Source organism: Microcoleus sp. S13C4, from assembly GCF_036700865.1.
Classification (GTDB): Bacteria; Cyanobacteriota; Cyanobacteriia; order Cyanobacteriales; family Microcoleaceae; genus Microcoleus.
Genome location: NZ_JAUBPS010000013.1, coordinates 17,813 through 75,483, shown reverse-complemented (window position 1 = coordinate 75,483; position 57,671 = coordinate 17,813). Strand labels below are relative to the sequence as shown.

52 protein-coding genes, 1 tRNA gene and 1 pseudogene (1 of these 54 cut by a window edge) are annotated in these 57,671 nt (G+C 45.6%); 30 read left to right on the top strand and 24 right to left on the bottom strand.

Features of this window, described 5'->3' with window-relative positions:
* On the bottom strand, positions 1-526 hold the 5' portion of the coding sequence (locus QT996_RS08195) for a Uma2 family endonuclease (protein ID WP_333045739.1). It extends 98 nt beyond the left edge of the window; 526 of the gene's 624 nt are visible here — the first part of the coding sequence; the start codon lies at positions 524-526; its stop codon lies beyond the left edge, outside the window.
* Between the two features lie 145 nt (positions 527-671).
* On the opposite strand from QT996_RS08195, the gene QT996_RS08190 reads away from it, so the two are divergent.
* The 3 genes from QT996_RS08190 to QT996_RS08180 all read left to right on the top strand — a co-directional run bounded on the left by QT996_RS08190 (position 672) and on the right by QT996_RS08180 (position 3,178).
* Positions 672-1,241 (top strand): HD domain-containing protein, encoded by a 570-nt coding sequence (locus QT996_RS08190; RefSeq protein ID WP_333045738.1) that lies wholly within the window; start codon positions 672-674, stop codon positions 1,239-1,241.
* Positions 1,242-1,291: 50 nt separating this feature from the next.
* Entirely contained in the window at positions 1,292-2,425 is a 1,134-nt protein-coding gene (locus QT996_RS08185; protein WP_333045736.1) for an ABC transporter ATP-binding protein, read from the top strand.
* Positions 2,426-2,773: 348 nt separating this feature from the next.
* Positions 2,774-3,178: a hypothetical protein gene (locus QT996_RS08180; RefSeq protein ID WP_333045734.1), complete on the top strand. Its 405-nt coding sequence runs from the start codon at positions 2,774-2,776 to the stop codon at positions 3,176-3,178.
* 74 nt (positions 3,179-3,252) lie between these two features.
* Here the strand turns inward: QT996_RS08180 and QT996_RS08175 are convergent, their stop codons facing one another.
* From QT996_RS08175 to rbfA, 3 genes are all read right to left on the bottom strand, one after another.
* Positions 3,253-3,483 carry a DUF4327 family protein gene (locus QT996_RS08175; RefSeq protein ID WP_242719673.1) on the bottom strand — a complete coding sequence of 77 codons (231 nt, stop codon included), beginning with the start codon at positions 3,481-3,483 and terminating at the stop codon, positions 3,253-3,255.
* A gap of 362 nt (positions 3,484-3,845) precedes the next feature.
* Entirely contained in the window at positions 3,846-5,489 is a 1,644-nt protein-coding gene (locus tag QT996_RS08170; RefSeq protein ID WP_333045733.1) for a glycoside hydrolase family 3 N-terminal domain-containing protein, read from the bottom strand.
* Positions 5,490-5,571: 82 nt separating this feature from the next.
* On the bottom strand, positions 5,572-6,003 hold the full coding sequence (gene rbfA, locus QT996_RS08165; RefSeq protein ID WP_333045731.1) for a 30S ribosome-binding factor RbfA: 432 nt from the start codon (positions 6,001-6,003) through the stop codon (positions 5,572-5,574).
* A 542-nt stretch (positions 6,004-6,545) separates the two neighbouring features.
* On the opposite strand from rbfA, the gene sipA reads away from it, so the two are divergent.
* On the top strand, positions 6,546-6,767 hold the full coding sequence (gene sipA / locus QT996_RS08160) for a regulatory protein SipA (RefSeq protein WP_333045729.1): 222 nt from the start codon (positions 6,546-6,548) through the stop codon (positions 6,765-6,767).
* Positions 6,768-6,894: 127 nt separating this feature from the next.
* Here sipA and QT996_RS08155 read toward each other — a convergent pair whose 3' ends face one another.
* Positions 6,895-10,260 carry an EAL domain-containing protein gene (locus tag QT996_RS08155; RefSeq protein WP_333045727.1) on the bottom strand — a complete coding sequence of 1,122 codons (3,366 nt, stop codon included), beginning with the start codon at positions 10,258-10,260 and terminating at the stop codon, positions 6,895-6,897.
* 530 nt (positions 10,261-10,790) lie between these two features.
* Between QT996_RS08155 and QT996_RS08150 the strand changes: the two genes are divergently transcribed.
* Positions 10,791-11,231 (top strand): pentapeptide repeat-containing protein, encoded by a 441-nt coding sequence (locus QT996_RS08150; RefSeq protein ID WP_333045725.1) that lies wholly within the window; start codon positions 10,791-10,793, stop codon positions 11,229-11,231.
* Between the two features lie 151 nt (positions 11,232-11,382).
* Here the strand turns inward: QT996_RS08150 and crtH are convergent, their stop codons facing one another.
* Positions 11,383-12,927: a carotenoid isomerase gene (crtH, locus tag QT996_RS08145; RefSeq protein ID WP_333045723.1), complete on the bottom strand. Its 1,545-nt coding sequence runs from the start codon at positions 12,925-12,927 to the stop codon at positions 11,383-11,385.
* Between crtH and QT996_RS08140 the strand changes: the two genes are divergently transcribed.
* The 4 genes from QT996_RS08140 to QT996_RS08125 all read left to right on the top strand — a co-directional run bounded on the left by QT996_RS08140 (position 12,851) and on the right by QT996_RS08125 (position 15,147).
* Positions 12,851-13,276: a hypothetical protein gene (locus QT996_RS08140; protein ID WP_333045780.1), complete on the top strand. Its 426-nt coding sequence runs from the start codon at positions 12,851-12,853 to the stop codon at positions 13,274-13,276. The two genes, crtH and QT996_RS08140, sit on opposite strands and share 77 nt — an antisense overlap.
* A 170-nt stretch (positions 13,277-13,446) precedes the next feature.
* Entirely contained in the window at positions 13,447-14,097 is a 651-nt protein-coding gene (gene upp, locus QT996_RS08135; RefSeq protein WP_006635025.1) for a uracil phosphoribosyltransferase, read from the top strand.
* Between the two features lie 228 nt (positions 14,098-14,325).
* Positions 14,326-14,793 carry a TMEM165/GDT1 family protein gene (locus QT996_RS08130; protein WP_333045722.1) on the top strand — a complete coding sequence of 156 codons (468 nt, stop codon included), beginning with the start codon at positions 14,326-14,328 and terminating at the stop codon, positions 14,791-14,793.
* A gap of 60 nt (positions 14,794-14,853) precedes the next feature.
* On the top strand, positions 14,854-15,147 hold the full coding sequence (locus QT996_RS08125; RefSeq protein WP_006635027.1) for a TMEM165/GDT1 family protein: 294 nt from the start codon (positions 14,854-14,856) through the stop codon (positions 15,145-15,147).
* Between the two features lie 443 nt (positions 15,148-15,590).
* Here the strand turns inward: QT996_RS08125 and QT996_RS08120 are convergent, their stop codons facing one another.
* The gene (locus QT996_RS08120; RefSeq protein WP_333045719.1) at positions 15,591-16,097 is read right to left on the bottom strand and encodes a hypothetical protein; all 507 of its coding nucleotides are present in this window, start codon (positions 16,095-16,097) and stop codon (positions 15,591-15,593) included.
* A gap of 322 nt (positions 16,098-16,419) precedes the next feature.
* Between QT996_RS08120 and QT996_RS08115 the strand changes: the two genes are divergently transcribed.
* Positions 16,420-17,670 (top strand): MFS transporter, encoded by a 1,251-nt coding sequence (locus QT996_RS08115; protein WP_333045718.1) that lies wholly within the window; start codon positions 16,420-16,422, stop codon positions 17,668-17,670.
* 228 nt (positions 17,671-17,898) lie between these two features.
* Positions 17,899-20,019, top strand: coding sequence for an iron uptake porin (locus QT996_RS08110; RefSeq protein ID WP_333045717.1), 2,121 nt, complete (start codon positions 17,899-17,901; stop codon positions 20,017-20,019).
* Between the two features lie 221 nt (positions 20,020-20,240).
* Here QT996_RS08110 and hisIE read toward each other — a convergent pair whose 3' ends face one another.
* Positions 20,241-20,891, bottom strand: a complete 651-nt coding sequence (gene hisIE, locus QT996_RS08105) for a bifunctional phosphoribosyl-AMP cyclohydrolase/phosphoribosyl-ATP diphosphatase HisIE (RefSeq protein ID WP_333045715.1) — start codon at positions 20,889-20,891, stop codon at positions 20,241-20,243.
* Between the two features lie 351 nt (positions 20,892-21,242).
* Between hisIE and hemL the strand changes: the two genes are divergently transcribed.
* The gene (gene hemL, locus QT996_RS08100) at positions 21,243-22,541 is read left to right on the top strand and encodes a glutamate-1-semialdehyde 2,1-aminomutase (protein ID WP_333045714.1); all 1,299 of its coding nucleotides are present in this window, start codon (positions 21,243-21,245) and stop codon (positions 22,539-22,541) included.
* Between the two features lie 258 nt (positions 22,542-22,799).
* On the opposite strand, the pseudogene QT996_RS08095 reads toward hemL, so the two are convergent.
* Positions 22,800-23,514: pseudogene (locus QT996_RS08095) on the bottom strand (IS1 family transposase).
* Positions 23,515-23,567: 53 nt separating this feature from the next.
* On the bottom strand, positions 23,568-23,966 hold the full coding sequence (locus tag QT996_RS08090) for a hypothetical protein (protein WP_333045713.1): 399 nt from the start codon (positions 23,964-23,966) through the stop codon (positions 23,568-23,570).
* A gap of 115 nt (positions 23,967-24,081) precedes the next feature.
* Between QT996_RS08090 and QT996_RS08085 the strand changes: the two genes are divergently transcribed.
* Positions 24,082-24,154: transfer RNA gene (locus tag QT996_RS08085), tRNA-Glu, on the top strand.
* Between the two features lie 259 nt (positions 24,155-24,413).
* Positions 24,414-25,445 carry a hypothetical protein gene (locus tag QT996_RS08080; RefSeq protein ID WP_333045711.1) on the top strand — a complete coding sequence of 344 codons (1,032 nt, stop codon included), beginning with the start codon at positions 24,414-24,416 and terminating at the stop codon, positions 25,443-25,445.
* A gap of 153 nt (positions 25,446-25,598) precedes the next feature.
* Here the strand turns inward: QT996_RS08080 and QT996_RS08075 are convergent, their stop codons facing one another.
* From QT996_RS08075 to QT996_RS08050, 6 genes are all read right to left on the bottom strand, one after another.
* Entirely contained in the window at positions 25,599-26,717 is a 1,119-nt protein-coding gene (locus QT996_RS08075) for a beta-glucosidase (RefSeq protein WP_333045709.1), read from the bottom strand.
* A 203-nt stretch (positions 26,718-26,920) separates the two neighbouring features.
* Positions 26,921-28,804, bottom strand: coding sequence for a glycoside hydrolase family 2 TIM barrel-domain containing protein (locus QT996_RS08070; RefSeq protein ID WP_333045708.1), 1,884 nt, complete (start codon positions 28,802-28,804; stop codon positions 26,921-26,923).
* 222 nt (positions 28,805-29,026) lie between these two features.
* Positions 29,027-29,383 (bottom strand): STAS domain-containing protein, encoded by a 357-nt coding sequence (locus QT996_RS08065; RefSeq protein WP_333045706.1) that lies wholly within the window; start codon positions 29,381-29,383, stop codon positions 29,027-29,029.
* A 104-nt stretch (positions 29,384-29,487) separates the two neighbouring features.
* Entirely contained in the window at positions 29,488-30,735 is a 1,248-nt protein-coding gene (glf, locus tag QT996_RS08060) for a UDP-galactopyranose mutase (protein ID WP_333045705.1), read from the bottom strand.
* A 123-nt stretch (positions 30,736-30,858) separates the two neighbouring features.
* Entirely contained in the window at positions 30,859-32,160 is a 1,302-nt protein-coding gene (locus QT996_RS08055) for a glycosyltransferase family 1 protein (protein WP_333045703.1), read from the bottom strand.
* Positions 32,161-32,995: 835 nt separating this feature from the next.
* A complete protein-coding gene (locus QT996_RS08050) occupies positions 32,996-34,033 on the bottom strand; it encodes an aldo/keto reductase (protein ID WP_333045701.1) in 1,038 nt (345 codons plus the stop codon).
* Positions 34,034-34,456: 423 nt separating this feature from the next.
* On the opposite strand from QT996_RS08050, the gene QT996_RS08045 reads away from it, so the two are divergent.
* Positions 34,457-34,858 (top strand): fasciclin domain-containing protein, encoded by a 402-nt coding sequence (locus QT996_RS08045; RefSeq protein WP_333045778.1) that lies wholly within the window; start codon positions 34,457-34,459, stop codon positions 34,856-34,858.
* Between the two features lie 118 nt (positions 34,859-34,976).
* Here QT996_RS08045 and QT996_RS08040 read toward each other — a convergent pair whose 3' ends face one another.
* Positions 34,977-35,123: a hypothetical protein gene (locus tag QT996_RS08040; RefSeq protein ID WP_333045698.1), complete on the bottom strand. Its 147-nt coding sequence runs from the start codon at positions 35,121-35,123 to the stop codon at positions 34,977-34,979.
* Between the two features lie 77 nt (positions 35,124-35,200).
* Here QT996_RS08040 and QT996_RS08035 point away from each other — a divergent pair, with 77 nt between their 5' ends.
* The 9 genes from QT996_RS08035 (at position 35,201) to QT996_RS07995 (ending at position 44,075) form a co-directional block, all read left to right on the top strand.
* Positions 35,201-35,329 carry a hypothetical protein gene (locus QT996_RS08035; protein WP_333045696.1) on the top strand — a complete coding sequence of 43 codons (129 nt, stop codon included), beginning with the start codon at positions 35,201-35,203 and terminating at the stop codon, positions 35,327-35,329.
* Complete coding sequence (locus tag QT996_RS08030; protein WP_333045694.1) at positions 35,322-35,453, top strand: hypothetical protein; 132 nt, start codon at positions 35,322-35,324, stop codon at positions 35,451-35,453. Before QT996_RS08035 ends, QT996_RS08030 begins: the two co-directional genes overlap by 8 nt.
* 22 nt (positions 35,454-35,475) lie before the next feature.
* Entirely contained in the window at positions 35,476-35,718 is a 243-nt protein-coding gene (locus tag QT996_RS08025) for a hypothetical protein (RefSeq protein ID WP_333045692.1), read from the top strand.
* 118 nt (positions 35,719-35,836) lie between these two features.
* Complete coding sequence (locus QT996_RS08020; protein WP_333045690.1) at positions 35,837-37,000, top strand: glycosyltransferase; 1,164 nt, start codon at positions 35,837-35,839, stop codon at positions 36,998-37,000.
* 125 nt (positions 37,001-37,125) lie between these two features.
* Positions 37,126-38,268, top strand: coding sequence for a GTP-binding protein (locus tag QT996_RS08015; protein ID WP_333045688.1), 1,143 nt, complete (start codon positions 37,126-37,128; stop codon positions 38,266-38,268).
* Positions 38,269-38,445: 177 nt separating this feature from the next.
* Positions 38,446-38,901: a D-aminoacyl-tRNA deacylase gene (dtd, locus tag QT996_RS08010; protein WP_333045687.1), complete on the top strand. Its 456-nt coding sequence runs from the start codon at positions 38,446-38,448 to the stop codon at positions 38,899-38,901.
* Positions 38,902-39,063: 162 nt separating this feature from the next.
* Complete coding sequence (locus tag QT996_RS08005) at positions 39,064-39,534, top strand: hypothetical protein (RefSeq protein WP_333045686.1); 471 nt, start codon at positions 39,064-39,066, stop codon at positions 39,532-39,534.
* A 225-nt stretch (positions 39,535-39,759) separates the two neighbouring features.
* Positions 39,760-40,662, top strand: a complete 903-nt coding sequence (locus QT996_RS08000) for a hypothetical protein (protein ID WP_333045685.1) — start codon at positions 39,760-39,762, stop codon at positions 40,660-40,662.
* Positions 40,663-40,691: 29 nt separating this feature from the next.
* Positions 40,692-44,075 carry a TPR end-of-group domain-containing protein gene (locus tag QT996_RS07995; protein WP_333045682.1) on the top strand — a complete coding sequence of 1,128 codons (3,384 nt, stop codon included), beginning with the start codon at positions 40,692-40,694 and terminating at the stop codon, positions 44,073-44,075.
* A gap of 84 nt (positions 44,076-44,159) precedes the next feature.
* On the opposite strand, the gene QT996_RS07990 is transcribed toward QT996_RS07995, so the two are convergent.
* The 4 genes from QT996_RS07990 to QT996_RS07975 all read right to left on the bottom strand — a co-directional run bounded on the left by QT996_RS07990 (position 44,160) and on the right by QT996_RS07975 (position 45,269).
* Positions 44,160-44,363: a DOPA 4,5-dioxygenase family protein gene (locus tag QT996_RS07990; protein ID WP_333045681.1), complete on the bottom strand. Its 204-nt coding sequence runs from the start codon at positions 44,361-44,363 to the stop codon at positions 44,160-44,162.
* Positions 44,364-44,391: 28 nt separating this feature from the next.
* Positions 44,392-44,523, bottom strand: a complete 132-nt coding sequence (locus QT996_RS07985) for a hypothetical protein (protein ID WP_333045679.1) — start codon at positions 44,521-44,523, stop codon at positions 44,392-44,394.
* A 50-nt stretch (positions 44,524-44,573) separates the two neighbouring features.
* Entirely contained in the window at positions 44,574-44,759 is a 186-nt protein-coding gene (locus QT996_RS07980; RefSeq protein ID WP_333045678.1) for a hypothetical protein, read from the bottom strand.
* 279 nt (positions 44,760-45,038) lie between these two features.
* Complete coding sequence (locus QT996_RS07975; RefSeq protein ID WP_333045676.1) at positions 45,039-45,269, bottom strand: hypothetical protein; 231 nt, start codon at positions 45,267-45,269, stop codon at positions 45,039-45,041.
* A gap of 39 nt (positions 45,270-45,308) precedes the next feature.
* On the opposite strand from QT996_RS07975, the gene QT996_RS07970 reads away from it, so the two are divergent.
* Positions 45,309-46,535, top strand: a complete 1,227-nt coding sequence (locus QT996_RS07970; RefSeq protein ID WP_333045675.1) for a HetZ-related protein — start codon at positions 45,309-45,311, stop codon at positions 46,533-46,535.
* A 1,085-nt stretch (positions 46,536-47,620) separates the two neighbouring features.
* Here the strand turns inward: QT996_RS07970 and QT996_RS07965 are convergent.
* Complete coding sequence (locus QT996_RS07965) at positions 47,621-48,472, bottom strand: DUF1206 domain-containing protein (protein ID WP_333045674.1); 852 nt, start codon at positions 48,470-48,472, stop codon at positions 47,621-47,623.
* Positions 48,473-50,115: 1,643 nt separating this feature from the next.
* Here QT996_RS07965 and QT996_RS07960 point away from each other — a divergent pair.
* The 5 genes from QT996_RS07960 (at position 50,116) to QT996_RS07940 (ending at position 56,501) form a co-directional block, all read left to right on the top strand.
* On the top strand, positions 50,116-50,691 hold the full coding sequence (locus QT996_RS07960; RefSeq protein ID WP_333045672.1) for a DUF3611 family protein: 576 nt from the start codon (positions 50,116-50,118) through the stop codon (positions 50,689-50,691).
* A gap of 625 nt (positions 50,692-51,316) precedes the next feature.
* Entirely contained in the window at positions 51,317-51,919 is a 603-nt protein-coding gene (locus QT996_RS07955) for an alpha-amylase family glycosyl hydrolase (protein ID WP_333045670.1), read from the top strand.
* Positions 51,920-52,161: 242 nt separating this feature from the next.
* A complete protein-coding gene (locus QT996_RS07950) occupies positions 52,162-52,923 on the top strand; it encodes a ZIP family zinc transporter (RefSeq protein ID WP_333045669.1) in 762 nt (253 codons plus the stop codon).
* Positions 52,924-53,093: 170 nt separating this feature from the next.
* Complete coding sequence (locus tag QT996_RS07945; RefSeq protein WP_333045667.1) at positions 53,094-55,511, top strand: bifunctional serine/threonine-protein kinase/ABC transporter substrate-binding protein; 2,418 nt, start codon at positions 53,094-53,096, stop codon at positions 55,509-55,511.
* Between the two features lie 270 nt (positions 55,512-55,781).
* Positions 55,782-56,501: a PHP domain-containing protein gene (locus QT996_RS07940; protein WP_333045666.1), complete on the top strand. Its 720-nt coding sequence runs from the start codon at positions 55,782-55,784 to the stop codon at positions 56,499-56,501.
* Positions 56,502-56,630: 129 nt separating this feature from the next.
* Here QT996_RS07940 and QT996_RS07935 read toward each other — a convergent pair whose 3' ends face one another.
* Together QT996_RS07935 and QT996_RS07930 are read right to left on the bottom strand one after the other, a co-directional pair.
* The gene (locus tag QT996_RS07935) at positions 56,631-56,756 is read right to left on the bottom strand and encodes a hypothetical protein (RefSeq protein WP_333045665.1); all 126 of its coding nucleotides are present in this window, start codon (positions 56,754-56,756) and stop codon (positions 56,631-56,633) included.
* Between the two features lie 34 nt (positions 56,757-56,790).
* Positions 56,791-57,671, bottom strand: an 881-nt coding sequence (locus QT996_RS07930) for a calcium-binding protein (protein ID WP_445304552.1), incomplete at its 5' end; no start/stop codon positions are given.

The window sequence follows — 57,671 nt, the reverse complement described above, 5'->3', positions numbered from 1 at the left end:
CATTGACAAATATTAATCTAGCTTCAGGAAACAGCAACCAAACTTCTAAACATCCCGATTCCAAATATTCCTGAGCTTTGGCAAATAACTCTTCGCCGCTATCTTCGGGGGAAGCAACTTCCGCTATCAAAGGAAAACTTTGGGAAAATGCTGTAAAATTGCCTGATTGTGGCAGCAGTTCAGGAGTAATGTAAGCAACATCGGGACGGCGACCCTGCTTGCTAGTGCGACAAAGGACTTCTGTAAGAACTTCTCCTCCCTGTCCGCTGGAATTTTTGTAATTTCTCCAGGATGTAGATAATTTAGATTGAGCGAGACCGTGCTTGAATGTCATTCCTGTTTTCTCCACTAAGTTGCCGTCAACCCATTCCATTCTCTCAGCAGGTCTGACTAAAAAATCTTCAAGAGATATGACTTTTTTATGATCCGATTCTGGCGGAATTTTTGCTATATTTTCTGATTTTTGCGGTAATTCTTGCTCTGACTTTTGGTCGGCATTATTTGGTATAATTATAGTAGCTGTCATGCTCGCAACCTCTGTTTAACGATTATAAGTTTACAAGCGATCGCTCTCGATCGCATCTTTATGATGTTATTAAAGTTAGTAGATTTTGTCTTGTCAACTTAGCCAGACAATTTATATATCATAGGAATTAAGAAAGGTGACTTTCATGATTCTCTCAAACCGTTTTTCTGAAGCCCTCACCTATGCCGCCGAATTGCACGCTACCCAACTTCGCAAAGGTTCGGGCGTTCCCTACATTGCCCATTTGTTGGGTACTGCTAGTATAGCTTTAGAATATGGGGCTTCGGAAGATGAGGCGATCGCAGCTTTGCTTCACGATGCGATCGAAGATCAAGGCGGCGCCACCACCCGCGAAGCCATCCGCCGCCGCTTTGGCGATACCGTCACAGCGATTGTAGACGGCTGTACCGACAGTGACGAGACGCCGAAACCCCCTTGGCGTCAGCGAAAACAAGCTTATATCGATCGCATTTCTACAGCTTCTGGCTCAGTGAGATTAGTCTCGGCTGCTGATAAACTTTATAATGTTCGATCGATCCTGAAAGATTCCCGTCAATTGGGCGACATTGTTTGGGAACGCTTCAAAGGTGGCAAAGACGGTACTCTCTGGTATTATCGTTCTTTAGTAGAAGCATTCCGCAAAGCTGATTTAACGCCTATAGTTGAAGAATTAGACCGCACAGTTTTAGAACTGGAACAGTTTTCTGAACGCTGAAGGTTGAAGGTAAAAAGCACTAATTATCAATTACCCATTACAATTAAAAAATGGCAAATGTTCGCTTAGAAAATATTACCCGACGCTACCAAAACGTCACCGCGATCGAAAACATCAGCTTCAAAGTCCCGGACGGGGAATTTTGGGTATTAGTCGGGCCCTCCGGCTGCGGAAAATCTACAATTATGCGGACAATTGCAGGTTTAGAAACTGCAACTTCTGGAAATCTTTACATCGGAGATAATTTAGTTAACAACATTCCGGCGAGACAGCGGGACGTTGCAATGGTGTTTCAAAATTACGCGCTTTATCCGCACATGACTGTCGCAGAAAACTTGGCTTTTGGATTGCGGATGCGGAATGTTGACCCGACTAAAATTCAAGAACGAGTCGAAACAGTAGCCCGATCGCTCTCTATCGACCACCTCCTCAAGCGCAAGCCCAAACAGCTATCAGGCGGACAGCAGCAGCGGGTAGCACTGGGAAGGGCGATCGCCCGCGAACCCAAAGTATTCCTTTTAGATGAACCGCTTTCTAACCTTGATGCTCAACTGCGAGACGACACTAGAGCAGAACTCAAACAACTGCATCAACGGTTGGGCATTACCACAATTTACGTCACCCACGACCAAGTGGAAGCGATGACTTTAGCTGATAAGATTGTAGTCTTAAATGGGGGAAAAATTCAACAAATTGGAGACCCGCAAAGCATTTATGCGAAACCAGCTAACCGCATGGTTGCCACATTTTTAGGCAATCCCGCCATGAACATTTTACCTGCAATTTATACTAACGAATCCTTTCAAGTAGGAAATCAATCTTTAGTCTGTCCGCCGTCGATTCAGAAAAAATTGCAGCCTAGAGAAGGACAAGGATTTGATTTGGGCATCCGTCCAGAAAATATAGAAATGTTTACGCCACAAAACGCAGAAGAAGATGATTTGAAAACCGATGTTTGGGCATTAGAAAAAGTACCTCTTGATGTAGAGGTAAAAGTAGTGGAGCCTCTGGGGCGAGAAACTTTAATCCGAGCGAGTTTGCCTTCGTTGAACGCTGAAACTACTTTACAGGTGCAAGTACCTGCGAGTGTTCGATTGCGATCAGGCGATCGACTGACGGTACAGCTTGACTTCGATCGACTATTTATCTTTGACCCCTCCACCGGTGAGGCGCTATATCCTTAACTGGATCGAACAGGACTTACGCACGGTTGGGCAGCAACCAGGTTTTTTTTAGTCGGAGTGCGTAAGTCCTGTTTAATCTCAAATATCAAATATACTGAGCCTTCCAGTGGGAATGTCTCGATTCGTAGTTACAAAAATTTACACTTGACATTTATTAATTTACGAAGTAATGATACGATTAGTATGAACACAACGGAAAAACGTCCCCCCAAAAGCTGATCTTTCCTGACTCGGGGCGATAACGACCCACAACGCAAGCATCTTCCCGTTAAGAAGCGGCTTTACGCCCCGACTTGGGAGCAACTAGCGAACCCAAAACTGAGAAAAACGTTTTAGCGGCATTTTTAGATGAATCCCGACAACCTGCCTCAAATGCTGCAAACAGGATTTCACCTGACTTTAGGTGCAACTTCCTTTTTAATTGAGACATTGCAAGATCCTCTGAAGCGAGAAGAAAATCTTGACAAACTGAAGTCAGATTTGGGTCAGCTAGCCGATGAGCTGGTGGAAAAAGGAGAAATGACCGATCGAGAAGCCCGGAATTTTGTAGATACTATTTTTTCTCAACCGGGCGATCGGGAGAATGCCGAGAGCGAATCTGTCTCGCCCAAGCAGTCAGATGCAACGACTGATTCTCCTCCCGAGTCGGTTGTACAGCCTAACGTAAAGCTAGAGATTCAAGAATTAACTGCAGACATGGCAGCGCTGAGGACCGAGTTGGAAAATTTGCGTGTCAAAAATTCCCAGCATTAAAGAATCAAGAGTCTTTAATATAGCCGGAGTTTACTTGCAAAGTGATTTGCAAACTTATTTAAAAGAACCAAACTTTAGTCATTGTCCCAGTTTTCAGAACCGATCAGGTCGGCGATGCGATCGCGCAGCAAGAAGTCGCATTTTTCTAATTCGCACTCTACACAGGCCCATTCACGGGGCGGAATAAATTGGCAGAGCGTATATATGGGCTGCTGGCGGCTGAGTACGCCCTCGTGCACGAGGTGACGGGCTTCATCCTGGATGACATCTAAAGAGTATTGGATTTTGATAGTGGACTGAATCATAATGCGCCCTCAAGGTTTTAGTAAAAAAAAAATTATGGCCCTGGTAATAATATAGTCCAAAATTCCGGATATGTAAGTTAAATTTTGTCAGTATACAGGTATACAATTTCTGGCGGTCAATTGAAAATTCTTATAGGAATGATTAGTAAGTGATTGGATTTGTCTTGGGATTTTGGCCGCCACTTTTCCTGGCTAGCAGACCCATCTGCTGCAAAGCTCAATTCAGAATTGAGGAAGCCGCGCCCGATTCCCGGTTTCTGGATGCTTCGTTGCCAAAGGCAAAATTATTTCTTGCCAGAAACCGGGTTGATGAATTTAAGTCCTGACGCAGCAGCAAAAAAAAGATTTAGGAGTCCGGCAGTTCAAGAATTGCCCGTGGCGTCAATTCCAAACAGCACTTCTAGAGCAAGAGATTGGGCTACCGGCATCTGCCCGAAACAAAATACATAAGGAATACTCGGAGGCAAGTGGGGCAAAAATTGCTCTAAAACGTAGGGACTTCCGTAAATTAGGACAGCTTGCAGTTCTCCCGTCTTTAATAATTTCTTAAACAAATCTTGAGCTGCTTGGGTCAAACCCGCACTGCCTCGGAAGCAATTGCCGCGAATGAAAATTTGCAGCAGTGTCGGAGAAAAACGCTGTGCACCTGCATTATCCGCGATCGCGCCTGTGCGATCGTCAATCAGTTGCAATTCGTAACCAAACTGTTCGGGAAGCGCGATCGCCGGAGTGTGGTTTCCCAAAAACTCGCACCCCAAAACATCATCTACAACAATCAAATTCCGCAAAAGCTGGTTTTCTGGGGGCTTTGGAACCTGCAAAGGTAGATTTCCCCCAAATTTCAAAGAATCTCGCAAAATATCGGCAGCAGTTGCCCTTGCCTGGGGATTTGCCAGCAAACTTAAGTCGATCGAGTCGAGCGATTCTAGATTCTTGCTCCCCCCCTTAGCAAGGGGGGGTTGGGGGGGGTCAGAAATCGACAAACCCACCTTTATTTTCGCTTTCCAAATTCGCTTGACAGATTCCTGAATTTGTGAGATAGGAATACGCCCTTGAGTGACAGCTTCGCAGACCGCCTGAATCGCCCCTTCCGGGTCAAGCGGCATCAGCAAAACATCAGCACCAGCCTCAGCCGCCAAAACTGCTGCTTCATTAGCGCCGTACTTATTGGCGATCGCACCCATCACCAAAGCATCCGTCACGATCAAACCTTCAAATCCCAACTCGGATCGCAGCTTCCCGATCAAAATTTTGCGAGAAAGAGTAGCAGGAAACTCGGCATCCCAAGCCGGAATCAGCAAGTGAGCACTCATCACAGCATCCGCCCCAGCGGCGATCGCCTCAACAAAAGGAGGCAACTCAACCTCGGCCAATCTCGCTGGCGAATGCGGCAAAACCGGCAATTCCAAGTGAGAATCAACCGCGGTGTCTCCGTGGCCGGGAAAATGCTTAGCTGTAGTCAAAACCGGGTGATCACCTGCACCTCGAATAAAAGCAGCGGCCAATTTGCCGACAATTTCCGGTGTCTCGCCAAAAGCGCGGACGTTAATTACGGGATTGTCGGGATTGTTGTTAACATCAACTACTGGTGCGAGAATCCAATTCAAACCGATCGCCCTAGCTTCGATCGCAGTGACAGCGCCCATTTCTTCAGCATATCGATCGGCTTTACCTGCATCCTGTCGCGCTACTTCGGCAATTGCCATCGGCGGCCCGAACCAAGTCGCCCCCCCGAACCGCTGGCCGACACCTTCCTCAATATCAGCCGCCAGCAGTAGCGGAAACTTAGCCCAAGACTGCAATTGGTGCGATCGAACTGCCAACTCCGCAGCACTTCCCCCGACCAATATCACCCCACCGACGCCCAAATTTTCCAGATAATAGCGGAGTTTGCTGGCAGTTGGTTCCCATTCGGGATAGCAAATTTGGTGGTCGAACAAGCAGCCGGAAGCGCGCACCACGAACATCTGGGCCACCAGTTCTGGTAAGGAAAGATTGTCAATCATGGGAAATTAGGAATTGTTGACTGTTGACGGTTGACTGTTGACGGTTGACTGTTGACTGTTGACTGTTGACTACCTTCAGACACTAATCCTCGTCTGCTTCTAAATCATCATCATTTTCATTGCCATCGGCCAATTCTTCGTCATCAAACATACCTGGTTTGCGATCGGCAGAAAGCTGATTCAGCAGTATCAACATTTTATCGCCCCGTTCCAAAGAACGGTCTTCGAGAAATATCACTTCCGGTGTCCGGCGCAGTTGCACCCGTTGACCCAACTGGTTGCGGACATAGCTAGTAGCAGATTTCAAGCCCTCCATAGTCTCGGCTTTTGCCTCATCAGTACCGTAGATGCTGACAAAAATTTTTGTATGCTGAAGGTCTCCCGAAACAATTACGTCGGTAACGCTAACCATACCAGCACCTACACGGTCGTCCTTGATTCCATTCAGCAACATCAGGCTGACTTCCCGTTTAATCATTGAAGCTACACGCTCAATGCGACGATTTGTAGCCATAACACCTACTCCTCTATTTTCCTAATCAGCCATTTTCATCCCGATTGACAATTGTAGCGCGATCGGTCAGGGGTGTTACGGGCGATCGTCCGAGTTAGGGGTGAGATACAGCTTAGAGGCAAAAAAAGGTTCGATTGCCTATAGGTGAATATATAGCTAATCTAGAGAGGTAGAGTGAGATACAGCTTAGAGGAAAAAAAATGTTTGATTGGATTGTCAAAACCGTAGGCGATGCTTCAGGGGTAACTAACCAGCTAAAGATAGCTGAATGGGCCAGATTGAACAGGACTAACCCTTTCGATATGGGAGCCAAAAACTACCAACGATGTCTTCATGACTTAGGGTTAGGGGGAAAATATCATGAACTTGAATATAACAACGAAGATGGAAGCCTAAAATATCAATAATTTTGCCGCTAATTTCCTTAATTACGCTTCATAATTACCTTTTTTTTTATCCATCCATAATCTATTAATCAATCAAACAGAAACATTCCTTGTTAAAATTCCTTTATCGCCGTGTTTTTTGAGGGAATAAAGCTCATGGAAAAAGATTTCACTGTCGGTCAAAAAGTCCGAGTTGTGGCGATGCCACCTTACGTCAAAACTGCCGAACCGATGCCGATGCTGCGGCCTGCGAATGTAATTGCGATCGGCGCTGAAGGTGTTGTGATCGATCGGCGTCCCGGCAATTATTGGGGAATTCGCTTTGAAAAAGGTGCCTTTTTGTTAGACAGTCAGTACATTGAAGCTGCTATCAGTTGACAGTTGACAGTTTTCATTGGGCAGTGAGCAGTTGTCATTGGGAATTGGGAATTGGGCAATTCTCCCTCTTCCCTCTTCCTTCTTCCCTCTTCCCTCTTCCCTCTTCCTTCTTCCTTCTGTCAACTCTTCAACAAGCCAGCTTACCTTCAAAAGCCAAAGAATCAACAGGAAAGTTCCCCAAAAACCCCTCTAAAATAGGAGATGTGAAGTTACAAGGTTGAGGCTTTCCCAAATGATAACCTTGAGCGTAATCTACCCCAAGTTCATTTAGTTTATCCATAATTGTTTGATTTTCCACATACTCCGCAATAGTTTTAATTCCCATGACATGAGCAATTTTGGTAATAGCTTCTACCATTGCAATATCAATAGGATTGTCGGCAATATTCTTAATAAAATTGCCATCAATTTTGAGATAATCAACTGGTAAGCTTTTCAGATAAGCAAAGGAAGACATCCCGCTGCCGAAGTCGTCCAAGGCAAACTGGCAGCCTAGTTCCTTGAGTTGCAAAATCAAGCTGGCTGCCTTGCTGAGATTACCGATCGCCACGGTTTCGGTAATTTCAAAACAAATTATTTGCGGCGGTATTTGATGGATGGAAAACTGTTCCTGAATAAACTCGATAAACTTTTCTTCGTTGAGGCTGTCCCCAGAAAGGTTGATTGAATAAAGGTTGGGATATTTGCCAAATGACGATTGCAGATCAGACAAAAGAGAGCAAGCAGGGAAGGTAACTATTTTATCGCTGTCTACCTCGGGGTTTTGGACTAATAAATTGGCCGTGAAAAGTTTAGATAAATTGCTAAATAAAGTACGAATCACCCAGCGGTCGATCGCGTGCATCAAGTTGTAGCGTTCTGCCGCCGGAATAAACGCCATCGGCGACACCACCTGACCAGTTTCAAGCTGGAGGCGCAGCAGGATTTCGCAGTGGGTTCCGGTGGTTGGAGAGTTGAGCAAAGGTACGATCGGCTGAGAGTACAAGCAAAAGCGATTCTCTTCTAAAGCTTGATTAATTTGCACCACCCACTGCGTTTCGCCGTGCTGTTTAATTAATTCTTGATCGCCGGCTTGATAAACCTGCACCCGGTTGCGACCTTTATTTTTAGCAGCGTAGCAGGCCATATCGACCGCGCTCAAAATCGCAGATGTCGATGCTGTTTTGGGATTGATTGCTACCAAACCGATACTGACGCCGATCGAAAAAGTTTTGTCCTGCCACGCAAAGCGGAATGCCTGAATGCTTCGCAGCAGCGTTTCGGCAACATCCAATCCTCGATCGACGGGACGGTTATACAGGAGTACGGCAAATTCATCGCCACCCAGACGTGCCAAAATATCTGTTTTGCGGATACTGCTTTTAAATAGCTGGCTGACTTGGCGCAGTAGTTCGTCCCCAGCAGCATGACCGCAGGTGTCGTTAACTATTTTGAAGCGATCGAGATCCAGGTAAAGCATCACGTGTTCTTGCCCGTAACCTTGAGCGCCGTGTAGGGCGTGCTCTAGCTGGTACTCAAATTCCCGGCGGTTGACTAATTGCGTCAGGGGGTCATGAGTTGCCTGCCAGGTGAGTTGCCGCGCTTGAGTTCGCACTTGCGTGACATCTCGGAACACAACGACGGCGCCGACAATTTCGCCGCTGCTAGCGTGGATGGGGGCGACGCAGTGGTCGATCGCAAATTCGCTGTTGTTGTGGGCAATCAGCAAATTGTTGCGCCCTTGGTCAACAATCCGACCTTCGGACAAAGCGATTTCGGCGATATGTTCGATCGGCAGCCGGCTAGTTTCGTCAACTATTCTCAGCACGCTGGCGAGGGGCAAACCCTTAGCTTCCAATGTAGACCAACCCGTGAGTGTTTCGGCAACTGGATTCAGGGTCGAAATGCAGCCGTCGGCGTCAGTAGTGATGACGCCATCGCCGATCGATTGTAGAGTAACCTGAGCGAGTTCTTTTTCTTCAAAAAATGCTTGTTCCATGCGCTTGCGATCAGTAATATCTCGCTGCACCGACACCCAGTGGGTAACGTTCCCGGAGGTGTCGGCAATGGGTACGCTGTTGAGTTCCACCCAATATGTTGAACCGTCTTTGCGGTAGTTAATCAATTCTAGGCGTAGGGGTTCTCGGCGAGAGAAAGTACGGCGAATTTTAGCGACTTGGGTGGGGTCGCTTTCTGGGCCACGCAAGCAACTGGGGGTTTGTCCGATGATTTCTTCGGGTAGGTAGCCCGTCATTTGGGTAAAAGCTTCGTTGGCATAGATGATGCTGGGGTCGGAGATATCGCTGTCTCCCGCATCCATAATCACGATTGCGTCGTTAGCGTTCACTACAGCAGATTCTAAAAGGTGGAGTCTGGCCTCGGCCCTGACGCGGGTAGCAATTTCGCTTTCTAGTCTGGCGTTAGTCAAGCTGAGGGATGCGATCGCTTGTTGCAATTCCCTAGTCCTTTCTGCCACTGAATCGTGCAGAACATCGATCGCCCCGGACATTTCCATGGGATCAAGTACGCGAAGTATGTTGGTTTGAGTAACTATTCCCAGGAGTTCTCCGCGTTCCCCCGTTACTACCAACCTGCGGACTAAACGCTGGCGCATTTCCTGATGAGCTACCCACAGCGAGTCTTCTTGCTTGAGGCTAAATAAAGGGGTACTCATCACCGTTTGGGCGATCGTTTGCGACAAATCTATTTCTAAAGCTTGAAATTCGACAATATCCCGTTCTGTGACTATACCTACTGGAATGGGGAACGGTAAATTCATCGATAATTCTGTTGATTCTGTAATTACTACGCAGCTAACGCGGTGCTGCGCCATCAACTCGGCTAAACTCCTAACTGACGCGGAGCGAGGCGCTTGAATGACTTGTGCGGTCATTACTTCTTTCACGCTACGCATTTTTAAAATATTTGCCGGTTTCAGCATGGCTTGGCGAATGCTTTCCGGCGTAATTACTCCTAATAGTTGACCGTCAGTGTCCAATATTGGCAAATGCTTAATTCTTCGTTGCCCCAGGAGAATTAGGGCGCTGAAAATGTCTTGAGTCTCGGCTTTGGTTAGAGTTGCTGCGGGCTGCTTCATGACTTCTGCGATGGTGACACCTTTTAAGTTTTTGCCCGAGGCAATCAAATCGACAAGATCCCTCTCGGTGAAGATTCCTTGCAATTGAGAATTTTGAGCAGACTGCGAGGAGAATTTTTCTAGGGATTTTTCCACGACAAAGACGCAGATACCTGTCGCGTCTCTAAATGCGCTTGAGGTGGGGGGATTTGCGATTTCTGTTAGTTGCTGATAGATATCGGTTGGTGGAATGTCTGCGTTTAGAGAACAAGTTCCGCGCCGTTGGCCCATCAGGGTAATTACTTCTGCTAGTGGGGTATGGGGCGCGACTGTCAAGGGGTAGCGGTCAATTACTTGAGCTAAGGTTGGCAGATACTTGGATGAATCGTTGTTGAGCATATTTAATTGAGTTTTGCGATCGCGTGGACTCTGCGACACTCCAAAAAAGTGCTGCTTTCCAAGCACTAGGTGGATTTTTACGGCGCTGCTGAGACCTAATTAAAATTTATTGTTAAAAATGCAGCTGAGCTTGGACTGGGGATCAAGCCAGTGAATGCTTTTCCTCTACCTATAAAGTTATAAGCTTATCTTTATTTTAAATTAAATTTTCTGTCTCGTGACACTTTTATTAAAAACCAAGTATTTTATGTGAACTTTTTGCGATAGGATCATCCCTAAAATCATCCCTCGTATTGCGAATCATCTCCCTCTTCAGAATGACACATCGGTTGGCTATATTAGCTAACCTAGAAAAGGTTACTACAAAAGTGCACTGTATTAAGTTCGGCAGTGTTAAGTTTTGCGAAACTATGTTTTGCGAGCTTGTTGAGACCATCTATGCGTTGTTGAGGGCAATCGATGTCACAGCCAAGCTGTGAATTAGATCGCAACTTGCGAAAACAACGGTGGTAAGATTGTAGATATCAATAGAAGAACTTAAATACAGAGTCTGGTGAGGAAAAGGGATTATGAAACGCAATCTATTAGCCGCTACTTTTTTAATTACTCCCCTACTGTTGGCCGGGCCGGCTCGCGCTGAAAATCCCGCTCACGTCAAACAGTTATTGTCAACGGGCCAATGTTTTCAGTGCGACTTGTCAGGAGCAGATTTAACGGGAACTCATTTAATTGGTGCTGACTTGAGAGAAGCAAATTTACGAGGAGCAAACCTATCTAGTGCCAACCTGGAAGGTGCTGACTTGACCGGCGCTAACTTGACAGGTGCTAACTTAACCGCAGTTTTCCTGACTAATGCCAGTTTAAATGACGCAGACCTCGATCGGGCAAATCTGACCGCGGCTATCATTAACACCGCTGACGTATCCGGCGCATCAATGGAAGATATGACCATCACAGATGCCAAAATCTACAATACCCAAATCGGCGTCGGCGGTAGCTACGACCAGTGAACTCAGCAAAAGAATGAAAACTGCCAATTTTCAGTTTAAAACCCGGTTTTTCCCCAGAAACCGGGTTTTTAGTTTTTGTGTAAAGTACCCCGGAACCTCACATTTTCTCTCATATTTCAAGCAAGCCGTCTGACGCACCCTATCACTACCGCTAAAAACCCAAATCAACCGCAATTCGGTGCGCGCAAGCAAACCCAGAAAATGCCACCGCATTTAAACCCTGTCCGGGAAACGTACTGTCACCCACACAATACAAACCAGGCATAGAAGTTCGATTAAACGGCATTCCCAGCAAACCCATTAGCTTCTGTCGCGGAATCGGCCCGTAAGTTCCGTCTTCGCGCCCCAAAAAGCGGCGGTGAGAACGCGCTGTCCCAACTTCCATATAATCCAAACCGGCATCTAAACCGGGAAAAATCTTTTCTAATCTTTCAATAATTCTCCCTGCCGCCTCTTCCTTTTTCTCCTCGTATTCCTGCTGCGAAAGTCCTTCCCACTGTTCCATCCAACTCGAAGTAAAAGCGTGAACGATGTGATATCCTGCGGGAGCTAAATCCGGGTCGAGCACGGTCGGAATTGACACCAACACAGTCCCCTCCGGCGCTTCCATTTTGTCCCAATCTTCTAACAAAATGTGGTGGCAGGCACTACCCGCAGGGATTACGCTTGCTTCCACCCCCAAATGCAAACTCAAGAAACTGGGGGCTTTTTGATAGCGCTGCTGCCACTTCTTCTCGCTAGCGGGCATCTCTTCTGCGGGCAGCAATTTCTCAAAAGTATCCCAGCGCGTGGCGTTAGAAACGATGCGCTTTGCGCGGTAAACTTCCCCGGTTGCTAGCTCGACTCCGACAGCGCGGCCGTTTTCTGTAATAATTTTTTTCGCCTTAGCTTTGTATTGAATTTTCCCGCCGCATTTTTCTAATCCTTCTACTAATTTTTGGGCGATTTGACCGACTCCGCCTTTGGGATAATTTATGCCACCGTAATGTCTGTCGGAAAATACCATTCCGGCGTTAATCATCGGCGTCAAGTCGGCAGGTACTACAGACCAGTAGTAGCATTCCATGTCGATAAATTTCAGCAAAGTAGGGTCTTTGATGTAGCGGCGTGCAATGTCCCCAGTATTTTGAGGCAAATATTTTACCAATCCCAAACAGGCTAAGGGATTCTGAAAAAAGACTCGGACTAGATATCCGGGTTCTTCTAGGGATAGCAATTCCATCCCGTTGAGGCAGTTAAAGACGTTCCAGCATTCGCCGTAAAATTTGTGGATTCCTTGGCGTTCGTGAGGGAACCTGTCAGTTAATTCTTGCAAGTATTTGTCATAAGCCTGGGGAACTTCAAGTTCCAAGCCGCTGGGTAAGTGATAGTGAAGCTGTACGGGGTCGGGAATCGTTTCTAAGGTGACGTTGACTGCTTTCAGGGCGCGGGTGAGGAGGTTGGTGGTGCCACGCTGTCCGAAACCAAAAATCATGGAGGCCCCGACATCAAATCTGTAGCCTTCTCTATCGAAATATCCAGCGCTACCCCCCGGAATTGTATAGCTTTCGAGCACTAAAACTTTGGCTTTCTTAGCGGCTAGCTGGGTGGCTGTCACGAGTCCGCCAATGCCGGAACCGATGACAATCACATCAAACTCTTGCTGTGTATGGCGGGAGTTGGGAGAAAATAATTGGGATTGGGTAGGAGCTGACATTCGGTTAAAAATCTTAATAATTTCTATAATATTACAGTCGATCGCTCTAGAAGGAAGAAGGAAGAAGGAAGAAGGAAGAAGGAAGGACGAAGAAGGAAGAAGGAAGAAGGAAGAAGGAAGAAGGAACAAAAATAAACTATTTCCAATGCCCGATGCCCGATGCCCGATGCCCGATGCCCTCTCTGCTCCATGCCCGATGCCTAATGCCCCAGCTAAAAAAAAAAAATGCGGGAACAGTCTACCATTGCCGACTGCCCCCGTCTGCCGATCCTTTGAGAGGAGAACACTAAAAATCACTATAGTCTTATTGCTAATTAATGTCAATACTATTGGTAAAATATTTCAATAAGCTGATGGAGGTTGATCGGCGAATGGGGTCTAACTCAATCTCTGGCTTGTATGCGCCCTCAAGGATGTGATAAGTTGCACAGAGCGATCGATCGCCCGTTGGCGAAGCCCTCAAGGACGATCGACCGCAGCATAAAATGCCTCCAACCTCGCACTCTCCCCAATTTTCTAATGTCCCTGCAACTGCGCGTTTACGTTCCTCCACATCCATTAATTAAACACTGGCTGGCTGTTGCTCGCGACGCCGCCACCCCATCGGTACTTTTTCGTTCTGCGATGACAGAATTGGGAAGGTGGCTGGCTTACGAGGCAATTCGAGAATGGCTGCCGACAGTGGAAACAACGGTGCAGACCCCTGTGGGCGAATGTCCGGCGACTTTTATCAACCCGGAAGCTCCGTTAGTTGTAGTACCGATTTTGCGGGCGGGTTTGGCACTGCTCGAAGGAATTCAGACGGTTGTACCGCTGGCTTCGGTTTACCACCTCGGCATGGCAAGAAATGAGGAGACGCTGCAACCGACTTGTTATTTGAACAAATTGCCGGCGCAGTTTAACCCGGAAACGCGGGTGATAATTAGCGAGCCGATGCTGGCTACGGGCGGCACGATTATAGCGACAATGCAGGAATTGACGAAGCGGGGAATTGACCCGAGCTTGATTCGGATTATCTCTGTGGTGGCTGCTCCTCCGGCTTTGAAGAGGCTGAGTGCAGAGTACCCGAGTTTGATGATTTACACGGCAACGATCGACGAAATAGTCAACGAACAGGGCTTTATTGTACCTGGTTTGGGAGATGCGGGCGATCGAACTTACGGCACATGAACAAGTCAGTCAGTCAAGTTGAGATTTGAGATTTGAGATTTGAGATTGACTCGACAGATAAATCTGGGGGGTTGTATGCCTTTTTGGGTGTGGCGAGTTGTTCCAGGAATCAGTTGCTGAAATATCGTCGGGGGAAAAAGATGACCCTGGTTTGGTAAAAGCAGGCACAGAGAGAGTTAGAATCAAAAGTACAAGTCAAAAATAAATAGCTTTTAGCACTCATTGCCCGTGAAACTTGATTCTGTTCCGCCAAGCTTGTCTGCTTCTGACTCAGTAAACCTCAATTATGATTTGCCACAACAGGTACAACTACAAATAAAAGAGGTTACTGAGATTTGTGCTGCTTTAACCCCGGAGCCCGCTGAACTCTCAGTGACTATAAATCCCGATATTTGTCAGGAAGAAAAGAAACTGAAGTCGCAGCAGTGGGCAATTTTTGCCTCGACTTTTGCAACTATTTTTTTGGCTGAAATTGGAGACAAAACTCAGCTCGCAATCTTGCTGATGACGGCTGAATCTCGAAATCCTTGGATCGTTTTTGCGGGTGCGGGTTCGGCTTTGATAGCAACCAGTTTGCTGGGGGTGTTGCTGGGAAGGTGGCTGGCTAGTCGGATTGCTCCGAGAACTTTGGAGAGAGCAGCCGGAGTGATTTTACTGGCGATTTCGGTGGTTCTGCTGTGGGAAGTGCTGGGTTAATTGTCTGCCTTGTCGGTAAGTCCTAGATTTCTACAATAGCTAACTAAGAACTAAAAAAACATGGACTGGCAACTTTTGGGAATTAGTTTTATTACAGTGTTTTTGTCAGAATTGGGAGACAAAAGTCAATTAGCTGTGATCGCCTTGGGCAGTAGTTGTAACTCGCCGCGGGCTGTATTTTTCGGCACCGCGTCGGCGCTGCTGCTGGCGAGTTTAATCGGTGTGGCGATCGGCTTCAGCACCGCAGAGGTGTTGCCGGAACGACTGGTAAAGGGACTTGCGGCGATCGGATTTGCGGTGATGGGCTTGCGCCTGCTGTGGCCAAAAGCAGATTTACCGGAAGCATCCGAGTAGGGCGTGCCGTGAGTCGATTTTAGATTTTAGATTTTAGATTTTAGATTTTAGATTTACTCTACAGATGAATGTAGGAAGTTGAACAAGAGTCTAAAATTTTGCTCTCTCAACCACAGGAGTCGTTCGCAAGTATCCGTTTTTGGGCGGGTCAGGAAACTTGACAGTATAGTTATATCAAATCTGTTAGCATCGGAGATTATTCATATCTCTCTTCTCTTCATCTGCGTGAATCAGCGTCAATCCATTCTCATCTGCGGTGAATAAATTTTCTTTTTTTAACCGCAGATACAGGCAGATAAACACAGATTAACGCAGATGAATATCAAATCCGGTGTTTACGATCGCGTTAAAATTTAAAAAATTAGCGGGGGGCGTGAATTCACGCCCCCCGCCGCTGCAGGTTGAGTTTTTTTTCTCAACTCCACCTCTGAGTATTGTGTCGATTAAACTTGGTTTTGGTAGCACCAGCCGAGCAGCGTACCGGCGACAGCCAACTTCAGGGCTTCCAATCCAAAATAGCCTTGGTGCAGTAGATTCATCCCGGCTGGCACTTCTGCTGCGGAATCGAACAGATTTAGGTGCATTCCCAAGGCGCTCATTTGGGGTGTCAGGGCGTAGGTGTCAATCAGGGCGATCGCCAGAAGTACCAATGATAATAAGATTGCTGTGCGGCTGCGCTTGCCGAAGTCACCGACTAAATTGCTCAAAACCATCAAACCCGTTGCCACCAGGCCCGAACAGATTAACTCAACGCGGTTGAATCCCCAGAACATTAAATTCCCCGCCGTTGCAAACTCGGGAGATGTCGTCATGCCAGATATGTAGAGACTGGGCATAATTACTAGATCCAAAATCAGGCTACCGCTGAGCCAGAAAATTAGAGACACCATGACAATTGCTTGCCAGCGCGGTTTGATGGATTCCACTCTTGATGTTGTAATAGCTGTCATATAATTAGACCCTCTAAAATTTTCTTCTGCCTTTTCTAGAGTTTAACTAACTTTTTTCTAAAATTCTGTTAAGTATTTTTAAATTAATGGTAACTTTTGTGTAACATACCCTGAATAATTGTTAAGCTCACTTATGTTTGTCATCACTGCCGTTAACTAATACTAATTCGGAAAAAGTACGGAATAAATTAATAATTACTCACAGGACTTATGCACTGCGACCAAAGATATCTGTTTTTGACCGGGATTAAAAGCCTTAACGTATTTCTTTCATAAAAAACCAGGTTTTTGCGTCCAGAAATAACTTTTAATTTAACTGTATATGCCTAAATTTCAATTATCATCTTGGTTGCCCCGTCTCCCCCCTCAAGTCTGGATTCTGGCCGCCGGCAGATTCCTCTCCCAAAGCGGCACCGGTTTTACTTTATTTTACGCGCCGATATTTTTTGTCGATCGCGTGGGTTTATCTGCTACTGCTGTTGGGATTGGTTTGGGTAGTGGTTCAGTTTCGGGCATATTTGGTCGAATTTTGGGCGGTTCTTTTTGCGATTCTAAATTTTGGGGAAGGCGGCGAACTTTATTGCTGGCGGCAGTTATTTGTGCTGTGGCTTCTTTTGTACTGGCGGCGACTAATGATTTCGTTGGCTTAATTGCGGGCAATTTACTGATGGGTTTTGGTGTGGGTTTGTATTGGCCTCCAACCGAGACGATGGTGGCGGATTTAACGGAGGGTGAACAACGACAGGAGGCTTTTGCTTTGACGCGACTTGCTGATAATTTGGGTTTGCAAATTGGGATTATTTTAGGTGGTTTGTTGATTGAGTTAACGGGAAATTATCGCTCGCTCTTTATTATTGATGGTATCTCGTTTTTAGTGCTGTTTGCGGTGGTGGCGCTCGCGATCGCCGAAACCTACAAACCAGCTAATTCAGCCGATATAGGCAAAAAAAGTCTAAAAAATGGCTGGATGGTGGCGCTGAGCGATCGCAGTCTTCTAGTTTATGCTTTAGTAAATACTCTGTTCACATTATATATTTCCCAAATCCAAACCACAATGCCGCTGTACTTTAGCAAGTTTGTCGCGGTGGGGACGGGAACAGGTTTTTCTACTGGTACAATTACCGTTTTGTTTGCTTTTAGCACGTTTTTAACTGTGGCTTTGCAACTGCCGGTTGTTAAAGCTTTGAGGCGGTTTTCCCACTCGAAAGCTTTGATGATTTCGGCGCTGCTGTGGGGAATGGGATTTATCGCGATCGGCTTGACGGGAATGGCTGCAACTGGCCATCTATTTTTAGCTGTTTTAGGCTTGAGCTTTTTGTCGGTTGCGACTGTTGCTTATACGCCTTTTGCTTCGGCTTTGGTGGTAGATTTAGCCCCAGAGTCTTTGCGGGGCGTGTATTTGGCGGTTAATTCTCAGTGTTGGGCGATCGGCTATTTAATCGGGCCGCCGCTGGGCGGTTTGGCTTTGGATAGAGGTAAATGGGCGGCCGATAATTTTTGGTTGGGCTTGGCTCTTAGTGTGATTGCGGCTGTGGTTATTTTGCAAAAGCTCGATCGAATGTTAAAAAAATAATTGCTAAAATACAACTTTTGTGATAATTTAACCCACCCGATAGATAAATAACTAACTCGCAAAAAATGCCTAGCGGCCTTAAGCTCTGATAGCAGGCGGTTGTTTTACTTATTTTATTAGACCTATAAAAAATATTAACTCAAGACTTTGTGGTTGGCGATACCACAGAGCTTTACAATTCCTAGAAAGCTAATAGCAATTTTACTATCAAATTTGTGAGGAGTTCTAGTGAAAGCACATCTACTATTTAGTGCTGGCGCAGTAGGTTTACTGTATATACTTGCCGGTTCTTTACCATTGGCAGCGATGCCTCCCGCCGAAAAAAAAATATTAGGTAGTGAAGAGTTAAAAGAGTCCGAGGCTAAAGTTAGGCTGAATACAACTGTTGAAAATCACGTCAAAGCCCCTGAAACATCCGAGTTAAAATTAGTTGAGGGGCTGCAAGTTGACAACACCGTCTCAACAACCAATCAACTCGCCAATCACCCCCAAGAAACTGCCAACCTGAATCTGCCCGAAACAGCAGCATTAACCGCAGAAAATTCCCGGGAAAACTCATTAAACTTAGCCGAAAAACCAGCAAACCCAGCCCCAGCCGTCACACAACAAGTATCTGTTGCCCCTTCCCAAAACTCGCAGACACCAGCAGAAGTCACAGAAAAAACATCTGTCATTCCCGCCCCTAACCCTGCACCAATAATTGCCCAAACAGAAACTTCTACTTCCGAAAAGTTAGCTGAAATCGAAAACAGCGCTTCCTTAGAACCCGCAGCAACCAACAGCAAAACTTCTGAATCCAGCGAACTCCAGCAAGTAACATCTGTATCTCAACTATCCGACGTGCGCCCGACAGACTGGGCATTTCAAGCCCTGCAATCTTTAGTCGAAAGATACGGCTGCATAGCGGGATATCCTGACGGCACATTCCGAGGCAATCGGGCAATGACTCGCTACGAGTTTGCCGCCGGTTTAAACGCTTGCTTGGATAAGGTTAACGAGCTAATTAAAGCAGGTACAACCAATTTAGCCACGAAAGAAGACTTAACCGCACTGCAAAGACTGCAAGAAGAATTTGCAGCAGAATTAGCTACTTTGCGCGGTAGAGTCGATGCTTTGGAAGCCCGTACCTCCGAATTAGAAGCCAATCAATTTTCGACAACAACTAAACTCAGCGGCGAAGCAATTTTTAGCGTTGCCGATACTACGAAAAACAATCATAGCGATACTCAAACAGTCTTCAATTACCGACTGCGGCTGAATCTGCTGACCAGTTTTACGGGCAAAGATACCCTAATAACAGGCTTACAAGCTTACAACATTCGCAGCTTCGGGCCTGATTTGGGTTTGTCAACGGGGGCATTTAGCGGTTTGTCTGACAGTCAGGCAAGGCTGAGTTTTGAGCCGCAATTCCCCGGAATCAATCCTCAGAATTTATCTAGCATTGGCGCCAATACTGTTGAACTTTACAAACTGCTTTACGTTTTTCCAGTTTCTAACAGCATCACTCTATTCGCGGGCCCAAAAGCTGAAACTTCTGATGCTTTTCAAGCCATCACTCCTTTCGCTGGAGAAGGGCAAGAATCTATTTCTAGGTTTGGAGGTTACAACCCTGTAGTGCGCGTATCCGGCGGCACTTCAGGCAGTGGCTTGGCATCGGCAGGTGGGTTTATTTGGAACCTTTCCAAAAAAGTCAATCTTACAGCTTTGTACGGCAGTGTAAATGCTGCTTTGCCCAACGATTTAGGCTTTCCAGCTACTCCGTTGGGTGCGGGTTTATTTAATGGCAGTACCGTTGCTGCGGCACAGTTAACGATTAAACCCACTAGCAGCATTGACATTGGTTTGAATTACGCTTACAGTCGCCACCAATTGAATATTCTTGCCACAGGATTATCTGATGCGGATTTGGGTTCAATTTTGGGAAGAGATAGACAACCTGTTAGTGGCGGGGTGAGGATGAATTCGTTTGGCGGTACTGCAACTTGGCGGCTTTCTCCGAAATTAGCTGTTTCTACCTATGGAGGTTGGATCATTGCTGATGCTGAAAGAAGCAATGCTTCTACAACTTTTAACAGTTGGATGGTAGGTTTCCATTTCCGAGATTTGTTCAAACAGGGCAATAATGCAGGTATTCTGTTTGGACAGCCTTTGGATCGGGATTCGGTAAGTGGCGGTGCTCGTTTTCAGGCAAATAAGGCAACTCCTTATCATTTGGAAGCTTATTATCGTTTCAAAGTTAACGACAATATCAGCGTTACACCGGGTGCTTTTGTGTTGTTCAATCCTGAAGGTACTAAGGATAATGATACTGTAGGGGTGGGGGTTCTCCGCACTACTTTTAGTTTCTAGAGTCGGAAAAATATAGCCTCTGCATGGGGCGGGGCGGGTTTATTTCTCTTGTCTGTGAGTGGCCAATATTGTTGGTGAACCCGCCCTTACCTAGAGAAGTTTGAGAAAATATGAGGTACAAGTTGAGATTGGGGATTGAGGAATTGTTAATTAATTCGTGAATACCTCATCTTTGTGAAAAAGGCTATACCAATTCCCAATTCCCAATTCCCAATTACCGATTATTTTCGTCGATCGCCCAATTTGCGGTAAACTGCTCTTAAATCCACTTGATGGTGAGCCAAAGCAACCAAAGCGTGATAAAATAAATCCGCAACTTCCCCAGCGATCGCCTCTTTGTCGTCATCTTTGCAAGCCATCACCACTTCCGCCGACTCTTCGCCAATTTTCTTGAGAATCTTGTTGTCGCCGCCCTCGAACAACTTGCAAGTATAAGAACTTTCGTTAGGATGGTCGCGGCGATCGCAAATTACCGCAAATAATTGAGATAACATATCCCCAGGTGGCGGTGAAATTTCCCCCTCAACTTGGTGAAAACAACTTCTTTCTCCGGTGTGACAAGCAATATCTCCGACTTGTTCGACAGTGACTAGCAAAGCATCACTATCGCAGTCGTAACGCAGCCCTTTGACATTTTGAATGTGTCCCGAAGTCGCGCCTTTGGGCCACAATTGGGCGCGCGATCGACTCCAGAACCAAGTTTGCCCGGTAGAGAGCGTTTTTTGCAGCGACTCCCGATTCATCCAGGCCATCATTAACACCGTACCGTCCAAATAATCTTGGACGATCGCAGGCACTAAACCGCGATCGTCGTAACGAATCTTTTCAATTGGGATCGATCGGCTCAAAGTAGACAAATCAGTAGTAGACATAATTTTATTTCAACTTTGTAATATAGATTAACGCTTTCCTGTCGGAGATTGTTTTTTTATTAACCGCAGAGAACGCAGAGGAGGCAGAGGAAGAGAGAAGTTTGAGCAAGTGATGGCTAAATTGTCAAGAAGTATTTTACAAAAAATTACATTTTAGGGCGATTCCCTACGGGATAGCTTCGCTTCACGGTGCTAGGGCGACAAAGCTTAAAAAACCCAAGCTAGTATTGCTACTCATTGGTTTGTACCCTAAAATCTACTAGAATAGTTTCCTTGAATCGACCTAACCTTTATGTTGAACTGGCTATAAAATTATTCTACCAACAACAGACGTTCACTAAGGAGAAAACATTGGTTTCCACAACCTTGAAAACCACCAAATCAGAAGAAATTTTCGCTGCCGCCCAGAAGTTGATGCCAGGTGGCGTCAGTTCCCCCGTCCGCGCCTTCAAATCCGTAGGCGGACAGCCCATCGTCTTTGACAGGGTAAAAGGAGCCTACATTTGGGATGTTGACGAAAACCAATACATTGACTACGTAGGCACTTGGGGTCCAGCCATCTGTGGCCACGCCCACCCGGAAGTCATCAAAGCCCTTCACGAATCCTTAGAAAAAGGTACGAGTTTCGGAGCACCTTCGCTTTTGGAAAACGTACTCGCCGAAATGGTCATCGATGCCGTTCCCAGCATTGAAATGGTGCGATTTGTCAACTCCGGCACCGAAGCCTGTATGGCCGTTTTGCGCCTGATGCGAGCTTTCACCGGACGCGATAAACTGATTAAATTTGAAGGCTGCTATCACGGGCACGCCGATATGTTCTTGGTAAAAGCCGGTTCCGGCGTCGCAACTCTGGGCCTTCCCGACTCCCCAGGCGTCCCGAAATCCACTACTGCCAATACCCTCAACGCTCCCTACAATGACTTAGAAGCAGTCAAAGCTTTATTTGCCGAAAATCCCGGCGAGATAGCAGGCGTAATTCTCGAACCAGTGGTGGGGAATGCCGGTTTTATTACCCCGGATGCAGGTTTTCTCGAAGGTTTGCGGGAAATTACTAAAGATAACGGTGCTTTGTTAGTTTTTGATGAAGTAATGACCGGTTTCCGCATCGCCTACGGCGGAGCTCAGGAAAGATTCGGTGTCACCCCGGATTTGACTACTTTGGGTAAAGTTATCGGTGGCGGTTTGCCGGTGGGAGCTTACGGGGGAAGGCGGGATATTATGGGATGGGTGGCTCCTGCTGGCCCGATGTATCAAGCGGGTACGCTTTCGGGAAATCCTTTGGCGATGACTGCTGGGATTAAGACTTTGGAATTGCTGCAAAAACCCGGCACTTACGAACAGTTGGATAAGATTACCAAAAAACTGTCTGATGGATTGCTAAAAATTGCTAAGGAAGCGGGACACGCGGCTTGTGGCGGGCAAATTAGCGGGATGTTCGGCTTGTTTTTTGCGGCTGGCCCGGTTCACAATTACGAGGATGCGAAGAAGTCGGATTTGACGAAGTTCAGCCGCTTTCACCGGGGAATGTTGGAGCACGGAATTTATCTTGCTCCTTCGCAGTTTGAGGCGGGATTTACTTCTTTGGCTCATACTGAGGAAGATGTCGATCGAACTTTGGCGGCAGCTCGTGAAGTAATGGGGAGTATTTAGTTTAGTTCGTAGTCAGCACTGTAGTCCTTAAAACTTAGGGATGAACGATTAAAGTCCTTGCTGTTTTTGGCAGTAAGGACTTTAATTTTTCCTTCGGATATGATGTCCGGTCAATCTACCATCTTAGTTTGCTTGAGTTTTATCCGATTATTCTGTAGTAATATTACCTCGCGGACTGAGTGTAGACGGCGGAGTTCAGGTGAAAACGACGCCTAAGAATAGATAGGTAGTCCTGCATAGCAAGGAAAATCAAGGGTTTTAATTGGTAGATAAACTGGCGTTATACTCATGAATGAAATACCAAATAGCGCCAATATGATTGGAGAGTTTTTTGGAGAATGAAAGAGTTTTTCTCACCAATCTAGATATTCTTTGTCTCATCGTATTATTAAATCTTTATATATAGTTTGTCAGACCAGTCTCCTTTCCTACTGCCTTGGATCTTTTTTGAGGAAAAACTGTGACCTAGGCACTCCAAAAGTCTGTATAACTTACGGCACAGTGAGTCTGCAACAGGTGGCACAAGAATCCCATAATCCTTGAGCGCCAGCTTGCTCTCTTTTGGCAATATACACTCCTACAATTTATGAAAGTTGAGGCTTCAATTGCCAGCTCTTTCCACTGCTTGTTATCCTTATTGCCTACAAATGACCACATTTCATCACATTGAATTGTGAGCTTCCCTTTCTTTTTTGACTTTACTTCTACTTCTCTGTTTACTACTCCTAATTTTTTATTAACATAGTATTGCAACCACCGTGACGAAACCCCAGTAGCACTCACAATCCCAGCCAGAGATATCTTTTCTCATAAAAGTCGATCTATCAACTTTTTTGTTGCTAATGAAATCGGTTGATCTCTGGGATTCATGACGAATTGTCTGACCCAATCTCGACCTTTAAAAATTTGCTAATCGCTAGCGATTGCGACCATTTTTCCCGATGTATTTAGAGTTACACGTGGGACAGTTCATAAGCTAAAATTCAAGGTAGCTTAAAAGTATAAAATTATAACACATTTTCCTTGCTATGCAGGACTACCCTGTGGTGAATGTTTATTTGGTGCCGTCGGCGAAGGAGCGGAGGCTGGCGCTTTGTATTTTACGCAGTGCCAGCCGTTGGATGCGCTGATTGCTTGGGAAATTTGCAAGCTTGGTGGCTCAATAGCCGATTCTTGACGGCGACAACCCGGTTGTGCTGGTTCAGGACGACTACGGGCTGTACGATGAAGGATTGGGGAACTGCACCCAGCAGCCGGCTTAGAGGTGCTGTTGGGGGTAATTAGCGGTTTTGCGAGAGATGCTTCGATCGCCCTCAAGTTCGGCGAGATGGCCCGCGTCGCTTGTTTGGGCTTCCCCACCCAGAACACCCCCGGTTCGAGATTGCTCACCTCCGGGGCGATCGACAATTGCGATCGTATCCTCAAAGCCTACTGTGACTAGCTTTGGGACGAATAGAAAAAAAAGTTTCGCAAAGTAGTTGACAGATTGGGAAAGATTAGTTAAGGTAATAAAGGTGCGGAACACAAGCAAACGCAACGCGCCCCCATCGTCTAGAGGCCTAGGACACATCCCTTTCACGGATGCGACGGGGATTCGAATTCCCCTGGGGGTATTGAAAATTTAAGTCTGATATCTAGTATATGGGGTGGGCATTTTGCCCGCCCTTATTGCTATTAGGACTTACGCACGGGTAGCCAGAAACCGGGTTTTTGCCCAGAAGACCCGTCACAGCCTGCAGCCACCGCAAAAACCGGCTTTATTTAGTTTGGTTCCTGGTGCATCGTTGAGCGATTTACCCCGGATTATTGAGCGGATACATAGGCCCAATATAGTTGAACACTTAGACAGCTAATAGCAGCAAAGGGAGTGCGATGTACATACCTGTTACTTTCGACCACAGCGGCATCCAAAGGAACGAAGCAATAGAAATAAAAGTTAGAAACTTTAAAGACTTAAACTTACAGGAAAGACATATTGAAGAGTTCTTACGCAAAAACATTAATTTGCTCTTTGGGGATGACCAAACTCTTCTAGTTGTAGGTCAACAAGTTCGTAATGCGAGTAACGGGATTAGCGACCTGACTGCCATTGATGCAGATGGCAATATTGTTCTAATCGAGATTAAACGCGACGTACAAGACATCAAAGCCAGAAAAGAACCTTTTGAATCTCAAGCTATCAGGTATGCCGCGAGTTATGCCAAAATTTCTACACCTGAATCCCTTGTAGAGTTGGTCTATAGCTCGTATATCGAGATACACAAAGAGGAGTATGAATTAGGTGATTTGACTCCTAGTGAAAAAGCGAGACGAGAGTTGAATAAATTCTTGTCAAGCAATGACGCACTCAAAACCTTTAACAAAAAACAACGAATAATACTTATAGCCTCATCCTTTGATGAGCAAACCCTTTCTGCTGTTGCTTGGTTGATTGCAAATGGGGTAGACGCGAGCTGTCTTAAGATCACTCCTGTTTTTATAGGAGAGCAAGGTTTTTTGAGGATTGAGAAAATTTTGCCTCCGGCACAACTGGATGATTTTTACGTGGGTTTAGCCGGAGAATGTTCTACAATCAAGGAAGAAATTATATCCACTGATTCTGGCTTTAATAGAACTTGGCTACCTCGAATGGACCAGTTGTTTGAGTGGGAATTAATCAAAGCTGGGGATAGCATTGAAATTAAAGAGTTTGAAAGCTCTGAAGCTATAATAATTGATGATACATTCGTCAGATTTAATGGGGAAGAAATCTCCTATAATAATTGGGGAAAGAAAGTTACTGGTTGGTCTTCTATAAGTATTTATGAATGGGCAATGCTTAGTTCGACTAATAGAACCTTACATGAACTAAGGAAGGAAAAAATGGCAGAGTTGGAAGCCAAAGGCAGTCCATGGGAAGAATGAGACTAGCGGTTGTAGAGCTATTTGCTTTCTTAAAGCAGCTCAAGGCTTTTTTCGGATATTGCAGTCGATAGAACGGACACGAGATCAGAGTATTAATTAGATTAACAGCTTAAGGTGCGCCGCAGCGCACCCTAAAGAATTAGATCGCAGCTATCACTTCTGCAACTTCAGCAACGGTTCAATCTGCTGCCTTTGAAACTGCAATTCATCCGCCAAAGGCTGATAAATTTCCCGATCGCCCTTTGCATCGCAATAATCCCACAAACCATTGTAACAGTGCCTGTCGTCGTCCCAACCCGGATGGTTAACAATCGGATACAAGCAGATTCCCTCTATCGGAACTCCTGCTTTCATCGCCGCCATTACCTCAGTGCACACATAATTAAACCAGACAGGTCTAAAATCGTCTTCAGTTCCCGTTTCGGCGATGAATAAGGGGCGGCGGTAACGCTCAAAAACTTCTTGCAGCATTTCACCAAACGGGCGGTACAGCGGATCGGTGTATTTCATGGGCTCTTCATTGTGAATCCACTGATTGCGATCGTAATAATTCAACCCAATAATATCGAGATATTTTTCCTGGCCGCCAAGTTCCGGGCGAAAGCGTCCCGCCAACATATCCCAAGCTTGATATTGAGATAAGCGATAACCTTCTGCCGCGTCCCGATCCTCCGGTTTGTCAGGATCGGCAATAATGTTAATTGTGGGGTCGATTTGAACGATGCGGGTGCCGGGATTGACTTCCCAAACTGATTCTATCGCTGCGATCGCTGCTTTGATCAACTGGGTTTTGAGCTCGTCTCCCCTTCCTTTAGCAAAGGGATTGATATAAGCAACTTCCCCGCCCGCCCAAGCAATAAATGAAATTTCATTGACAGGTGTCACGAAAGGTATTTGGTCTGTTTCCTCAGTTAGCACTTCCATAAAAGCGCGCACCATATCTGCAAACCTGGTCACGAATTCGGGACTGAAAATATCAATATCGTCAGGCCAGCCGTAGTGAAACAAATCCCAAATTACCTGCATTTTCATGTCGCGGGCGGCCCGGATAATTGGCAGGGAACTGGAAAAATCGTATTTTCCGGGCGACTGTTCAATTAAGTGCCAGCGGAGGCCTTCGCGGACTGTGTAAATGCCTTGCTGTTGCAATCGCTGGTAGTCGGCGACTGCAAACTTATCGTGGCCGGTGGCGGCGGTGACATCGAGGCGTTTTCCCGATCGCAATTTGTGGGTAGAACATTCAAAGCCACCCATGAAAAAACTTTGAAACATTATATCTACGTAATGGGTAATTGGTAATGGGGCATCGGGCATTGGGCATCGGGCATTGGGCATTGGAAGAGGTTCATAAATGATTGAGACTTGTTATATCCAATAACTTGGAACTGCGGGCAATTATTACCAATCACCAATCACCAATTACCAATTACCAATTCCCAATTCTCCATGCCCCATGCCCGATGCCCCATGCCCAATTAGCACTGAGTAATAGCTTGCGACTGTGCACTTTCTTCGGGAATATCCCAGCCGAGAGTTGCCGCCGCCATCGCCTCTAGGGGAAACTTGGGAGTGCGATCGGCATACAGCAAACCGTTAGCTTCTTGGTAAGTATCGGTCAACTGCGTGTAACAAAATCCACTGAACATTTCCACTTGGTTTACCACCTTCAGCAGGGCGGTGTAGCGCCTTTGCAGTTCCTTCGTGTCCCACGCGCGGATGTAGCCCCAAACTCTGTAATAATCGGGGTTTTCGTGGCCCGCGCAGGCGATGCCGCCGAATTCTGTCAGCATCACCGGCTGTCCTTGGTGCGGGTGGCCGTCCAGGGTGAGGATGCGCCCTCCTGGACGCCCGCGATCGAACAAATCGGATAGCTGGACTTCGGGCCCGTAGCGCTTGGCTAGGGTTTGCGGGTTGTTGTCGTAGTCGTGAATCGCCAGGATGTCGGTATCGATGCTTTCCCAGCCGTCGTTACCGATGACGGGGCGAGTCGGATCGAGGGTTTTTGTCAAGAAGTACAGCGCTTGCACGTAGTTGCGGTGGGCTGCGGCTTCGACTAAATTCGGAACTCCCCAGGATTCGTTGAACGGCACCCAGACTACGATACAGGGGTGACTGGCGTCGCGGTCGATGACTTCCGTCCACTCCCGCGTCAGCCGTTCAACGGCTTTGGGAGTGAAGCGGTAGGCGCTGGGCATTTCTTCCCAAACTAGGAGCCCCAGCACGTCAGCCCAGTACAAAAAGCGCGGATCTTCGATTTTTTGGTGCTTGCGGACGCCGTTGAAACCCATTGCTTTGACTAATTCGACATCGTGGCGCAAAGCTTCGTCCGAGGGGGCAGTCATCATGGTGTCGGGCCAGTAACCTTGGTCGAGCACCAACCGCAAGTAGTAGGGGCGGCCGTTGAGCATGAAGCGATCGCGCTGGATGCTGACAGTCCGCATGGCGGTGTAGGATTTAATTTCGTCGAGTAGTTTGCCGTCGGCCCACAACTGCACTTGAGCGTTAATTAGCGTCGGCTTTTCGGGACTCCACAGCAGTTCGTTGCGGTAGTCGTCGATACCTGGGTCTGAGAGGGCGATACGACGGTGAATTTCGCCGTTGATGACTTCGTAGGTGTCGTTGACCAGCATTAAGCAGCCGATCGACAGTTTAACTTTAATCTGAATTCCCGACTGGCGATCGCCCGCGACAAACGCTTCAAAACCGATTTCCCAGCGTTCAAACTGCGGAGTCCAGCGGATGCGCTCGATATAAGTGTGAGGCACCAATTCTACCCAGACTGTCTGCCAAATGCCGGTCGTGCGCGGATACCAAATACTGTGCGGCTCTATTTGCCAGTCTTGCTTGCCGCGCGGTTTCTCCAAATCTTGCGGGTCGTCCTGGGCCCAGACTGTTACCCGCTGCGGCCCGCTGAGGTTCAAAACTGCTGTAATGTCCGCGGTAAAAGGAGTGTGTCCGCCTTGGTGTTCGATGACAAACTGACCGTTCACCCAGACGCGGGCGCGGTAGTCTACGGCCCCGAAGTGCAGCAGAACTCTTCCTTCGGCGTGGGGCACGTCAAATTCGCGATCGTACCAACAGTTCGCGTGAAAATTCGTGTCACCGATCCCGCTTTTTGCCGATTCCGGAGCAAACGGCACTTCGATAGTGTGAGTCCACTCAGAAATATCGATCGGCTGCACGCAGCGTCCCGCGTCGTCGTAAGCAAACCTCCACTGACCATTGAGACAAATCCAGTTGCTCCGGCGCAGTTGGGGGCGGGGATAACCTGTTTTCCGCCCTTGAACAGTCACCTTACTGTCGAGAGTGGAAGACTCTTCTATATCGCAATTTTCTACTTCTCTACCTAACCAGCTCATCGGCACATCTACCCGAAGTTATATTTATAGGTTAGCGACAATTACCCCGACTTTGACAAGTTTTTTGCTGATTAATTTGCAAAAGTTGTGCCAATTAAAACAGCCTCATCTGAAGGCTCTCTTGTGCTGAAGTCATTAGTCAGAAGAAGGAACAATAAACCAGGAAGAAAAAACCAGGAAGATTTTTCCTATGCCCCACTCTCCCCCTCTCCTCCTCTCTCTCTAGCTAGCCAGACTTTGCAAACCTCCTAACGGTTCAGTCAGCTCGTTTTTGAGAGAAAATTCTTCCGCAAACGGCAAACACTGAAATATTTGCTGTAGTCCCGTCAGTTCAAAGAGAATTCTAACTTGTTCGCTCATAGCCGAGATCAAAAGTATACATTCGCTGTCTCTAACTAATTTCACGATCGCCACTACAGTCATTAACTCGGAATTTTTCAGAAAATTTATTTGTGAGAAATCCAGCATAAGAATTTTGCCACCGCTTTCAATCAGGCGCTGTATTTCTTTCTGAAACTGAGCAGATTGAGAAATTTCCAAAACCTCATGAGACAAAACAATTTTAACTAGAACGTTCATTTTTACCTCAATGCTTGTTTGAATTATTAAATAACTTTTGATGAAAACCGAGTAAGGTGCTCTGTGGGCACCTTACCTTTTTACCCGTAACTCGCCGTTTCCAGCTACTTGCTAACCGATTTGCCGTTCCCGTTGCCGTGGCTGTTGCCGTTGTTGGCAGCAGCGACTTCTAGAGAAGGTGTGGCTGGCATCTCGATCACTCCATTCGAGGAGCTTAGATTAGAGGCAGAACCGTTAACATTTTCTACCAATTCAATCACGGGCTTGGTAGTAATTTGATTGTAAGTTGTCAGAGCTTGAGCGACCACTTGATCCATGTTGTAATACTTGTAAGTCGCCAGCCTTCCCACGAAAGAAACTCCCGGAGTTGCATCAGCCAAAGCCTTATATTTCTTGTAAATTTCGGCATTCTCTGGACGCGGAACCGGGTAGTAAGGGTCTCCCTCAGCTTGCGGATATTCGTAGACAATGCTAGTTTTTTGATGCTCTTGTCCGGTGAGGTATTTAAACTCCGTGCAGCGAGTATATAAATGCTCGTTGGGGTAATTTACGACCGGTGCTTTTTGGTGTACGGGTACGTTCAGTGTTTCGTGCTTGAATTCCAAGGAACGGTAAGGAAGTTTGCCGTAGCAATAATTGAAATAGGTATCGACCGGTCCGGTGTAAATCATTTCTCCGTAAGGGATAAAACCCTCAATCTCGCGGTAGTCGGTATTCAGCATCACCTTGATGTTTGGGTGATCCAGCATCTTTTCAAACATCCGAGTGTAGCCGTGCAGCGGCATTGCTTGATAGGTATCGGTGAAATAGCGATCGTCCCGGTTAGTGCGAGTGGGTACGCGCGCAATCACTGAGTTGTCGAGTTCCGACGGGTCCATTCCCCACTGTTTGCGGGTGTAGTTGCGGAAGAATTTCTCGTAAAGTTCGCGGCCGACTTTGCTGACAACTACATCTTCGGAAGTGCGAATGTAATCCTTTGGTTCTGCTACTTTCGCGAAGAAATCTTCTACTTCAAATGAGGTGAGATTCAGTCCATAAAGTTCGTTTACGGTGTTGAGATTGATCGGAATTGGCAGCAGTTGACCGTCAACACTGGCTAGGACGCGGTGTTCGTAGGGCCGCCACTCGGTGAAGCGCGAAAGATACTCGAAAACTTGGCGCGAATTGGTGTGAAAAATGTGGGGGCCGTATTTGTGTACCAGGATGCCGTGGTCGTCGTAGTGATCGTATGCGTTCCCACCGATGTGGTTGCGGGTATCAATTATCAGGACTGTTTTTCCGGCTTCATTTGCTAGTCTTTCGGCAATGACGCTACCTGCAAATCCTGCTCCGACGATTAAATAGTCAAACATTGAAACACCTCTGATTGTGGGTAAGGGTAAGGAATAATTGGTAATTGGAGATACAGCGAGGAGTGTTGAGTGTTAATTTTTGAATGCGTAAAGTGTAAATCTTTAACTTCAACCTCAACATTCCTAACTTAAAACTTTCATCCGGCCTTCTGCTTTCTGCCTTTTCTCGTCGATCGCACTTTCGATCAACCCCAGCATTTCGCCCCAGGTATTGTCCCAAGAATTGTCTGCTAAAAAGGCGTCTACTTCACTCAGCCACTTGGTCCGAACGTCCGAACTTTCGCTGAGGATTTCTTGGGCACAAGCAACGAATTCTGAAGAATTGCTAGCAATCCGAACCAAGCCGTTTTCTGCGTAGGGCCGCACCACGTCGCGGATAGGAGTAGAAATCACAGGTTTGCCGGCAGCGAGGTATTCTGGAGTTTTCGTGGGACTAATAAACTTAGTGGATTCGTTAATCGCAAAAGGTAGCATTGCGATATCCCATCCGCCAAGATACGCTGGCAGTTCTTGATAAGATTTGCCGCCGAGATAGTGGATATTTGGGTGAGTTGGCAGAGTTTCCGGATCGATTTTCGCCACCGGGCCAATGATGACTAAATGCCAGTCCGGCCTTGCTGCCGCAATGCCCGCCACCAGTTCGATATCCATGCGTTCGTCTATGACGCCATAAAATCCCAAACGCGGGTGAGGAATGTCTTTTTGATCCGCCGGTTCTTCTGAAAGATTCCTGGCTGTCGCAAAGTGTTCTTTTTCGATGCTGCTGGGGAAGGCGTGAATGTTTGGGTGCTGGTGCTGTTTGGCTTCGTAAAGGTTTTGTCCCCCGGTAAATACTACGCTAGCGCGCTTTAATAATTGGTTTTCATTGGCTTTTAAATCGCGGTGCGCGCCTTGGAATGCTGACAGTTCATCCATGCAGTCGTAGACTACAGCTAGTGGCTTCAAGTGGCTGGTGAAACTGACAGCCATTGGTGTGTAATACCAGAGGATGTACTGGCTAATTTCTGCCGCTCTAAACAAATCATCTAGCATGGCCTGCTGAGCAGTTTGGGCTGTTGCTTCGCTGGTTCCTTTGCTGAGGTGGGGTACTATTACCCAGACTCCGCTTTCGTGGATGCTGACATCAAGCCACCACTCTGTAGCCGCGCTAAACATAGGTTCTTCTACAAAGAATACGCGACGAGTTTTGGCACAGCGACTCAAGAGATGTTGCGGACGTTGATAAACAAAATTCCACCGCAAATGAGACAGGCAAACTAAATCTGGTGCATCTACAGCCTCAGTTTTTGATAAGTTGGCGCGCAATGTGGGCGAGGGTACGAATTGAGAGGGCGACTTGGCTGGATCTATAGAGGTAAATCGGATCTCCCATGCTCGCTCTTTATTGCTATAATTATTGTTTACTGAGTTTTCTGGGGGCGACATAATTAGCCTCTGGAATTTGTCAAGGAAAATTGTCACTTAAAAGTGGTCAATAGGATATATTTCTCAGCAGTGTCTTACTGAAAGTCGCAAGCATAAATCTGAGAACTTTTATTGACTAGCAAGCGCCGCATTCATGAAACCAAACAAAGAAACTGTTTAGCTGCGGAAAAACACGCTTATCTACTTTTTTCAGAAGTGAAACTTGGAGATAAGTTAATATTGTTAGACTTGCTATTGTTGTTAAATGTAACCCAGTTTTTCTGCCCTAACTTCTATCTGAAGGATGACTTCTATCTCAGAAGGCGCTTAGCTTGCACGCTGGGTTCAAAAGCGGTTAAAATGCCGATCGACCTTGTAAAATGACTCTTGACTGGCAGGTACGGGGTGAAAAAAGAGCAAGTTTTATTGCTTTATTTGGAGAGGATAGAAAACTTGCAATCAAATTTATCTTGCTTTTTGATTTGACAAACCTAGCCTTTTTTAAAGTCATCCGAGTCGCTAGTAGGGAAATTTTGTATCCTAATATACAAAGTTCGTCAGAGATTTCTGACTTCCGATAGATTAACAATTAACAGTTTATGCACTGGGGTGAAACTCACCGAACAGCACCTGGCTCAACAATACCACAGAAACCAGGCAACGGCAACGATAAACCTAAGATTTTACGCGAGTCTGTGCCAAGAAACCTAGGTGACGACATTTGCGCTGTGGGCCTCCGTTTAACCTCGCGCCCAGAGCACAAATGTCAATCACCCCTCTAATAGTGGGTTCGCCGATATCTGCAATCAAAGGCAAAATATCCACGTAAATCCGTGACTAGAAAATAGCAGCAACTTTACAGTCGCCGGCTGTTAATTTTGGCGATTCCCCCTCCAAAGGCAAAATCTTGCACCGTCGAACTCTTTAAGAAATCGTGAGGGAAACCCAATTCAATTGCGCTTACTTTGTCTAACTGCTGCATTTGTTCTGGGGTTAATTGAAACTCCAAACAAGCTAGATTTTCCTGAAGTTGCGAGAGTTTACGCGAACCCACAATCGGAATAACTTCGACTGGCTGTTGGATCAGCCAATTTAGGGCTACTTGAGAAGCAGGTTTGCCAATTTCGGCTGCTATTTTGCTAACTTCGTCAGCAATGTTGAGGTCTCGTTCGTTAATTTTTCCCGATTCAGGTGAATTAAGCCGTTTAGCTTCACTGGCTGTTTCTGAAGTGTTGTATTTTCCTGTCAGCAAACCGGCTGCTAGGGGGCTCCAAGCTGTGACGCCAAGATCAAAGGCTTTTGCCATAGGGATCAAGTCCCGTTCAGGAGTTCGCTCTTTTAAAGAATACTCGATTTGCAAGCCGATAAATGGTGTCCAACCGCGCAGGTGGGCGATCGTATTTGCTTGAGAAATAATCCAAGCAGGCGTATCGGAAATGCCTATGTAAAGAACTTTGCCGGCGCGCACCAAATCGTCAAAAGCGCGCATCACTTCTTCGACTGGTGTGGTAAAATCCCAAGCGTGCAGCCACAGCAAATCTATGTATTCAACTTGCAATCGCTTCAAACTTGCTTCTACTGCTTGTACCATATTTTTGCGGTGGTTGCCGAAACCGTTGATGTCGCCATTCTTCATGTTGAGGCTATACTTAGTGGCAACTACCCATTTTTCGCGATCGGCTGCGATGAACTCGCCGACATATTTTTCGCTAGTACCGTTGGTGTAGAGATTCGCGGTATCAATGAAATTGCCGCCGGCTTCTGCAAAGGCGTCGAACATTTTCCGGCTTTCGTCGTAGGAGCTCCCCCAACCCCACTCTTCCCCAAAAGTCATGGTTCCGAGGCAGATTTCCGAAACGCGAAGTCCGCTGTGACCTAGTAGTTTGTATCTCATGTCACCCTTCCGCTAATTAATGGTTGTTAACAGTTTAGATCGGGATTTCCCAAACTGTTGCCATCAGTCGGGGTGGCGGGCTTTTGCGGTGCGTTAGCGTTGTGCTTAATCTTGAATGTTTTACCAAGTTAATCAAAATGTCTTAGCTTCCGGGGCTCCGAGCCATCGCCCCTGCGTTTAGTTTAAATAGCGTAGGGGCGATGGTCTTACTAATGTATTTAGGATTACATGAATAAATTAAAATACCGTAAAATGGCAAAACAAGTATCTACCTTTAGATAGGTATTTTATAAATGAGTTAAATAAAAAAATGCTATCTTAAATAATCAGAAAACCAGACAGAACCAGAGAAAAAATTAATGTAGCTAAATTAACTTTTTAGCGTTATAGTGATTTATAGATTACAAAAACTAGGTGACTCACTTGGCTGATATCGTTGATACCGCCGTTTCGGCAGGCTCTTTTACAACCCTAGTTGCTGCTGTCAAAGCTGCTGGTTTAGTAGATACTCTCAAAGGCGCTGGCCCCTTCACAGTTTTCGCACCTACTGACGAAGCTTTTGCTAAGCTTCCTGCAGGTACTGTAGACGCACTGCTTAAGGACATTCCTAAGCTCACAAAAATCCTAACTTATCATGTCGTTTCTGGCAAAGTTATGGCCGCTGATGTGGTCAAGCTGACATCTGCCAAGACAGTTGAAGGTTCAGAAGTGAAAATTGATGCTTCCAATGGCGTCAAAATCAATGATTCTACCGTTACAACAGCCGATGTTGCTGCTGATAATGGCGTCATCCACATTATTGATTCAGTCTTGCTTCCTGCGTAAGCACAGATTTAGATAGCGCAATACTATCTTGAGGGCGGTGGCTATAGTTAGCCACCGCCTTGTTTTAGTTGATAGTGGAGATTTAATATTTTTTTACGTAGATCCATAATTAAAATTATTATAGAGTAGCGGGAATTGGGCGATCGCACTCGCGAATGTCTGCCCCCAATTTGTCGCTGCTGGATTTACCGGCAAAACAGGTTACAAGCCAACTGCCTTTACACTCTTGGGCTGATTCCCGGTTGATGCGTAGATACCATGACACCAAACCCAACATTTCTCCGAGAAACTGGGTTTACGAGGTCTTGTCCTAATTAAGATACAATAAGAAACACAAGGAAAGTGCGATCGACATTATTTGACCGTCAAGCTATGCAATCTACAACTCACTCCGAGACAGAATCGGCGATGGACGCTCCCAAACACGGCTTACCCGTTACCATCATTACAGGATTTCTTGGCATTGGTTAATCCAGTTTACAAAGTTTTAGAACGCCAAGAAAATCTCGACTATCTAGTAGTCGAAACAACCATATTTGCCACAGTCGGCGGCATTCCAGACGATTTCACTCCTCCAGACTTTCACTGCCCGTAGAAAGTCACTCTAAAGTAAATTTATGTCTGTTGCAATAGAAAAGAAACTATTTATTTTAGATCACGGATGGGAACATTTGACTCATTGGATGCAGACAGTTATCGCACAACCTGCACTTACAGCCAAAGCTCAACTTGCAGACCCCCGTTTGGTAGCTAAAAACTTTACTTGGAAATACGGACTAGAGCAGTTGCTTGATGTCATCTTACCCGAAAACACGATCTATAAAATAGAAAAATCAACTTTTGAATCAATAATTCTGTAACCTAATAACTCTTTTTATTAATGGTAACGGGTAATTGTTAATTGGGCATTGGTAAGAGGTAATGGGTGATAAGCGCTCAGCAACACATCAAAACTAAAAACTAACAACTAACAAATAAATGCGTATAATTGTTGAAGGCTGGCGTTTTTTGCCGCACTCCTACGCGATCGCCAATCAATTTCAGCTACTAGAAATGCTGAAATATCCTAACTTAGAAATTTTTCACCAAGATATCCCATATCTAGACGAAAATTGGCAGCCAGCAACCGGTTTGTTAGATGCAACTGCTGAAGCAGCAATAAAAAATATTCCTCACCCTTCCGCATCTCTCAAAGCAGACGCTACGTTACGGATCTCAGTACCTTACAATTTTGCACCCTCAAATACAAAACGGACGTGCTTGTTTGCCACAACAGAATGGGGGATTCTGCACAACGAAAACTTTAGAATAACGGGCGCAGCTTCCCTCCGCGAAGGACACAGCAACTCCGATATAATTATTATTACGCCTTCCCATTGGTCGAAAACCGGATTTATCCGCAGCGGTGCGAATCCAGATCGCACAATTGTCATACCCTGCGGCATCGATCCCAATATTTACAAACCTTTAACAAAATCGGAACGCGAAGCTTTGCGGAAACAGCTAGGATGGGACGGATTTGTATTTTTGAATATCGGTGCAGGATCTCCAAATAAAGGCATCGATTTATTGTTAAAAGCTTTCGCAGTTGTACTTGAAAGTTATCCCGAAGCGAGATTAGTATTGAAAGGAGAAGAATCAATATATGAGTCGGATTCTCTGATCGCTCAAAACATAGACGAACTGACATTTGACGAAGCAGAAAAAGTTTTGCCGCGCATGGCTTACATAGGAGAAACACTGCCTTTTGCAAAAATGGCTCAACTTTATCAAGCCGCCGATGCCTACGTATCTCTTTATTTAGCAGAAGGATTCAATTTGCCCGCACTAGAAGCAATCGCTTGTGGCTTGCCCCTTATCTGCACTAAAGGCGGCCCGACGGATGATTTTACAACTCCAGATTTTGCTTGGCACGTCGAAAGTACGTTTCAAGAAGGTACTTCTAACGGTCAGCCTATATTTCGCCTGATGCCAGATTTAGAACATTCGATCGCCTTAATGAAAAATATTATAGAACAGCCGGAGTTGTGCGATCGCTCTCGCGAAGCAGGCCCCAAATTTGTAGCGGCTGGGTTTACCTGGAAACACGTTGCAGACCAACTCCTAGAGGTACTTTTGCCAACAATTCGATCGCCAAATTAAACAGGGTGCGATCGCATAGTTGGTAACTTCTGATAATTAGCGCTTGCAGGGCGCTGTTCGGAATTAATATAAGATACAATAAGAACCACAAGTTTAAGCTTCAGACCTTATTTGACATTCAAGCTATGCAATCTACAACTCAGTCCGAGACAGAACTGGCGATGGACGCTCCCAAACACGGATTGCCCGTTACAATCATTACAGGATTTCTCGGCAGTGGCAAAACAACCCTGCTCAACCATATCCTGACCAACCAGCAGGGTTTGAAAACAGCAGTTTTGGTAAATGAATTTGGCGAAATCGGCATCGACAACGAACTGATTGTCACCACCGACGACAACATGGTTGAGCTGAACAACGGCTGCATCTGCTGCACAATTAATGAAGATTTAGTGAATGCAGTTTACAAAGTTCTGGAACGTCAAGAAAATCTCGATTATCTAGTAGTCGAAACAACCGGACTCGCCGACCCGCTACCAGTAGCAATGACTTTTTTAGGCACAGAACTGCGCGACCTGACTCGTCTCGATTCGATAGTGACAGTAGTAGACGCAGCCAACTACAGCTTAGATTTGTTCAACTCTCAAGCAGCTTACAGTCAAATAGCTTACGGCGATATAATTATCCTCAACAAAACTGATTTGGTTGAAGAAGCAGATTTAGATTTGTTAGAAGTTAAGATTCGCGATGTCAAAGAAGGTGCTCGAATTCTGCGAACGGTAAAATCGCAAGTTCCCCTACCGCTAGTCCTCAGCGTCGGATTGTTTGAATCTGACAAATATTTCCAATCAGAGGAAACTCCTAGCAGTCACGAACATCACGACCACGAACATCACGACCATCACGACCACCACGATCACGAACATCACGACCACCACGACCATCACGGTCACGAACATCACGACCACCACGACCATCATGGTCACGACCACTCCGGCCATTTAGAAAATGACGGATTTACCTCAATTTCTTTCCAGAGCGACAAGCCATTTTCTCTGAGGAAATTTCAATATTTCTTAGATAACCAACTGCCAACAAATGTGTTTCGCGCGAAAGGAATTATGTGGTTTGAAGAAAGTCCCAAACGGCATATTTTCCACTTGAGCGGCAAGCGATTTTCGATGGATGACGACCAGTGGAAAGGTGAGCGCAAAAACCAGCTTGTTCTCATCGGTCAGGGTTTGGATACCGAGACTTTGCGATCGCAACTCGAAAACTGTCTTTGTATGCCTTCAACCAATCGCGGCAAAGGTTTTGGGAAAAACTAAAGGTTGAAAATTAAACAGAACCGACGTGCGCTGGCCAGAAACCCGGTTTTTTCGTCGAGACTTCGCGGTCAAAACCGAGATTGATCCGAGAAACCGGGTTTCTGTTCATAATTCCTATTAAAAAGGGAAGTTTACCTTTTGATTTTTAGTTTTAAATTTAAGAATTTCTAATTTCCCATGCGAGTCATCATCCAGCGAGTAAAATCATCTCAAGTCGAAATTGAAGGTCAAATTGTCGGCAAAATTGGCCGCGGACTTAACTTGCTTGTAGGTATTGCGGACACCGACACCGAAGCAGAACTCGATTGGATGGCTCGCAAATGCCTGGAATTGCGTTTGTTTCCCGACTCGGCCGGGGATACCGGGCGCTGCGACAAGTCCGTACAAGACATCGGCGGCGAGTTGCTGGTTGTAAGTCAGTTTACCCTCTACGGCGACTGCCGCAAAGGTCGGCGGCCTTCCTTTGACCGAGCAGCGGCTCCAGAACGAGCTGAAATTTTTTATGATAAATTTGTCGAAAAGTTGCGCCAGAGCGGCTTAAAAGTTGAAACAGGCGTGTTTGGAGCGATGATGCAAGTCTCGATCGAGAATGACGGGCCGGTGACTTTGGTATTAGAGAGAGAATCGGGGTGAGTTGTGAATTTATAATATAAATAGTTGCCGTGAGTATGGTCACAATAAAAAGTGATTATGGTAATGTAACTCCTAAGTTAATTGTGAGAGGATTACTCAAATTTAGTCGTTCGGCATAGCTTATGCCAGTCTGACTCAGACAAAAATATTATTTTTACATTTATGTTAACCCCAGTAACTAAACCATCTGTCCGAGTTACGGAAATCGGCGAGTACATCCATTATCAATCTTGCGATCGCCGCTTTAAGCTAGAGCATAATAACCGAAAGCTTGGCCGAGAGCTTCCGTTTGCAGAACGCCTCTTCAACTCCTTAGATCCAGTTCTCCAAGAGGCGGGGCGATTGAGGGAGAACGAATGGGAAACTTCTCTCCAAAAAAATGGTCTCATTGACCTCACTTTGTACAGCCAAAAGTCTGCTGACGAAAAGAAGACACCCTGGACTACCTTTGTCGCACAATTGCAAGGTATAAGTTCAGGACAAAGAGCATATGGACGCGAAATTTCTCTTGAAGCAGACGAGGGAGCTTTCGAGATCAAAGGTCAAATTGACTTTGTACTAATCCTGTGGGAGGCCGATCGACCAAAGCTGCGAATTGTTGAATGCAAAGCCAGTCGTCGAGCTCCAAGTTAACTACCATTTTTATGATTCGGCGGTTTCAACCGCTTATATATACAATTTTTTTTAAGCCTGAGTAGTTACGCAATAATAACAAGCGATTGGATGAATTCATAAATCCTGAAATCGTTGCCCAGAGGGGAGTTCATGTGTTATGGTTTGAGCGCCACAAGTAAAAAACAGGATGTGAGATTAGGTCAAAACTCTTAAAATCACAGAATGTAATGGGGAAGAATTTAAATGAAAGTAGTTGGTATTCATGGAATCGCCCAAGACTTTTTAGGCAGTCCACAGCTTGAAAATGCTTGGTTGCCTGCACTACAAGGAAGCCTAGAATTGATCGAACAGCCCCGCTTGACACGATCGGAATTTGGGATGGTTTTTTATGGGGACTTATTTCGCCCATCGGGAATGCGTTCTGCGGGAGTCCCCAAGTTGACAGCGCGGGATGTTGAAACGGAATGGGAAGAAGCCTTACTCGTTGAGTGGTGGCGTGCAGCGGCAGAGTTATCGATCGCGAATCGTAGCGCTGGCGACCCATTAGGCGAAGATCCCAGCATTCAAGAACCTGAGTTTCAAGGTCGGGGACGAACTCCCGAGATTGTGCAGCGTGCATTAAGGCAGTTGTCTAAGTCACGCTTCTTCCGAAACTTGGGCCCGGAAAAAACATTAATTTTTGCCTTGAAGCAAGTTGGTTTATTTCTCCACGATTCGGATACAAAAAAAGCAGTTTTGGAACGGGTAGAAGCCAAAGTCTCGCCAACAGAGACAAAAGTAGTGATCGCCCATTCCTTGGGTTCCGTCGTTGCCTATGAAGCTTTGTGCGCTCATCCAGAATGGAATGTACAGACGCTGGTAACGCTGGGTTCTCCTTTGGGAATCCCTAATTTGATTTTCGATAAACTGACACCTCCGCCGGAGAATCGTAAAGGTGCCTGGCCGAATATCAAGCAATGGTTTAACATTGCTGATAGCGGTGATATTGTGGCACTTCAGAAATCCTTAGCCCCATACTTTGGAGATGGAGACGATCGCAAAATTGTCGATCGGCTTGTTTATAATGGATGGGAGTCTCATTCGGTGGAAAGGTATTTAACAGCAAAGGAAACGGGTGCTGCTGTTGCCACAGGCTTGATAGTTTAACGTGCTGTTCAAAATAATTTCGGCTGACAATGGGTAACTCTAAACGGTTTTTGATTGCGATCGGCTCTGCATCGTGCCCTAAAATGGAACTAGCAGACTTAGCTATAGTCAAGAGTGATGTCGATCGAGTCGTGGATTTGTTTACAGGAACACAGCAGGGGTACACCAGAGTTTTATCCGATCAGATTTCGATCGACGCAGAGGCTGAAGACATCAAAAATGCCCTGTCCCAATGGTTTGGCTGTTCGGAAAGAAGTCAGGACGATATCGTTATCCTGTATTATGCCGGACACGCAGGCGAGGATGGCAATCTAGGTTCCCACTATCTCTACACATTCAATTCTCGACGCGAGCAATTAAGTACCAAAGCGATTGAAACTCAACAGCTCGTTAGATGCCTATTTGAGGGAAATAATAACTATCCTGAGAATGTCTTACTAATTCTGGACGTTTGTTATGCAGGCTCGGGGGCGAGTCGGATTCTTGATAGATTGACTTCTGACTCGACGATTCGTAAGCCATCGGGATTTTACGTTCTCTGTTCGACGAATTCAGATACAGAAGCAGGTGATGGTGATTTTGTCGATGCTTTAGTAAGCGTACTGGAAAATTCTGATTGGGAGGATAATGACGAATTTTTAGAGCTTTCTAAACTGAGGGATAAGATTAACGAATATTTCCAGTCCAAAGCTTCCCCTCAAAAAGCGACGTTGAGCAATATCGATAGCGCAAATCCCCAAACCTTCATAAAAAACCCGAAAGCGCGATCGCCGATCTCAACTGCTTTAGCACAGTCCAGTTCCGCAAATTTAGGTCGGGAAAAAGCCTCAAAACCTCCCCGCAAAGGTTTGTTCGTTTCTCGCCATTCGACCAAACGGTTTCTGGATGATTTTGATAAGGCGATTGAGCAACCCAACTCCGCACCGTTGATGTTTTATGCGTATGGAATTGGGGGAATTGGCAAATCTACCTTACTAGATGAGTTAAAAAGTCTGCACCACGGAGAGGTGAAATTTCTGACGGCTGATTTTAACGACAGGCGATTGAGTAAACCCATCGAACTGATGAAACACTTACACCAGCAATTGTCAATTCATCAGCCAGAGGCAGATTTGTTCACAGTTCGGTATCAACAGTACGAAGAAACGCTGCTACGACTGGAAACTGAGGCGACGGCAGAAACTCAAATAGTGGGCGCTGAGCAGAGGAGTTTGGTTCAGGAATATATGGGAGTGGGGCGAAGTTCGATCGTCACCGAGGATGAATCCACGTTTAATCAGCTTTCAACAAGAGAGCGCTTCGAGAAACTTTTGAGGCAACATCCAGCTACGCAAGGATCAACACAGGAAAAGATGAGCTTGCGAGATCTCATGCTCGATCCACAGCAAAAGCTCACTCAGGCTTTTGCAGAAACCTTGATTCAGTTGTCGCAAGAGATGCCGATCGTGTTATGGCTCGATACCTATGAAAAAGCACAGAAAGATTTTAATGAATTTTTGGGTAATGAATTACTCAAAGATACGACATTGCACGATTTTCCAGTCCGAATTGCGATGGCAGGACGCTACAAGCTGAGTCATGGACGTTATCAGCATAAATTTCAAGATAGGGGATTTCCGCTAATCCGAGAATATTCTCTCGCTAAATTCAGCAAACAAGAAACTCAACAATATCTTGAAAATATTGGAGTGACCAATAAAGATCAGGTGAGGCGAATTTGGAGTGCAACTCAAGGATATCCTTACTACTTAAATTTACTGAAAAAGCAAAAGGAAGATGATGGAAAAATCACCTTGTCTGGGGGACAATCTGGCATGGTGAACTTACTCCTAGATGGGTTGGATGAAACTCAACAACGAGTTGTAAAATTGGCAGCTCACTGCCGTTCGTTCGATGAACAGTTAATTCAAGCTTTGCTGCAAGAGTTTGGAGAAGCTAATATTCCATTCGGTAATGGAATTAATTGGTTTAAGTGGTTGACAGAGCGTGATTTTACAATTTCTGACGGTTCATATCGGATTGATGATGTTGCCAGAAGCGTGATTCGGGAAACACAGCATCAAGAAGATAAACAAAAATTTTGGCGAATCCACAATTGGATAGCCGATTATTTTGAGTACCTCGCCGATAAAGAAGTATCACCCGATCGCTCTCCCCTCGATAAATATGAAAATTCCGAATGGCAGGAGCTGATGATAGAAGTCATTTATCACAGACTATTTGCCAATAAAACAGAAGGAAAACGTCAACTATTAACTTGTTTTTTTGAAGGAGCTTATTTTAAGAAACCATTAATTGCAAAAAGTGCATTTTTTGCAATTGCCTCAGAAGCCGAACTAAAAGAAAACAAACTATTACGGGAAGATATTCAGAAGTTTCTAGACAGCATAGAGAAAACTATCGTATTTGGATGGTGGGTCATCGATATGCCTGAAAAAGACTATAGCATTAACATCCCGGGAGAAGAAGATTCGAGCCAAGTTAAGTCCAAAATTGAGTCGGGACTAAATGTTTGCTTCCGTGAAATTCTGAATTTAACAGGTTTAGCAAAGTGTCTGGCTCTAATAAGTTACAGTCTGCGGAGTTATAGCGACCACACGCGAGCTTTAAGTCTTTTGAATCAAACTCATGCAGAAATTGAAACACTTAAAAATTTCGAGAATACTCATTTTCTAAGTGATATTTACTTTTATTTGGCTTTAGCTTTTTCTTCAATAGATTTAGACGAACAAGCATTAATTAGTATCAACATATCTATTGAAACCGAATCAGAAAAGTCTCATTATTACGCTAGAAAGAGTGTAATATTGGGTGAGTTAGAATACTATAAAGAAGCCCTAGTCAGTATCAACAAAGCTATTAAAGTTGATCCGGAAAATTCTCATTACTACGTCCTTAAAAGTCAATTACTATGTTATTTAAGACGCTATAACGAGGCGATTATTAGTAACAAAAAAGCTATTCAAATAAATCCTAAGCCCTTTGAATCTTACGATGCAAAAAGTTTAATTTTAAGCCTAATCGGGGAGGATTATCCAGCCGCGATAAATAGTTGCGAGCGCGCAATTCAGTTAGGAGGAAATAAACCTCTATTACTCGTTAATAAAGGAATCGTTCTCTCCCGTGCAGGCGAATACTCACAAGCTATGAAATTGTTCGATCAACTGATTCGCAAACATCCAGAAAATGAGGAAGGTTACTACGGAAAAGCCTGTTGCTATGCCCGACAAGGTGACACCGAGCGAGCTATTGCTGCGCTTCAACAAGCAATCCATATCGCTCCGCGCCGTTGTTGTCGGGAAGCTCGAGGGAACCCCGACTTTGACTCCTTGCGGAATGACCAGCAGTTTATTTCCTTAGTGGGAGAGAGTCAGAGTCGCGAGCTATCTTCAATTGATGTCGATCGCACTTGAGTTCCCAACCGCTCTGGTTTCTTCGGTAGCTCCGCACCCAGCAAGTAGTATTTGATCTACATATAGCAATTAGAGAGCGATGAGTTAAAAACTCACATTGGTGGTTTTAGGTCGCAGAAATTCGACATTCAACAGTAGTTTCTCTCCCAGCCACAAAGAATGTTTCGTGTGATCTGCAACATCGTCGCCTGTTTCGGGATGAACGAGAATATCTAGTTCCTCGCGATCAAGCATTAACCAGGGAACGACTTTGCCAAACTGCTCCGGTAAAAATGCAACTTGATACATTGCTTGGGGGTGGGGGCCAATGGGTTTGTCATGAAGCGCGCCCGAGCCGTACCTCAAACCGACTCAATCCTTGACGCACGCCCGCTGCTGCATCGCGGCTATCAGTGTCGAAGTAAATATGGGCGTGAAAACCAACAATTTCGATGGTGTCTTCTTTCATCATTTTTAGTGGGTGATTGAGCCGACATCTGCACAAAACGGCTGTTAACTTTAGGTTAACTTGACTTGCAGTAAACTGCGAAATTCAGCCAGCAGCGTTGTTCGCACTCGCCCCACCGCAGCTTTAATCGGAATAAGTGCGATCGCATTTTGCCCAACAGGCGACAGCACTTTCGGTTCCATAGCGTACAAATCTCGCAGCACAGTCTTGACATTGGGAAACGCGAAATACTCCATCAGTTTCCCAATGCGGTGATTTAAGGGTTGATATCGGTTGTGGTGCACACCCTACACAATACTGTGCTTATTCCTTCTTCCTTCTGCCATAAGATCAAATTTGCAGATTAACCGGGTTTCCGAATTACTGTGCCGTAGCTTCAGAATACATTGCAGTTCGCTACACTCTGCCGAGTCTCGATTCCATAATCTCGATGGCCCAAAACGGCCTCAAATAGCCAGTTAGTAAATCGTCCACTCAGTCGCCTCGGAGCACCGTCAATCTTTTTCGCGATCGCCCTACCTTCGCAATAGCTCAGAATGCTTGTACAGTAAGGCTTTAACGGCAATAAAATCAATCTTCCACACCCAGCGTTTAGAATCAGATTCAGCAGCCAAAAACTGTTGCATGAGAGAGTGGAACACTGGCATCACTGCGGTTATCTCTACTTCCGTAACATTCAATGTATAGAGAGTTGAATCAGCACAGCAAGCGAAACCGCCAGCTACTGCCGCCTCACTCTCTGACAAATGTCCTCGCACGCTGTGCCCTACTACCCGATAAACGCCATGACTGTCAAAACTGCAACCACCACCGTCAACTGCAACACCGCTTCTGACCTCAACTGCATTCCGGAACAAACCGCCGAAATCAATACTGTTCCCAGCATCGATATTCTCGCTTTGGCTAACTTCGCCCTCAAAGAATTGCAAGCCGAAATGAAAACTGCCAGCCGCAGCGCTCAAGCAGTGGCGATGCGGATTGCTAAGGAAGTTGAACGGATTTGCCAAAAAAGCGATCGCATCCAAATTTCCGGCGAAGTTGAAGCTTGGCAAATCACCTTGGCCGAGCACCGCTTGCAAAAAATCCTGCAATACTACCGCCTCGGTTCCAAACAAGGCCGCGTCGAACTGCACTCCCACCTCGCGGCTATGATTTACCGCCATGTTGCTTCTTTCCGATCGAACTTGAACTTCCAAGCTCGCTATAACATGATTGAAGACTTTTTGCAAGGCTTTTACATCGAATCTCTGCGCGCTTTCCGCCGCGAACACCAACTCGATGTCACCTACCAGCCCCGCACGCAGCTAGAATTGGCTGAGTACATGGCTTTCACCGAACACTACGCCAAGCGCCAAATTGGTTTGCCCGGCCGCAACCGCCAGCGCCTGATCGTGTTGCGCGCTCAAGGATTTGCCAAGGGTCAGCCTCCCGAAACTGCGATCGACATTGAAATGGCTGTAGAATCCGGCAAGGGAGAAGATGCAGAAATGTACAGCCGCTCTCCGGCCCTGCAACAAGTGCGCGAGCAAATGGTATCGGAAACTGTCGATCCGGCTGATGCAGTGCTGCGCGATCGAGTAGTCGCGGAATTGATCGCCTATCTGGAATCGCAAAATCAGCCAGAATGCGTGAATTACTTAACTTTAAAATTGCAAGACCTTTCGGCTTCGGAAATTGACCGCGTGCTCGGTTTGTCTTCCCGCCAGCGCGACTACTTGCAACAACGTTTCAAGTACCACGTCGAAAAATTTGCCCGCACTCAAAATTGGAAACTCGTGCACGAATGGCTGGGTGCGGATGTCGATCAAAAGCTGGGAATGACTTCGGACAAATGGGAAGCATTTCGCGCTCAACTGTCGCCGGAACAGCAGCAACTGTTAAAAATGAAGCGGAATCAAGAAAGCGACAAGGCGATCGCCGCTGCAATCCAATGCACTCCCAAACAAGTCCAAAAACGCTGGGCGCAACTGTTGGAGCTGGCTAGCCAGACTCGCAACAGCAGCCAAGCTTAATTGGTACTCAAATATGAATGCAACTGTTTTCTTGAGACTGGAAAATGCGATCGGGTGCGGCACCTGCACAGGACTGCCCGCCCCGGCGTCCGCTCTCAAATCAACAATGGCTGCTACTAATTTATCGCCGCTTTTTGGCAAATTCTATTTATTAAAACAACATTACTTTTTTTAATATTTTTCCTTCCCCGGTTATGTCGGGGAATTTGTTTTTATTAGTCATTAGTCATTAGTCATCAGTTAGGGGAAATTGCTTGCTGAAGAGGCGGCCTTGCATATATTCATAATGATATTTAAACATAGGGAGTAGTATAATAAAGGGGCAAAGTTATTCAAAATTTAAAAATGTAATGCCCCAAATGCCAGGGTAAAGATGTACTTAAAAATGGACATCTTTACGAAAAACAGTGCGATCGAGGTAAGCAATGCAATCGCCAGTTTGTCGAAACCTATAGTGAGCCTGGAGATTCCGAGGATGCCAAACAAATTGGCTTAACCAATATACTGTAATGGCCTGGCCCGCGAGACAAATTGAGCGTTGTACTGCTATCACCCACAATAGTATCATCAACTCGGTCAAAGAAACAGGGGGACGATTATCTGAAACTGAGGCAGTTGAAACGATACCCGAAGTAAGCAAAATCGACGAAATCCAGATATTTGTTGGCTCAACAAAAAAAACAGATCCTTGTATGGACAGCAGTAAATCACTTGGCTGAGGGCATTCTTGCTTGGAGGTTAGGGATAGGAGGAGTGACAATTTTGTGGCTTTGTGGATGATGATTAAAAAGTGGTAAGTAGTAGGACACAATTAATTACACAAAACTATGGGCGACAAGCCTTGTCTACTAAAAAATTAGCAAAGAATCAGTGTGGAAGTAATTCTATTCCATTACTTGATGCAACCGATAGGGGCGGTGCCCCGTGCCCGCCCGGAGTTTTGAGTTAAAATAGCCAGACTTAAAAGCAGGTGATTTAATCAGGACGCCTAGTAAAAGTTTTGAGTTTTTAGTTAGATCAGTTTTTAATCCCAAAAAATAATCTCTTGTACTCAAAATTCCTAACTTTCTGTATAACGGGCAAGCTTATGAGCGGAAAAGTCGCCGATAGCGAGCTTCAATTACCGAGTAGATGCCATAGGCAATTAAACCCAAAGGTACTAGACCCAAAATCACTGGGCTAAAAGGCTGTTGTGCCAGAATTGCCAACACCTCGCCCAATCCCTTCGTTTTGCTGGCATCCGATAGCCTTGCTGCTTGAATTAAGAAAAAACCGATTATAACGAAAACAATTCCACGGGCAGCAATTCCGAATCGACCCAACCGTGTCGCCCAAATTAGCTCGTTTTGGCTCATTTCATCTAGCTTGAAATGGCGGCGAAATTTTGCTTTATATGCTTCGTAAAAATAAGAAAAACCTACACCAATAACAATGGAGCCTGCCAATCCTACAAGCCATTGTCCAAACGGTTGCGCTAAAATTTGGGCTGTCAAATCTTCGGTTGTATCGCTATTAGCACCGCCCGAACCCATTATCAGTTTTACAGCCGTTAAAGCCAAACCTGCGTAAGCTAAAGCACTTAAGGCGTAGCCAATGCGTTGGGCAATTCGCTTGGCATCCAATTTGTCTCCTGGGTGTTCTGGGTCGAGAATTGTCTGAACGATACGCCAAAGGGCATAACCAATAATGCCAATCGTTACAAGAAATAGCAGAAATTTACCGAACGGTTGGTTAACAATTTCTGATAATGCACCGCTAGTATCGGTTGTCCTGCCGCCCATACTAAAGGCTGCTTGTGCTGCTAAAAAACCGACAATAAAGTAAACTAAGCCTTTGGAAGCATATCCCAATCTTGCCAGTCGCTCAAACCAGGCATGAGAAGCTGCTTGTCGAATTGACTGTTTAATGTTGTCCGTGGGTGAGTTGTGCGGTTTCATATTTTTTATACTTTAGTTGTTAACGACTGCTGGCATAGTTTCCCGTTAAGTGAGTTTTCAAAGAAATGATTTATCTTATTATCTATTAAATTTAATTATTAGCGGGTTGAGAGATTTTTTTCATCAGTCTTCAGCGGGAGTGTTAGCGGTTGATTAATTGATAAATTTCACAGGAATTAGCCTTGACAAATATAGCTTTATGACCTATGAGGTAGCTTTCATGATGGAGCAGTCGGCCAGCAGTCTAGTATATCTTTGATTCAAGCTTCTTTAACCAAAGTTTTAATAACAATTAGAATGGCCAGGGCTAAAAATTATCCCAAAAAACTCCATAGAAATCTAAATACTTTCTAGAGTGCTAAGGTGTAATTGGAAAGCAAAGATACCTGCTTTTTCATAATGATATGCGTGACCCAATTGCCTGCTGCAATTTGTTTGATTACGAAATATAGCAACAACACCTCGGCGGCTTTTCAAGGCGAATCTAATAAAGGCAGCCGTGCTGAAAGTACGATTAAAATTTCGCCCATATAGGGAAGAAAAGTGAATATAAATGCCACAATACCGTTAACAAAAAGCAGTGTAACTGGCCAAGCAAACACACCAATAATGCTCGTAATATAGCAACCCTAAATCATTGGTCCATTTCTTACTCCCTCCCCGAACTCGCGGGGAGGGTTGGAGTGGGCTAAAAGATTTATGACTCCTGCAAGGATTGCTATAGCAATAAAACTCATGCTTTATGCAATGCCTGCCAACCAACCCATTAAACCGTCTTCGCATTTTGAGATAATTTCATCGGCTCGCTGACTGTAAAAAGGGGGAAAAAGGCTGATACTTGCGTGGCGGTATGGCATCGGATTTACCAGAACTCTGGTCAAGAATATAATTAATAAGCTATGGATAATCAGGCTTAGATAGTGGGAATAGAACAGCTAAATATGCGAATTGGTTCACCTAAAAACCGTTTACATTTGTTGGGTTAAATCGTCAATACTGGGAAGGTGAGCAAAAATTTGTCCGGGTAATCTTGCTTGCAACCAATAAGTCCAAACTCGCATAGGAATAGTTGGGAGCTGCAATAGCTGCCCTAACTAGCTTATGGACGTTGCACGAATGGATGCGCCCCAGTGCGGCTGTTGGCAATCAAGCATCTATCGCCAATACTCCGAGCGATCGCACTTAACTCAAAGCTTTATCATAAATTTTTCCTCAATCATCTTCCATCAGGTGGATATTTTCTTATGGCATCAGACAGATGGCACGGTTGGGCTAATTAGATTAAATAGAGATATAAGCAAGATTTTGAAATGGTGAACAAAGACAATAGACGTTTTGCCTAAGTCGATTCTGAAAACTCTAAATTCCCATTGTCACAAGAAGTTGAGTGTTCAGAACCGGGAGGATTTTAGGAAAATCAAATCAACCACAACGGCAGTGCCTGTGTGGAGTTCAAGCTTTTATTTACCGGAAATTGCCGAATTCGGTTCCCAAACATCCGGCATCCTGTCCTGCCCTTAACTGACTTTTCAGGAAAACTCTAATAGCTAACCACAAGGCGATCGCTTGCGACAGGAAGACAAGCAGAACCTATTTTTTACGTCGTTTTCTTTCATGATCAATTCAGCAATAAGGTGTATATAATGAATCAACTGAATCAACCCGAACCCTTGTCGCAACCGCTGACTCAAACCGAATTCGTCGCAACTTTTCGCTTGTTCAGTCGATTTAGCTTCTGGATACAGTTATTCTTGGGTGCTGTTTCCGGCATTGTTTTAGTATTTGCTATGTTGGGTCGCAACATGAGCGAACAAACCAATAATACAGGTATTGGTTTCGGGGTATTTTTAGCAATACTTGGCCTGTTATTGCTGTGCTTTAGAATATTTTGGGATTTTCGTTATAGGCTTTTAGGGCGACTTTTGCACGCCGAAAATTCCCAGGTATATCCCAGCAAAGAACATATTACTCACACCTTACGGATTGGATTAGTTTCTAGTTTGGTCGGGGTATTAATCGCGTTTGTCGCTTCTGAAGAAACAGTTGCTGTAGTGCTAGCGAAAACTCTTAGTCAGCCCCAAGCGATGGCAGCTTATGCGCCAGAAAATGTGATTCGTTCCCTAGATATTTTTGTGACGATGGCCAACGTCAATCTGATTGGCGCTCACTTTTTTGGAGCTGTTACTTCTCTTGGGTTACTCAATTGGGTAGAAGACTAGTTGGCAGCATTGGCGATCGCTAAAGGCAAACACAACTGCTATGCCGTCAGGACTTACCAGCGCTGGCCGATTTAACTAAAGTCTTTGGTTTTGCACTGTCTTGGCGAAAGAGAGCCAAGGCAGTGCAGCTACAAGCTAAACAACTTGGCTATTTGGATGAACATCTAATCGGAAATTGGTAGCGCTCGCTCCTGCTAATGGTAGTCAGCCTTATCAACTGTTGGGTAATTTAAAAAACGTAACTTATTTATTATATTGATAAATATTTCATCTGTTATATTGATATATTTTTAAGGGGGACAAACACAACTAAGGCTCATATTCCGAAAAATAACCTATAACCGTGGCATTCAGGTTCCTAAATAACCCTGTGACCTGGTTTCGTAACAAAGCCATGTTACACAGTTTCTCTCTTAAGAAATTTACTGCAATGAAAGACCTGTGGTATAAAAACGCAATTGTCTACTCCCTCGATGTTGAAACCTTCATGGGCTCGGGTGGCGATGGTGTAGGCGACTTTCAGGGACTTATCAGCCGCCTAGACTATTGATCCGCGCTAGGCATTATTTGTTTGTGGTTGCTGCAGTTTTATCCTTCCACTAACTGCGACAATGGTTAGGACGTGATGGATTACTACAACATTGATCCGAGACTGGGAACCCTGGGAGATTTTGTCGAGTTCATGCACCAAGCAAGGGAACGAGGAATTCGCGTGCTGATCTATCTGGTAGTAAATCATACGTTCAATCAGCATCCTTGGTTTGTTGCAGCTAAAAGCCATAAAAACTCCAAGTATCGCAATTACTACGTGTGGTCAGAAAATCCCCCCAAAACCGCTCCAGAATTGCTGGTGTTTCCCGATGCCGAGGACAGTATTTGGAAATACGACGAACAAGCAAACGCTTACTATTTGCATCACTTCTATAAAGAACCTGCAATCGGCATCCGCAAGCAATGTCCTAAGTTGGGTAGGGGCAAGTGGCACATTCTCGAAACCGACTCTCCCTCGGTGTTAGCCCACTACTGCGACTGGCAAGGCAGGACGGTGATCGCTGTCCACAATCTAGCCGACAAACCTTGTACCGCTACGCTGAAATCTCACGAATACACCCCTCTGTTCGATTTATTTGCCGATCGCCTCTATGAACCTCTCAGTGCCGACTCGCCCTCTATTCCCTTAGAAGCGTACGGCTATCGCTGGTTTCGAGTCAATCGCATCCTGGGGTAAAAAAGTTAATGTTGATGGGAACACTAGCCACTCTAACTATGAGGAATATACTTAGCAGATTAGGTAAAAAACCCGGTTTCTAGCGCCCATCAGTAACTCCTATAGTAAAACCATTTGATTTGTAAACAATCGATTCAATCATCACAATCGTTTGAGGTTGTTCTACATTCATGACTCAAATAGACTTCCTATATATATAATTTTTAGGCGGGCATAAAAATTTTTTCTCTGAGGTAGGGCTGATGTTTCCAGTGTGGTTGCAGGCAGGATTTTGGGGTTTAGTGGGGGGTTCGGCGCTGCTACTGGGAGCGGCGGTGGGTTACTTTGTGAGCATTCCTCAGCGGGCGATCGCGACAATTATGGCTTTTGGCGCCGGTGTGCTAATTTCAGCGCTATCCTTTGAACTGATGGATGAAGCTTACAAGCGCGGCGGTTTCGACTCGACGGCGCTCGGCTTTTTGGGGGGCGCTGCTGTCTACACAGCGGCCAATTGGTTTTTGAGTCAGCAGGGAGCAAAACACCGCAAGCGATCGGGCTCTTTGCACCCAGCTAAAACAGAGTCAGGCGATGGCGGATTAGCCATCGCCCTCGGCGCGCTGTTAGACGGGATACCGGAGTCGATCGTCATTGGGGTCAGCATGATTTCTGGAGGCGCTGTCAGTTGGGTGACAGTAGCGGCAATTTTTCTCTCCAACATTCCCGAAGGGCTCTCTAGCGCCGCCGGCATGAAAAAAGCAGGGAGATCGATCGGTTACATTTTTGGAGTTTGGGGCGTGATCGCAGTTATTTCCGGTATCGCAGCATTGTTAGGATATACGCTTTTTAGCCACTTTTCTGGGGAAGTAATAGCCGCCACTACCGCCGTAGCAGCAGGGGGTATTTTAGCCATGATTTCAGATACGATGATTCCCGAAGCATTCGAGGAAACTCACGATTTTGCTGGACTAATTACTGTCTGCGGATTTTTCGTTGCTTTTGTACTCAGCAAGTTAGCAGAAAGATAATTGATAATTAGCGATCGCTCATCACTAATGTAGAATTGCCAATTGCTGAGAGTTATAGTGTTTTTGATATAGACACAGATGAATTTGATATGTTGCCAAGCTGTATTGGGGAACAAAAAAGCTTATAATCAACATCAACGATCGCACTTCCACAAGGAACTCTAAAATTTATGTGTCTCAATCCCGAAGAGATACTGGCCGGACGCTACAAAATCATCGCTCGATTAGGACAGGGAGGATTTGCTAGAACCTACACGGCTCAGGATCTAGAAAACCCCGAAAATCCCCCGTGCGTGATTAAGGAAATTCCTTTTCCTCAATCCGAAAATCCCCAGGTATTGGAAAGAGCCAGGAGGCGATTTCAAACGGAAGTTAGGGCTTTGCAGACTCTCAGAAATAACTCGCGCATTCCCCAATTGTTCGATCATTTTGAGATAAATCGCAATTTTTACTTAGTTCTAGAATTCATTGAAGGAACTCTCCTAAGTCAAGAACTCGCTCAGGGCCAGCAGTGGACGGAAGCACAGGCCAGCGCCTTTTTATGGGAAATATTAGAAATTTTAAACTCTATTCATCAAGCAAATGTTATTCACCGCGACATTAAACCTGCTAACTTAATTCGGCGCAAAACAGATCAACAAATTGTTTTAATTGATTTTGGGGCTGTAAAAGAAATCAGCACTTTCACCTCTAGCAATACAGGTGAAATATTGACATCGCAGGCGATCGGCACCAGGGGTTATATGCCTGCCGAACAACACGATCCGCGGTCTTTCCCGCAACCTTACAATGATATTTATGCAGTAGGAATCATCGCGATTCAAGCCCTCACCGGCCGGCGTCCCACCAATCTGCCACAAGACCCCGAAACTTGCGACATTATCTGGGGTTATTTAACATCTCAACCAGTTAGCGATGGTCTAACCCATATTTTAAACACAATGGTGCACTTCCACTTTCAGCAGCGCTACCAATCGGTTGATGAAGTGTTGCAAGACTTGGATTTGTCGATCGTCGAACGGCCCGAGTTACCCAAAACGTCGCGGAAGTTGCGATCGCGCTTTCGCTTTCTGCTGTTAGGCGTTGCGGGAATTGCGGCTTTTGGGGCGATCGGACTTTTAATCCCCAGAATTTCCCCGCTAATCCCCAGAATTTCCCCGGGATCAACGCTACCTACACCCTCCGCAGATGGTTTAAGTTCTGGCGAAAAACTCCTCGTGCAAACCTCTGCCCTTTGGTCAAAACAAAGGGGAATCAATGAATTTGCCGACTCAAATTACCCCGAAGCTTTAAAATTGCTCAAACAGTCCTGGCGGGAAGACCGCAGAGATCCAGAAACTTTAATTTACATCAACAATGCTCTGCTGAAGGCAATAAATGCAGAATATTACACGATCGCAATTGTTGTTCCCATCCGCAGGAATCAGGACGGCAGCATCCTCAACGCAAATTTAGCAGAAGAACTGCTGCGCGGCATTGCTCAAGCACAAACTGAAGTTAATTTAGGTCTGCTCAAACCCAATGATAGCAGCAATAAAGATTTTCCCGGTCAAGGTTTTCTCGCACCCAAACCTCTTAAAGGAAAAGGTCTCAAGGTCATCATTGCTGATGACGGAAATATCAAATCCTACGCCGTTCAAAGGGCTAATTCACTGGTCGCCCAGCCCGATATTTTAGCCGTCATCGGACACTACACCAGCGACATGACTGTTGAAACAGTAGATATTTACAATCAAAATAAACTCGTCGCCATTTCTCCGGGAAGCACAACCGAAGAACTGACGCGAAAACCTCGAAAATATTTCTTTCGGACGGCTCCGACAACTAGCATAGAAGCTGAAGCTTTAGTAAATCAACTGCTCTCGGTCGGTGAGAAAAAAGTCGCAGTATTTTACAATCCCAACAGTCCGTTCAGCGCTTCTTTGTGGGAAGAATTCAAAAAGCAATTTGAAGTCCAAGGAGGAGGAACTTTTAGGCTCAGTAATTATTACGACTTATCTAAAAATAATTTTAACGCCGAAGCAGCAATAAAAGAAGTTGAGAAAGCCGGGAAAACAGCCTTACTTGTCATTCCCGACGGTCAAGTCACTAATTCCCTGGAAAATGCGATCGAAATGATTAAAGCTAACGGCGATCGCAATTGGATTGTCGGGCCCTGGACGCTGTACGAGCCGAGAACGCTAGAAGTAGCAAAACAGCTAAAGTCTGTTGCAAAACTTGGCATATCGGTGTTTTGGCATCCGTTAATCAGTTTTGACAAAAAATTTCCCCAAAACGCTGAAAAATTGTGGGGAGGCCCGGTGAATACTCGATCGGCTTTAACCTACGATGCCGCCCGGACGCTGATTAAAGCCCTAGAAATGCAGCCAGAACCCAGCCGCGAAGGAATGCAAAAAACCTTAGCAGCTCCCAACTTTAAAGCCGAAGGAGCCACGGGTATAATTGAGTTTGACTCGCAGACTGGAAATAGGAAAAACCCTCCTAAACGAGTGGCGCATATTGTACCGTGTTCTAGAGAACAGTTTGGCCTCACGTTTGTGCCGATCGAATTTCCCACCGCCGCAGCCGCAGGTTTAAAGTGCGATTGAATTGATATCTTGTGGCTTTGTCAACAAACCGTCCGGGACGAGTTTTACCAAATATAATTGCCTAAAATCAATAATCTCATAAACCCGCCCCCACCCGACGATAAAATCCTGGATAGAGAATTGTGCAAGATGTGCGAGTGAATTGATATCTTGTGCCGAACGCAAAAATCCGCCAGATATTTCAATCCTACAGCCGACTATTGTCACAGGTGCAACATATCAATTTATTAGATATATTAAACAAGGTTAGTTTTTTCTATAATAACGCTTATGGCTGTCAATTTTGCTCCCTCCCCCGCTTCTAGTCTCAAACCAGAAGCCCAGAATATCTCAGCACTCAAACAAGTCTTCCAGACAATTGATGCCGATAGCTGTCCGGGTTCCTATAACTTTCATATGCACACAGTCCACTCCGACGGGCGATTGCAGCCAGAGAAATTGATGGAACAAGCCATAGCCGGAGGTCTCAAAGGCTTAGCTATCACCGACCACCACAGCACCGAAGGCTACGTTAAAGCTCAAATTTGGCTGGATAATTGGAAATTAAACCATCCCGACAAAAATAGCGAAGCACCTAGTCTCTGGACAGGCGCTGAAATTAATGCCGAATTGCTCAACAATGAGGTACACATTCTCGGTTACGCCTTCAATCCGCAACATCCCAGCCTCAAACCATACCTACAAGGTAAAAGCACTGAAGGCACTTATTGTTATTCAGCAGCCAGGGTAGTTGAAGCTATTCATGAAGCAGGAGGTTTAGCAGTTCTCGCACATCCTTGCCGATATCGTTCTAGCGCAGATAAACTAATCCCAGAAGCAGCCAGTTTCGGCATTGATGGTGTAGAAACTTACTATGCTTACAGTAATCCCAATCCTTGGAAGCCGAGTCCTAAACAAACTGCTTTAGTCAAAAATTTAGCAGAAACTTATGGTTTGCTTGGAAGTTGCGGAACTGACTCTCACGGCCTCAGTCTTCTAGTCCGAATCTAGATATAGCAACCGCGTCTGGCGGGGTCGGACGCAAAGCGCAAGACATCCTCAATCGCCAAAACGTAAACACTTAAATCGATCGAGTTTTTTGCGAATTCAACTCTTTAACCAAGACTCTTCTTTGCTCAATCAATTTGAAGTCTCTGCCCATACCTGCTGGATTAGTTTGGGGGCAAGAAATCCGATCGCCTCTAAATTAAAGCGCATTGCGATCGCCCCCAAGTCAAACTCAAAGGCGATCGCACTTAATTCCACTCAAGTGGGGCTCACAAAGCCCGCGTTACACAAACTATACTACAACAAAAACATTTGCCGTAAGCTCGCTTTGAGCAACCCCTTGAACGATACCCAAATAGTTAGTACCGAGTTTAATTGCCGTAGCACTGACAGCAGATCCTCCATTCAGAGTCAAACTTACAGCTTCAAAGGTGAGGCTGGCAAATGTATTCCCCTCAGTTAGACCAATTCTGTCCCCATTAAAGTCTACAATCACATCTGCATCTGCTAAGCGGGCTGCTGCCGCCTGCCCGCCGCCTAGGATAAATGTATCGCGTCCGCCATTACCTGTGAGGATGTCTTGACCCCGATCGCCACCCACTAAGTCGTCGCCGTTACCGCCATTCAGGACATCATTTTCTTTACCGCCCCGAATATTGTCATTGCCATCTCCTCCAGTGAGAGTATCGTTCTCATTGTTGCCGAATATCTGGTCGTCGCCAGTACCCCCATCAATCTCATCCGACTCTTTACCGCCGGACAAAACGTCGTTGCCTACCCCTCCGTCGATTGTATCGGCTCCTTGCATTCCGTTAATGTTATCAATGCCGCTGGTCCCGGTAATATTGTCGCTGCCAGATAGCGCCAATATTTGTTTGCCAGCAGCAGCCGGAGGAAGTGATGAGAGGGAAATATTGTCATTACTGTCTGAGAGGTTGTAAAACTGACCGTTAACAGTGTTTGCTGGTTGTCCAGTAGGATTGCCAGGGGCGGGGGCATTGATTGCAGGTGTCGCGATCGCTACAGGTGTACCAACTGGTTGTGTACCAACTGGTTGTGTACCAACTGGTTGTGTACCAACTGGTTGTGTAACAGGTGGTTGTGTAACAGGTGGTTGTGTAACAGGTGGTTGTGTAACAGGTGGTTGTGTAACAGGTGGTTGTGTAACAGGTG

Excerpts from the sequence above, each read along its gene's own strand:
- QT996_RS08190 (WP_333045738.1), top strand. The coding sequence starts at position 672 with ATGATTCTCTCAAACCGTTTTTCTGAAGCCCTCACCTATGCCGCCGAA.
- QT996_RS08185 (WP_333045736.1), top strand. The coding sequence starts at position 1,292 with ATGGCAAATGTTCGCTTAGAAAATATTACCCGACGCTACCAAAACGTC.
- QT996_RS08180 (WP_333045734.1), top strand. The coding sequence starts at position 2,774 with ATGAATCCCGACAACCTGCCTCAAATGCTGCAAACAGGATTTCACCTG.
- QT996_RS08175 (WP_242719673.1), bottom strand. The coding sequence starts at position 3,483 with ATGATTCAGTCCACTATCAAAATCCAATACTCTTTAGATGTCATCCAG.
- QT996_RS08170 (WP_333045733.1), bottom strand. The coding sequence starts at position 5,489 with ATGATTGACAATCTTTCCTTACCAGAACTGGTGGCCCAGATGTTCGTG.
- rbfA (WP_333045731.1), bottom strand. The coding sequence starts at position 6,003 with ATGGCTACAAATCGTCGCATTGAGCGTGTAGCTTCAATGATTAAACGG.
- sipA (WP_333045729.1), top strand. The coding sequence starts at position 6,546 with ATGGAAAAAGATTTCACTGTCGGTCAAAAAGTCCGAGTTGTGGCGATG.
- QT996_RS08150 (WP_333045725.1), top strand. The coding sequence starts at position 10,791 with ATGAAACGCAATCTATTAGCCGCTACTTTTTTAATTACTCCCCTACTG.
- QT996_RS08140 (WP_333045780.1), top strand. The coding sequence starts at position 12,851 with ATGACAATCACATCAAACTCTTGCTGTGTATGGCGGGAGTTGGGAGAA.
- crtH (WP_333045723.1), bottom strand. The coding sequence starts at position 12,927 with ATGTCAGCTCCTACCCAATCCCAATTATTTTCTCCCAACTCCCGCCAT.
- upp (WP_006635025.1), top strand. The coding sequence starts at position 13,447 with ATGTCCCTGCAACTGCGCGTTTACGTTCCTCCACATCCATTAATTAAA.
- QT996_RS08125 (WP_006635027.1), top strand. The coding sequence starts at position 14,854 with ATGGACTGGCAACTTTTGGGAATTAGTTTTATTACAGTGTTTTTGTCA.
- QT996_RS08120 (WP_333045719.1), bottom strand. The coding sequence starts at position 16,097 with ATGACAGCTATTACAACATCAAGAGTGGAATCCATCAAACCGCGCTGG.
- QT996_RS08115 (WP_333045718.1), top strand. The coding sequence starts at position 16,420 with ATGCCTAAATTTCAATTATCATCTTGGTTGCCCCGTCTCCCCCCTCAA.
- hisIE (WP_333045715.1), bottom strand. The coding sequence starts at position 20,891 with ATGTCTACTACTGATTTGTCTACTTTGAGCCGATCGATCCCAATTGAA.
- QT996_RS08080 (WP_333045711.1), top strand. The coding sequence starts at position 24,414 with ATGTACATACCTGTTACTTTCGACCACAGCGGCATCCAAAGGAACGAA.
- QT996_RS08075 (WP_333045709.1), bottom strand. The coding sequence starts at position 26,717 with ATGTTTCAAAGTTTTTTCATGGGTGGCTTTGAATGTTCTACCCACAAA.
- QT996_RS08070 (WP_333045708.1), bottom strand. The coding sequence starts at position 28,804 with ATGAGCTGGTTAGGTAGAGAAGTAGAAAATTGCGATATAGAAGAGTCT.
- QT996_RS08065 (WP_333045706.1), bottom strand. The coding sequence starts at position 29,383 with ATGAACGTTCTAGTTAAAATTGTTTTGTCTCATGAGGTTTTGGAAATT.
- glf (WP_333045705.1), bottom strand. The coding sequence starts at position 30,735 with ATGTTTGACTATTTAATCGTCGGAGCAGGATTTGCAGGTAGCGTCATT.
- QT996_RS08055 (WP_333045703.1), bottom strand. The coding sequence starts at position 32,160 with ATGTCGCCCCCAGAAAACTCAGTAAACAATAATTATAGCAATAAAGAG.
- QT996_RS08050 (WP_333045701.1), bottom strand. The coding sequence starts at position 34,033 with ATGAGATACAAACTACTAGGTCACAGCGGACTTCGCGTTTCGGAAATC.
- QT996_RS08025 (WP_333045692.1), top strand. The coding sequence starts at position 35,476 with ATGTCTGTTGCAATAGAAAAGAAACTATTTATTTTAGATCACGGATGG.
- QT996_RS08020 (WP_333045690.1), top strand. The coding sequence starts at position 35,837 with ATGCGTATAATTGTTGAAGGCTGGCGTTTTTTGCCGCACTCCTACGCG.
- QT996_RS08015 (WP_333045688.1), top strand. The coding sequence starts at position 37,126 with ATGCAATCTACAACTCAGTCCGAGACAGAACTGGCGATGGACGCTCCC.
- dtd (WP_333045687.1), top strand. The coding sequence starts at position 38,446 with ATGCGAGTCATCATCCAGCGAGTAAAATCATCTCAAGTCGAAATTGAA.
- QT996_RS08005 (WP_333045686.1), top strand. The coding sequence starts at position 39,064 with ATGTTAACCCCAGTAACTAAACCATCTGTCCGAGTTACGGAAATCGGC.
- QT996_RS08000 (WP_333045685.1), top strand. The coding sequence starts at position 39,760 with ATGAAAGTAGTTGGTATTCATGGAATCGCCCAAGACTTTTTAGGCAGT.
- QT996_RS07995 (WP_333045682.1), top strand. The coding sequence starts at position 40,692 with ATGGGTAACTCTAAACGGTTTTTGATTGCGATCGGCTCTGCATCGTGC.
- QT996_RS07990 (WP_333045681.1), bottom strand. The coding sequence starts at position 44,363 with ATGTATCAAGTTGCATTTTTACCGGAGCAGTTTGGCAAAGTCGTTCCC.
- QT996_RS07985 (WP_333045679.1), bottom strand. The coding sequence starts at position 44,523 with ATGAAAGAAGACACCATCGAAATTGTTGGTTTTCACGCCCATATTTAC.
- QT996_RS07980 (WP_333045678.1), bottom strand. The coding sequence starts at position 44,759 with ATGGAGTATTTCGCGTTTCCCAATGTCAAGACTGTGCTGCGAGATTTG.
- QT996_RS07970 (WP_333045675.1), top strand. The coding sequence starts at position 45,309 with ATGACTGTCAAAACTGCAACCACCACCGTCAACTGCAACACCGCTTCT.
- QT996_RS07965 (WP_333045674.1), bottom strand. The coding sequence starts at position 48,472 with ATGAAACCGCACAACTCACCCACGGACAACATTAAACAGTCAATTCGA.
- QT996_RS07960 (WP_333045672.1), top strand. The coding sequence starts at position 50,116 with ATGAATCAACTGAATCAACCCGAACCCTTGTCGCAACCGCTGACTCAA.
- QT996_RS07955 (WP_333045670.1), top strand. The coding sequence starts at position 51,317 with ATGGATTACTACAACATTGATCCGAGACTGGGAACCCTGGGAGATTTT.
- QT996_RS07950 (WP_333045669.1), top strand. The coding sequence starts at position 52,162 with ATGTTTCCAGTGTGGTTGCAGGCAGGATTTTGGGGTTTAGTGGGGGGT.
- QT996_RS07945 (WP_333045667.1), top strand. The coding sequence starts at position 53,094 with ATGTGTCTCAATCCCGAAGAGATACTGGCCGGACGCTACAAAATCATC.
- QT996_RS07940 (WP_333045666.1), top strand. The coding sequence starts at position 55,782 with ATGGCTGTCAATTTTGCTCCCTCCCCCGCTTCTAGTCTCAAACCAGAA.